This window comes from Pseudoruegeria sp. SK021 (assembly GCF_002119405.1).
Lineage (GTDB): Bacteria > Pseudomonadota > Alphaproteobacteria > Rhodobacterales > Rhodobacteraceae > Meridianimarinicoccus.
The window spans coordinates 57672-115342 of sequence record NZ_MTBG01000009.1 but is presented as its reverse complement, the minus strand read 5'-3'; the positions used below and the strand labels follow the sequence as shown (position 1 = coordinate 115342).

Below are 57671 nucleotides of genomic sequence, written 5' to 3'. Positions count from 1 at the left end.
AGAGAGAGCGAGATCATTTCATCCGCGCATCACCACACAGCCGGGCGGGAGGCATGAGAGATCGCAACATCGCTGATCTGCATAATCGACTGTATAGATTGAATATTTTGGTGCCCCAAGACGGACTCGAACCGCCGACCTACTATTTACGAAACAGTTGCTCTACCAGCTGAGCTATTGGGGCTACGCGGTTGCCCGTTTAACCGTGAAGGACCCGCCGCGCAAGGCAAAATCACCGAGAGTTTTTTTCCTTCGCAAGCGTTACGCCCTCTCTTTCTGTTTGATGGTGTTTACAGTCATCCCAAGAAAAGCGGGACCCGTCTAAGCCTGCCGCGACGGCACGTCCTCTGGTCAGCGCGGGCGAGATCGCCCAAGCTGTAGCAGAGACCCGTCTCCGGGTCCCGTTGACACCAAAAGTGTAGTTATGAAGCCAGAAATTTTAAACACGGCCCGGACTTACTCCGGACGAAAATTCATGGCCGATCTTGTTGCCGGTCTGACCGTCGCCATGGTCGCCCTGCCCCTCAGCCTTGCGATTGCCATCGCATCCGGCGCGCCACCGGCGACGGGCTTGGTGACGGCGATTGTCGGGGGATTTCTGATTTCGGTATTCGGGGGCAGCCGGTTTCAGATCGGCGGACCGACCGGCGCATTCATCGTGGTCGTGGCCGGGGTCATCGCCTCGTACGGCTATGATGGACTGGTTCTGGCCACGCTGATGGCCGGCGTCATTCTGATCCTAGCGGGCTGCCTGAAAGCCGGAAGTCTGGTCCAATACGTGCCCGAAGCTGTGATTGACGGTTTCACCATCGGCATCGCCATCATTATTGCCACCAGTCAACTGGGCGACTTCCTTGGCCTGACCACCCCCGACCTTCCAGCCGAATTTTTTGCCAAGATTGCCACGCTTTGGTCCGCGCACGAGACCCTTCAGCTACCGACCCTCGCGATTGGCCTGCTGTCGCTCGGCCTGATCATCGGCCTGCGCCGGGCCGCGCCCCGGTTCCCGGGGTTGATCGTGGCAGTTGCAGCCGGGTCCATCCTCGTTGCGCTGCTGTCCCTGCCCGTCGACACGATCACATCGCGGTTCGGCGCCCTGCCCGACCGCCTGCCTGTTCCGCAATTCCCGGCCGTGACATGGACGCGGATCATTGAGTTGCTGCCTTCGGCCTGTGTCATCGCGTTTCTGGCCGGGGTCGAATCCTTGCTTTCGGCGATGGTTGCGGACCGGATGACTGGCGCCCGGCACCGGCCCAATGCCGAAGTTTTGGCCCAAGGTATCGCCAATATCGGCTCGGCGCTGTTCGGTGGCCTTCCGGCAACGGGTGCCATCGCCCGGACCGCCACCAACATCCGCGCTGGCGGCAAGTCCCCTATTGCCGGAATCATCCACGCCGTCATCATTCTTGCGGTGATGATGTTGGCCGCGCCCTTGGCTGGGATGCTGGCAATGCCAGCGCTTGCAGCGCTGCTGATCATGACCGCGTGGACGATGAGTGAGCCGCATAAATGGCGCAGCCATCTGACCGCACCACTGGCGGATCGGTTGTTGCTGCTGCTGACCCTCGTCCTGACGGTGGTTGCGGACCTGACGGTGGCCATCGCCGTGGGGGTCGCGATTGGTTTGGTGCTGCGCCTGTTGCGCCGCAACGCGCCCGCATCAGATTGGACGCCACCGGATCGTTAAGGCTTGGTCCGGGGCCGGAAAGCCTTAGTCAGACAAGCTTTTCAGATAGGCATAGAGATCGGCGGCATCCGCATTGGACCGCACCTTGATGACCATTTTCGACCGGGCCTTCGGATCGTCAAGGTAACCGGCCAGAAACCCTGTCGGGTCCGTGGTGAATTGACTGAAATTGCTTTGGTCCCAGATCAGCCCCGCGCGTCCTGCTGCGTGAAGCCCGCTGGAATAGGCGTAGCCCGCGACGGACCCCGCCGCTGATCCAGCCACCCCGTAAAGGTTTGGTCCGGTCGCAGCATTGCGCCCCGCCAGCACCTCGCCTTGCGGACCGCGAACAACGTGGCAGGCCTGGCACACCCGGAACAGGGTCTGCCCATGGCTGGCATCCCCCACGACGGGGGCGGTGGCATCGGCGTGCGCGTGCGTCAGTGCCAGAAGGATCAAGACGAGCGTGATCGAGAGATGTTTCAATCCAGAGTGTCCTTTGCAGCCATGCAACACCGCGCCACCATGCACGTCCGGGGCGGGACTGCCAAGAAACGGGGTGCCCCGTGATCTGGGTCATGCGCGGATTTGTCACCGAGCCGGGACCGCCATTTGGCCCCCTCCGTCCGGGCCTGTGTCATGTTGTCGGGTGCCGCTTACAGCAACCACCATTTAAAGTCCGGTCTGTCGACAATTGATGTCGTCGGCTGGTTCCCAGTCTCCCACACAGCCGAGCGTTGCCATCCATTAGATGACAGATATGATCCCGGCCTGGGTAAACGGCGAATTGAAGCCCGTCGAGAAGCTACAGGTGCACCAGCAAGGCTTGCGCCACAAAGCCGTCTCAGTGTTTGTGATGAACGGCACGAAAGTGCTAATTCAGCAGCGGGCGCTGTCGAAATACCACACCCCCGGCCTTTGGGCGAACACCTGCTGCACCCATCCGGCATGGGGCGAAAGTTCGGCCGATTGCGCGGTCCGGCGTTTGCGCGAAGAACTCGGGATCACCGGAATTTACCCGGCACGTCGGGACGCCTTAGAATATCGGGCGGATGTCGGTCAGGGAATGGTCGAGCACGAAGTGGTCGATGTTTTTCTTGCCCAAGCGCCAGCGGACCTGACCGTGACACCCAACCCCGATGAAGTGATGCAAGTTTCCTGGGTCGATCTATACGATCTTGCCGCCGAAGTGGCGCGGCGCCCGGCCGGATTCACGCCTTGGCTGCGGATCTATATGGAAGATTACAAAGACAGGATTTTCGGCCCCGACTCCCGGGGCTAGGCATCACCGCCCCCACCGATCAGTCGGGCGCAGGCGATCGGCGGGCGTTGCGGGCACGTTCGGTTTCAGACTTCAACTGGCCACAGGCCGCCATGATGTCTTCGCCCCGCGGCTTGCGGATCGGCGAGGCATAGCCCGCCTTGTAAATGATATCCGCAAAGGCACGAATGCGGTTGTTCGACGACCGCTTATAGGGCGCACCGGGCCATTCGTTGAACGGGATCAAATTGATCTTGGCAGGAATGCCGCGGATCAACTCAATCAGACGATGCGCATCGGCGTCGCTGTCGTTCACACCATCCAACATGACATATTCAAAGGTGATCCGCTCAGAGTTGCTGGCCTTAGGATAGGCGCGCAGGGACTCCAGCAGGTCAGCCAGGGGCCATTTCTTGTTGATCGGAACAAGCTTGTCCCGGACCTCATCGGTGGTGGCATGGAATGAAATCGCCAACATGCAGCCAATTTCATCGGCGGTGCGCGCGATTTCGGGGACAACGCCGCTGGTCGACAGGGTGATCCGGCGGCGGCTGAGGCTGATCCCTTCCGGATCCATGGCAATCTTCATGGCATCGCGGACGGCTTCAAAATTATACAGCGGTTCGCCCATGCCCATCAGAACGACATTTGACAACAACCGTGTTTCATTCCGTGGATTCCGGCCGGGTTCAGGCCATTCGCCCAGATCGTCCCGCGCCAACATGATCTGACCAACGATTTCGCCCGCAGTCAGGTTGCGCACCAGTTTTTGCGTCCCGGTATGGCAGAAAGAGCAGGTCAGGGTACACCCAACTTGGCTACTCACACACAACGTGCCCCGGTCTTCTTCGGGAATATAGACCGTCTCGACCTCATGGCCACCAGCGATCCGAACCAGATATTTCCGGGTGCCGTCTTCGCTGACTTGCCGGCTGACAACTTCGGGGATTTCGATGGAGAATATCTCGGCCAGTTCTGCCCGATAATTCTTGGCCAGATTGGTCATCTGGTCAAACTCGCGCACGCCGCGCTCATACAGCCACTGCCAGATCTGTCCGGCCCGCATCTTTGCCTTGGCCTCGGGCGTACCTGCGCTGATCAGGGCGCTGCGCAGGCCATCCCGGGTCAGCCCGACCAGATTAATCCGGTCGGTTTCGGGCGTTTTACGAGGGATGGTCAGAACATCCTGGGTGATCGGGGCAGATACGGTCATGGCGTCACTCTTTTGACAAGAGCGAGCACATAGCGCATTTTGCGGCCCTTGAAAACAGGGTTGTCGTCCCGCCGGTCAGACGAACGGATCACAACTTAGGAATCGCAGCGTTTTTGCGCATCCTCGATCGCAGCGGTAAAACCCATCAGGGAAAATGTGTCGGTGGTCACCGTGCCACGGCTGGATCGACCAATGATCACTGCTTCTGCACCGCGCTTTAGGGCGGTGGCGATTCGACGGTCATCTTCGGCTGACGCGGCCCACGCGACCTCACCGTCAGTGAACAATTCGAAATCACTATCACCGATCGTCAGCTTGACGGTCGAACCGGGCGCGAACGGATAGCCGCCAAGAAACGACACTTCGCCCATCTGCTCGCTATCAGGCCAGAACGAGACGAACATATAGATGTCGCCGCGATTGACCGCCACGACCTTGCCGTCCTTGGTATTCACAGTCTGTTTCGGCGCCGAAACCACCCAACATTGCGTCGGGTCCTTTTCGACATAGATGCTCCAGTCCGTCTTCGCCGCGACGCGGCTGGTCTGACTGTGAGCGGCAGCCCCGCCCAGGGCGATGACAAGCGCAATCGACGCGCCAATTGTCCAGCGAGAGTTCATGGGTCTCCAAGCCTCCGGCAATCTGCTTGGTCGCACTGTTCAGCCTTGAAGACCTGTTTTAAGTGCGACGATACCTCAATTGCGGCTAGTATAGCCGAATCTCGCAGCAGCAATAAAGGGGAAATCCCGGCCCTTGCAGTCACGGAACCGGAAAACAGGTCACGAATTCGCGTGGCACCCGCCCGCACCCGGGCTGTCGGACGCGCTATCAGCCCGATGGCGCAGCGATCGTTGCCGCCTCACTCCCACCGCCCCGAGAACCCTTTGGGCACCAGCAGATTATCACGGCTCATGGCGCGCACGTCACGTTCACCGCAAAATCCCATCGTCAAATCCATTTCCTTAGCGATGATTTCCAGCGCTCGGGTCACGCCCGCCGCACCCATTGCGCCCAGCCCATAGGTATAGGCGCGCCCAACATAGGTGGCTTTGGCACCCAGCGACAGCGCCTTGAGAGCGTCCTGACCCGACCGGATGCCGCCATCCAGATGCACTTCGACCTGATCTCCGACCGCAGCGACGATGCTGGGCAGCATACGAATGGTGGACAGCGCCCCATCCAACTGCCGACCGCCATGGTTGGACACGATGATTGCATCCACCCCAAGATCCGCCGCACGCCGGGCGTCTTCAACGTCATTGATCCCCTTCAGGATGATCGGCCCGCCCCACAGGTCCCGGATCCACGCCACCCGCGCCCAATCAAGGCTTTGGTCAAACTGCCGACTGGTCCAATCCAGCAAATCGCCCATATGCTCGACCCCGCGCGCGTGGCCAATGATATTGCCGAAGAACCGGCGCTTGGTGCCCATCATCCCCAGCGCCCATCGTGGCTTGGTCGCAATGTTCATCAGGTTTCGCAAAGACAGGCGCGGCGGGGCCGTCATGCCGTTTTTCAGGTCTGGGTGCCGCTGCCCCTGCATCTGCAGATCCAGCGTCAGCACCAGCGCCGACACCCCTGCAACCCGGGCCCGGTGCAGGATGTTTTCCAGAAACTCCTGATCACGCAGGGTATAAAGTTGAAACCAGAATGGCGCGTTCAGCGCCGCGGACACGTCTTCAATTGAACACATCGACATGGTGGACTGGGTAAACGGTACGCCAAACGCCTTTGCCGCCAGCGCGGCGTGAATTTCGCCATCCGGGTGCTGCATGCCCAACAAGCCAACCGGAGACAACGCCACCGGCATCGCCACCGGTTGACCGATCATCGTGCTGGCAAGGCTACGCTCAGCCATATCCACCGCTACCCGCTGCCGGAAATAGAGCTGCTGGAAATCGCTGGAATTCTCACGGAAAGTTTGACCGGTCCAACTTCCTGCTTCCACGTAGTCGTGAAACATCCGTGGTACGCGGGCGCGGAACAGCGGCTTCAGGTCGGCGATTTCGGTGATCACAGGCATCGCGCGCCCCGCGTCAGATCAAAGCCGCCCGGTCGGTCCGCCCCTGCCATAAGTGCACCCATATCGTCCGTCCCTTTGTCAGTATCGCTGTATTCCCCAGCAGTCCCGCCGGTTTTGCGCCATTGAGGCAGGTTCGTTTCAAATGCCGCCACCCCTGACGCGGAACGCACAGGGCGGCAAGGCTACCGCCAAGCCGCCCAGAAAATGCGCCGGTTGGCCGCGCCCAAGTCGGAAACCCGGGCGCGTTGTCTCACCTTAGACAACCGGCGAAATCAACGGTTGGCCCCGCAGATAGGCGCGAAGGTTCTTGACGACCAGATCCCCCATGGAGGCCCGCGTCTTGTGCGTTGCGCTGCCTTGGTGCGGCAACAGCACCACGTTCTCAAGCTTGCGCAAGGCTTCGGGCACATGGGGTTCTTGCGCGAAGACGTCCAGCGCGGCCCCGGCAATGCCGCCCGACGCCAGCATCTCGATCAGGGCGGGCTCGTCCACCAGATCCCCGCGGGCCACATTGACCAACCGACCTTCGGGCCCAAGCGCCGTCAGAACCTTGCGGCTGACAATGCCGCGCGTGCTGTCGGTGCTGGGGGCAATGACCACCAACCAATCCACATCCTGCGCCATGGACACAGGATCAGCGTAATAGGGAAACGGCTGATGCGCCTGCTCGGACCGGCCGTGATAGACCACCTGCATCTGGAACGCCTGACAGAGCCGCGCAATGGTCTTGCCGATCCGGCCCAGCCCGATGATGCCGACGGTTTTCCCGGTCAATTCTTCGGTCAGGGGGAAATTGCCTTCGGCCTCCCAGCGGCCCTCGCGCGTATAGCGTTCAGCTTCGGGCAACCGGTGTGCCAGCGCCAGCATCAGCGCCAAGGTCACCTCCGCCACACAATCATTCAACACATCCGGTGTGTTCGTGACCCGAACGTTGTGTTCGCGGGCGGCTTCCACATCGACAGCATCATAGCCGACCCCGAAGGACGAGATGATCTCAAGCGCGGGCAACGCTTCGATGATCTGGCGCGAGCAGCCGGCGCCGCCCCCGGTCGCAATATATTTCACACCTTCAGGCAGGGCGGCGAGAAACGCAGCCTTGTCGGTGGCATCACACAGCCGGTGCAGGGTGAAATCCTGATCCAGTTGCTGCGTAACACGGTCCCCGAGGGCGGCGACAAGAAGAAGATCGGGTTTATTCATAGAAACAGGTCTTTCGAAGAGGGACTCAGTAAAGGCTCAGGCGTCCGGCATGGCGGGCTTGGGGGATCGTACCCGGCGCACGACCAGCATGACCAGCGGGATCATCCAGATGGCAATGGTAAACATCCCAAGTCCGGCAGAAATTGGCCGTTCAAAGAAGGCGACGAAACTGCCATCGGACTTGATCATTGAGGTCACGAAGTTCTGTTCCAGCATTGGCCCAAGGACCAAGCCAAGAATGGCCGGGGCAATCGGAATGTCATTTTCTTCCATCAGGAAGCCGACGATCCCAAAGATCAGCATCAGCCAGATCCCGAATACCGAATTGTTGATGGCAAACGAGCCGACCATGCAGAACATCAGGATGATCGGCATCAAAACACGGGTTGGAATCGACAGAACCTGCCGTGCCGATTTGATCGCCACCCAGCCCAATGGCAGCATCATCAGGTTGGCCAGCAAGAACACGATGAACACCGCATAAATCATTTGCGGCTGGGTGATGAAGATCATCGGACCCGGGTTCAGGCCCTTGATATACAGCACGCCGATCACGATGGCAGTGATCGAGTCGCCGGGAATGCCAAAGACCAGTGCCGGGATCCATGCGCCGCTCATCGCGCCATTGTTCGATGCGCCCGCCTCGACGATGCCCTCGACATGACCGGTGCCAAACTTCTCTGGCGTTTTCGAGAATTTCTTGGACACCGCATAGGAAATCCAAGCGGCGATATCGGCACCCGCACCGGGAAGCGCGCCAATCGCTGTCCCAAGGACACTGCCGCGCAGCGCTTGAACCGGGTATTTTTTCAAATTGGCGAATTGCTGACGAAAGATGCTGCTGTTGCCGGTTTTCGGCGGCGGCGCCGTATTCCGGCGATGAATGAACCCGCGGATCACCTCGGACACCGCAAACAGACCGATCATCGCGGGAATGAACTGGACCCCGCCCAGCAACTCGACATTGCCAAACGTATAGCGCGGAGCACCGGCCGGGTTATCAAGACCGATGGTTGCGGCGAACAACCCGATGAACAAGGCAATCAGCCCCCGTGCCGCTGAACCGGGCGAGATGAAGACCGCGCAGGATAGCCCCAGCACCACCAGCCAGAAATACTCGAAGGACGAGAACTTAAGCGCGATTTCCGCAAGGACCGGTGAGGCGGTCATCAGCACCAATGTGCCAAAAATCCCGCCAATGGATGAAAAGACCAGCGATGCGCCAAGCGCCAGTTCCGGTGTGCCTTTTTTGGTCAGCGCAAAGGCGTCCTGAACATAGGCGGCGCTGGCGGGCGTTCCGGGCATTCGCAACAGCGTGCCGGGAATATCACCGGAAAAGATTGCCATGGCGGTGGCTGTCACGATGGCGGCGATGGCAGGCACCGGGTCCATGAAGAAGGTGACCGGCACCAACAGGGCGGTCGCCATCGTCGCCGTCAGGCCCGGGATGGCCCCCACGAACATGCCAAACACGGCAGAACAGAAGATGACGCCAAGGACATAGGGTTGAAAGACAAGGCCAGCGGCCTCAATCAAGGTCGACGTCATGAATTCACCACAAGAAAGACAGGAAATCGCTGCGCGGCAGCGGAACGAGCAAGAGCTTGCCAAAGCTTTGCTGGATGACGATCGTGGCGACAACTGACACGATCACCGCGGGGACAAGTCGCGTTCCGAGGGTCAGCATGGCCACAACCAGAACCACAATCGTAGTCGGCACGAATCCGACGATCGGTGACACCAGAATATAGCCCAAGATCAGCAGCAGAACCGTGGCAACGCGCGCCAAAGCAGCACCGCTGCGGGTCCATTCGGCAAAGCGGAAGCCGATGCCGCGATTTCCCGACATGATCGCCTCAACGATCATATAAAGCCCGGTCAACCCGGTCACAAAGGCAACGGCACGAGGCATTGTGCCTGCGCCGTATTCCTGCCCGGGAATGGCTTGAAAGTTCATCGCGGAAAGATAAATCGCAATCCCGCCGAGCAACGTTAGAATGCCCAGAGTCAGATCGGTAACACGCATCACTTAGTCCAGTGCGTCGGTTGCCCGGTCGGCCTGACGGCCCGGATCGGGACAGGAAGAGGAAAAAAGCCGGGGGATCGGCCCGAAAGCCGCCCCCCGGATTTCACGGACGCCGATTACTGGGCCAAGCCCGCTTTCGTCATCACTTCTCCGAAGACGGCATCATCTGCCGCGACGATTTCGGTCGCCTCTGCGCTTCCAGCCCAGCGAAGACCAAATCCGCGATCCTGCATGAAGTTCTGGTATTCGTCAGATTCGTAAGCCGCTGCGATAGCAGCCTCCAACTTGGCCTTCACGTCGTCAGGCAAGCCTGCGGGCGCAGCCACGGACCGCCAAACCGCCACGGACCAATCCGAGCCAGTGGTCTCGGCCAAGGTGGGAACATCTGGGAATGCGTCCTGACGCTCGGGGGACATGGACGCCAGAGGGACCACCCGTCCAGCATCGATCATGGCCCGGCCTTCCGCCAAGGACGACGGCACGATATCAACGCCACCGGCGACCATATCCGTCAAACCCGGTGCCGCGCCCTGACTGGGCACGAAGGTCACCTGATCCGGTGCCAGACCTTCGGACAGCAGCCAGCCGGCAAGACCGACATGCCAGATGCCACCCTGCCCGGTGCCCGACGCTTTCAGCGTTCCCTTTGGCTCGGACTTGATTTTTTCAAGCAAGGCTTCGACCCCATCATAGCCTGCATCCGCCGACACCATCAAACCACCGGCGTCAGAGTTGACGATGGCAAGGATATCGAAATCCTTGTAGGTCAGATCGGTCAGGCCCTGCCAATGCATCATGTCGATCTCAATCGTCATGATCCCGATGGTGTATCCATCCGGTTCTGCCATGGCGAGCGCGCTATGCCCCACCACACCCGAACCGCCCGTGCGGTTGACCACGTTGACCGGCACACCCAACTCTTGCTGAATCTGCGCGCCCAACAGACGCCCGACAGCGTCCGTTCCGCCACCGGCACCCCATGGCACGATCAACTGGATTGGGCGATCGGGGAAATCCTGCGCCTGTGCGGCTCCGGACAAAGCCATCAGACCAGCAAGGGCCGCGGCGAATTTCATGGATTTCATTCTATTCCTCCTCATTCGTTGTCTTGATCCGGCCCTTCCTGCGAACACATCCGCAGCGAAAGCCGGGCAGATCTGTCTGCCGGTCACAGTCAGTGATCATCTCAGTGCCAAGATTTCCTGCGACACGAAACGATCACCGCACATTGAACGCGTCGTCTCGGCGCTCGTCACAGCCGGGTGCCTTCGCACCCACGCTCTTCCAAAGCAGCCTTTGCCGCACACCCGCTGTCTGATTTCTCCCGGTCAGCCTCCCACACATTGACGCTACCTAGCGGGGTGATAACCTTCCAATGAATAATTCGTTCGCTGCAATCGCGAAACACGATCACTTGTCACAATCGGAGCCCCAGTGGACCGCAGTATTACAAATGGACTGAAAATGCGGCATCTGTCGCTCATCGTGGCATTGGCTGACCATCACACGACCCATCGCGCAGCCAGCCAGATGAACATGACCCAATCGACGGCCTCAAAGATGTTGCGCGACGTCGAAGACCTGTTTCAGGCCACCTTGTTCGATCGCGGCGCACGCGGGCTGAAACCAACACCGCTTGGCGAATTTGTCATCGCCAATGCCCGGGCACAATTGTCTCGTCTGGAACGGTTTTCTGATGATTTCCGGGCCCGTCGCGCGGGCGGCTATGGCACCCTGAACCTCGGAGCGATTTCTGGTGCTGCGCCCAGCCTCGTCGCCCGCTCCCTTGCCGATATCAAGCGCACGCGCCCGCAGCTCACCGTTGTGCTGCATGGCGAAACCAGCGACGCCTTGCTGGACATGCTGGAAAACGGTCGCCTCGATCTTGTGGTAGGACGCTACAGCACGGATCGCCATCAGCATCTATTCGACTTTGAACCGCTGGCCTATGAACGACTGACCGCCGTGGCCCGGGCCGGGCATGCGTTGCAGGGCCGCGCACGGTATCGGTTGGCCGATCTGGTGGACCACCCGTGGGTGCTTCAATACAAGACCACACCGACCCGCAAGGCGCTGGATGCGGGCTTTGCCGATGCCGATTTGCCGCCACCGGTTAATACCATCGAATGTGGGTCTATCGTTGCCATCCTCAGCCTGGTGCAGGTGTCGGATGCGGTGGCCTTGCTGCCCGCGGCTTTGGTCGAGGCCCATCTGGCTGCAGGCCTGTTCACCGAATTGCCGCTTCGCCCGGAAATCCGGCTGGACCAGTTCGGGCTGGTCACCCGAAAGCGCGAGCCGCTCAGCGATGCAGCGCAGGAATTCTCGGGGCTGCTGCGGATCAATGCGGCACGCTGGGGCTGGTGACGCCCCGGCGGTCTTTCTATCAGGGCGCGAAGTCCGACCGGGCATAGCCCTGAACATATAACAGCGCCGTCAGATCGCCATGGTTGATCCGCACGTTACATTGCGCCGCCACCGCGGGCTTGGCATGCAGCGCGACACCGGTGCCAGCCAGACCCAGCATCCCCAAATCATTGGCCCCATCGCCCACCGCGATCACATCTTCTGTCCCGATGCCGAGACGCGCGGTGATCTCGGTCAATGCCGTGACCTTGGCCTCCCGCCCGAGGATCGGATCAGTCACGGTTCCGGTCAGAAACCCGCCCGAGGCCTCCAGAACATTCGCCCGATGCTCATCGAAGCCCAGCCATCCGGCCACCACCGTGGTAAAGGCCGTGAACCCACCCGACACCAGCGCCGCATGTCCGCCCGCGGCCTTCATCGTCGCCAACAGCAAAGCCCCGCCCGGCATCGGCTCGATCCGTTCGGCCAACACTTTGCCGATCACCGCCTCATCCAGCCCCGCCAGCAACCCAACCCGTTCGCGCAAAGCCTCTTCAAAATCCAACTCGCCGTTCATCGCCCGGGCCGTGATCGCGGCCACACGCGGGCCAACCCCCGCCTCGGCCGCCAGTTCATCGATGCATTCCTGACGGATCATGGTGCTATCCATATCGGCCAGCAGCATTTTCTTCTTCCGTCCTGCGGCCGGTTGAATCACCAAGTCGACGCCGCGCGCCTGAAGATCGGCCCAGACCGTTTCCGCATTCTCTGGCACCGAGACCAGCGCAATTTCCGCGGCCTCGCCGGGGCTGAGCCATTGGGCATCGCCGCCGCCCCACGCATCACGCAGAGCTTCGACTGTGGCCCGGTCAAGAGAGGGGTTTGCGGGGTCGGTCAATAGGGTGGCGACGAACATCTGGGGTGCTCCGGAACGGGGGGTGGTCCGCCCTTCTATCCCACGCTCGGGCCGGGGTTTCCAGCCTGCTTCAGGACCGGATCTGCCATATCCAACCCTGGAAAGCTTTGGTGTCAGTGCAGGGCGTATCTGGCACCCCTACTGCCGGGTTTTGGCCCTTTCGGCCATGCGGGCGCTAAGGGCGGGGATTGGGGTTAAACCCGCCACCAAGGCCGCACGCTCGACGTCCAATCGCCGCATCAGCCGGGGATGCGAGGCTTGGAATCGCTCGGAATAAGCGATGTTCAGGTCATCACCCAGTTTTCGATGCACCGACCGGGGTGGCGTCTCTGGCAACGGCGCACTGCCGATATGCGCCGATAGGGCCGCCAACAAATCGGCATCCGCTGTGGCCACCATTTGCTCATAACTCAGACGCATTGGCACCAGCCCGCTACGTTGTACCAACGCTTCGCTACGACGCTCCATCCACCGCAAACGCCCGACGTACCGCGCAATGGCCTGCGGATCATAGCGAAACGGCTCGTGCTTTTCCCGGGCGGGCCCGACCAGATGGGCTTGGCCGGTCTGAACCATCCGCGAGGCGGACACGGCTTGGGCCACGATATTTTCCCGGATCAACCAAATCAGTGCTGTCGGGCGCAGCATTGTGAATAATTGGTCCGGTCTGGCAAAGCCCTGCAGCAGATGCGCATAGGTAATTTCCGCCCCGTAGACCCCTTTGGTGGCGTGACGCCACGTCTGACGCGCCACATAAGTGGCCATATCCGTCGCCCCCACCTCGCGCGCCATCGTCGGCATGTGCCCGGGCGCGAAAGATTCGCCCGGATGGCTTAAAACGCGGGTGCGCGCCATCAGATCTGTCAGTCGGGAACTGCCACTTCGCGGCGTAAACAGGATCAGAAACCGACGATCGGGATAGGGGCGCAAACGGACGCGAAGGTCGCTCACGGCCACCGGCGCAATCCCCGCAAACGGGTTGTGCCGCAAGCGCCACGTCCGGTAATAGGCCTCTGCCTTCAGCGACTCGATCCACATTCCGGCAGAGTCACCACAGCGGACCGATCAGCGCAAGGTCCAAGGCCCGCCCCCATAGGAACTGACCGAATTCCCCGCGCCGACCAGTTGGGCGACATCATGAATGGGCGACATCATGAATGGACGCCCCAATCATGTAGCCGCTTTCAACATCCCCAAGACCAAGATAGCGGAACAGCATCGGGTAAAGGATCATCGCCATCGACAGGAACTCGTCGGCCCCGCATAAGTCCAATGCTCTCTCGCTGGGCTTCGGCAAAGCGCCGGATGTCCCTATAGGCAAACTGGATATCGGCCTTCAGCGTGTCAGGCACCCGCGCGGCCGCAGCCGCGTGTCGCTCGGGCGAGACACGGATCTCTTCGGCCCCTTTATCCAGTTTTCCGGCGCAATCCCGGGCCGCATCGTTCCCGCCTGCCACCATGGTCGCGTTCTGGTCATGCCCGTCGTCCTGATCCGTTTCGGCAGTGGGGACGGCTGTCTTAAAGAAGATCATCCCACGGCCTTTCCAGTTACATTCGGCCTTTCCACGGCACGACGCGGCGTTCGACGAACCGGATCAAAAGGTCAAAAGCAAAGGCGATAAAGGCGATCACGATGATCCCCATGATCACCACCGGAGTTTGCAGAAACTGGCTGGCGGACAGAACCATGTAGCCAAGGCCCTTAGTTGCGGCCACCATCTCGGCGGCGACAAGGGTGGTCCAGCCGAAGCCGATGCCGATGCGCATAGCCGTCAGGATTTCGGGCATGGCCGATGGCAGGATGACAAACCGCATGACCTGCCAACGGGTCGCCCCGAATGAATAAGCGGCGTGGATCTGTTCGATCGCCGCCGACTTCACTCCCGACCGGGCGCCCAGTACAATTGGCGCGAAAACTGACAAGAAGATCAGCAAGATTTTCGAGGTCTCACCGATCCCGAACCAGATGATCATCAGCGGCAGATAGGCCAGCGGCGGGATCGGACGGTAAAATTCAATCGGCGGATCAAACAGGCCGCGCATCACCGGGCTCATCCCCATGGCCAACCCCAAGGGCAGACCGATCACGCAGGCAAGAAGGAACGCCCCGAACACCCGGCTGGTCGAGATCGCCACATGCTCAAGGAACGGCGTTCCGGTGAACCCGGTCTGCCAGACCGAGATGAACTTGGTCACGATGTCCATTGGCGCGGGCACAAACAACGGCTTGACCCAGCCCATGGCCGTCACCAACCACCACACAAACAGCAGCACCGCAATGGACAGAACCGAAAGCCACAGGGTGTTGCCCTGCCCGGGAACGCCATAGATCTCGCCGGGCTTGGTCGGGCGGGCGCGGGCAATGCGGGCCAAGACCCCGGGGGCTTTTCGGCGGGATGCAGGAGATCTCTCAGTCATGCCGCAGCCTCCTCATCCGCGAAGATGATCTCAAGAACCTCTTCCCGGATCTCGATAAACTCGCGCGATGCCTTGACCCGACGGGCTGGGGCACCGTCCAGAAATTGCCGCGAAAACGGCAGATCGAACACATGGGTCACCCGGCCCGGACGGGGCGACATCACCACCAGCTTGGTGCCCATGAACAACGCCTCTTCGACGCTGTGCGTGATGAAGAAAACCGATTTATGAGTGTCGTTCCAGATATTCAGGATCAGTTCCTGCGCCTTTTCACGGGTCAGCGCGTCTAGCGCGCCCAAGGGCTCGTCCATCAACAGAAGCCGCGGATCACAGGTCAGGGCGCGGGCAATGCCGACCCGTTGCTGCATCCCGCCCGATAGCGTGTAAACCGGGGCCCCCTGAAACCCGTCCAGCCCCAACATCCCAAGATACTGATTGGCAATCTTATGGCGTTCGGATTTTCCGATCCCCTGAACTTGCAGGCCAAATGCCACGTTATCCAACACATTCAGCCACGGCAGAAGCGCGTGTTTCTGAAAGACAACCGCGCGGTCGGCACCGGGTCCGGTCACCGCCTGCCCGTCCAGCACCAAACGGCCCGAGGTCGGCGACAGAAAGCCAGCGATCAGATTGAGCAACGTCGATTTTCCGCAGCCTGACGCACCGAGGGCCACAACAAATTCTTCGTCGTCAATCGTCAGGTTGATCCGGCTCAATGCGTCGACCGGCGGCCTGCGATCCGCCGCCGGATAGACGACAGAAACGTCCTCAATACTCAGTCCCACGTCGCTGGCTCCTTCGCTCTGTGGCGGCCCTGCCCGGCCTCGTTTCCGGACAGGAACCGAGGCTTATTTGGCGGCTTCGGCGGCGATATTGGTGTTCACGAATACCGAATAGTCGTCCGCCACCGTATCGATACGGCCTGCGGATTTCAGGAACTCCGAGGTTGATTTCATGATGTTGGACGCATTGCCAAGCCATGTGTCGCTGACCTGATCCGCCAATGGCACGAAGGTATAGCCGGTCAGAATGTCGGGAATCTGATCGGCTCCGGCCCCGGTCAGGTTGGCGATTGCCTTGACGCTGTCATTCTCGGCGGTCCATGCGGCGGGATCGTCCAGATAGACCATGTTGGCCGCGTTCATGGTCTTGGCAAAGGCCACCATCTCGGCTTCATGGGCGGCGGCGAATTCGGAATTCACGACCCATGCATTGAAGGTGGGATAGCCCCATTCTGCGGTTTCATCTGCGCCGACGATCCGGGTGCCGGTTTCCAAAAGCTTGGTCTGGACGGGCGGCCAAATGAAGGCGGCGTCCAGCGCGCCCTGCTCCCATGCGGCGGCAATTTGATCGGGCCCCATCGACATGACGGTCACGTCCCCTTCGGACAGCCCCGCATGCGCGATGGCCCCCATCAGGGAATAATGTGCGGTCGAGCCAATCGGCACCGCAACACGCTTGCCTTTGAGATCCTCCAGCGACGTAATCCCCGACCCCTCATAGGCAATCAGGCTTTCGGCTTGGCCGACGGCGTAAGACAGCATAAACATTTGCAAATCTACCCCCTGACTTGCCGCAATCGCCAAGGGCGAGGACCCCAATTCAGCCACTTTCACATCGCCCGATGCCATTGCGGCGATCACCTCTGTGCCCGAATTGAACACCCGCCATTCGATATCCCAGCCGGTGGCCTTTTCAAAGGCATCTGTGCCGCGCACAGCATTCATCGGGGTAGGATCACTGAAGGTGGCAATCACCATGGTTTCAGCGGTCAGCGCCGAGGCCGACAGCGCCATCGCAGCGGCGCCGGTCAGCATGGACTTGATAAGGGGTGTCATTCGTTGGCTCCTTATTGAGAATTCGAGAGCGTGCTCTCGGTGATAGTGGCATCCGGGTCGAGACGAGGACCGATCGTTGTCATTGCGTGGTTGCGGTGGCCAAGGATGCTTTGACCAGGTGGTCCAGCGTGTCAAAGGCGGCTGCCTGCGGCGACACCCCGGTCAGAATAAGCGAGAATTCGGCGCAGGGTCCACCGGGCCATATTCCCATAAATGTTTGATCCGCGACGGCACTTGGGCGTTCTGGTCAACGATCAGCGGAATATGGTCGCTGTCATCCTGCGCCAGCACCCCCCCCCCAAGATTTTCTCCATGATCAGGATGGTCGCCTCCGGCCCCATCCCGCCCAGAATGCCGATCCGCTTCATGGCAAGTGGCCTGCTGTGTCCAGCGCCGCAACCGCATCAAGGATGTGATCCGCCAACAGTGCGCAATCGTCCAGATCAAAGGTCAACGGCAGGCGCATATCAAATAGCCCGGCCAAGATCTGATCCGTCCGGGGCAGATCTTGTGCCGCCACATACCGCCAACTGTGATGGTCCGAGGTAAAGCCGACCGGCTCGGCCGCACCGAACCATTTCACTTCGACGCCCTTGTCCGCCAACCCCGACACCAGCAACTGCGCCCGGTCACGGCTGATCCCGGGCAGACAGAACTGGATCGATGACCCGACATAGCTTTCCGCAGCAGGGCGCCGCGGCAGGTGGATCGCCGCCGAGGTGGCCAGCATCGCTGCGACCAGATCATGGCGGGCGTTCCAGTCGGCAATGCTTTGGGCGATTCCGCGCAGCTGCGGGCGCAACAACGCCGCCCGCAAATTGTCCATTCGCGCCGAGGTATTGGGCGTATCCAGCCGGATGTCGTCGTAAACGTCCGGTGCCGGCCCCGCCCCGTGCCGCGCATACAGCATATATGAGCCCGACAAGATCGTCGCCCGAGCCATGAAGTCAGGATCATCCGAGGTCAGCAAACCGCCTTCGCCCGAATTCATGTGCTTATAGGTCTGGGTGCTGAAGCAGGCCGCCAAACCGAATGCCCCGGACAGTCGGCCATTCCACCGCGCGCCCATCGTGTGGGCACAGTCCTCAAGGATAGTGATACCCAGCTCAGCGGCGATCTGCATCAGCCGGTCCATGTCGCAAAGGTGCCCACGCATGTGCGACAGCAACAGATACCGGGCACCGGACGCAGTGGCCTTTGCGGCCAGATCATCAAGGTCGATCACCAGATCCGCCGTGATCTCGACCAGCGCCGGCTTCGCCCCCACCGCCGCAATCGCGCCGGGAACCGGGGCCAAAGTGAAGCCATTGGTCAGCACCAGATCCCCCGGCACCACCCCGGACGCGCGCAGAGCGATCTGCATCGCCTGCCCCCCAGACGCGACCGCCAGACAATAGGCCTGTCCCTGCCACTGCGCGAACTCACGCTCTAACTCAAAGGTCTCGCCCGGATCCTCCGGCGCTGTATTATAGCGATGCAGCCGGCCCGAGCGCATCACCGCTACCGCCGCCGCGATCGCGTCATCAGGAATCGGCAATTGTTGAGTGAAGCTTTTAGAAAACCGCGCACGGGCCATTCGATCACACTACCTTGAGGGCCTTGCTGCCTTCCGCAAAGACAGCATCATAGCCGAACAACGCAGCCGATCCGCCAATGTGCAAGAAGACCACGCGCTCGCCCTTCTTGAATTTCCCCTTGCGGCAATAGTCAATGAGGCCAGCCGCCCCTTTTCCCGAATAAACCGGATCCAGCAAAATCCCCTCAGGTTGCGCGAACATGCGGATCGCCTCAAGCGTATCGTCGCGGGCGATGCCATAGCCTGCGCCGACATACCCGGTGTCGGCCACCACATCCGACCGCGCTATCACACCTAGGCATCCCAATTTCTCGCCGGTCTAGAGGGCAAGAGCGTCGACATTGACCTCTTGTTTGTCTTTCGGCGCACGAACGCCGATCCCGTTCAGCGGAATACCGGCATTGATCGCTTTCAGCCCGGTGATCAGCCCAGCTTGCGTCCCGGCTAAGCCGTTCGCGGGCACCAGATGAAAGTCGCCCACGTGATGCTGCCATGCAAAGGCGACATGTTTCATTCTACTTTCTAGACAGGCAAGTCGGTCAGCAAATGCAACGGACGTGTGTGGACGCCCCCATGAATGCAAGCACTTTTTGGCACGATCGGGCATGTGATCAGGTGCGGTCGTGTGTCCGGCCTCGAAGTTACGGCCTTTCATGCGCCGCGGGCCTGTATGGAGATATGCAGATCGGGTCCAGTTCGCTTACACGCGCTCAATGGCGCATCGTCCGGAATAATGGTTCTCCCGATCCGGTCTCTTGATCGTTTGCCCTTACGTTCCTCCGTCCTGCTCACATCCGCGGCGACACCCCGGCGATCTTGACCTATACGGTCGCCATCGCCGGATCTCTGTAATCCTCACCCTTGCGCATCAGGGCCCAGGCAGTTCGTGCCATGCGATTGGCCAGCGCCACCGCAACCAGCATCTTCGGCTTGCGTTCCAACATCCGCGCGAGCCACGAGCCTTCGGGTGCTCCCTTGCGCGCAGCCCATCGCACAACCGCCACAGCGCCAATGATCAACAATCTTCGGATGTCGCGCTGACCCATTTTCGATGTTCGGCCGAGCCGCTCCTTGCCACCGCTCGAATGCTGTCTGGGCGTAAGGCCGACCCAAGCCGCGAAATCCCGGCCTTTTGAGAAGGTCTCCATCGGCGGCGCAAAGGTGGTGATCGCCGCAGCGGTGATCGGACCCACACCTGGTATCGTCGTCAGCCGCCGCGCAGTGTCGTCGACGCTTGCGCGGCGGCGCAGTTCAACATCCAAACCTGTGATTTTCTCGCTCAAGTCTGCGATCTGGCCTAGAAGCAAGCGCGCCAAGTCGCGCACCGCCGCAGGCAGGGTGTCGTCGTCCCCTTCGACGATTGCGGCGAGGCGGCCAATATGGGCAGGGCCAGCGGGTGCGACGATGCCCTGCTCGGCCAGATGGGCCCGTAGTGCGTTGATCGTCTGGGTGCGTTGTCGCACCAGAAGATCGCGGGTGCGATACGCCATCGCTGCCGCCTGCTGGGCCTCGCTCTTCACCGCCACAAACCGCATGGTCGGGCGCGACGCTGCCTCTGCGATTGCTTCCGCATCGGCCATGTCGTTTTTCTGACGTTTCACGAAAAGCTTCACGTAGGCAGGCGGGATCAGCCGGACCTCGTGACCGAGATCGCCGATTGTCCGACCCCAGTGATGGGCGCTCGCGCACGCCTCCATCGCCACCACGCAGGACGGCTGTTCACTCAGGAACTTCAGCAACTGCCCGCGTGACAATTTGCGCCGGAATACAACCGACCCGTCGGCTCCAGCGCCGTGCGCTTGGAATACGTTTTTGGCCAAATCCAAGCCGATGATGCGAACCTCTTCCATGGACGCTCTCCTCATAGCGGTGTTTCAACACCCGCTACCTTGGCACATTCGATGCCGCCGGGGGGCGTCCATCCCATCGCTTCCGAATAACCTTCTGACGAATACCGACACCGGACCGTTCAAAGCCGAATGCGGCGCATAGGGCGAACCGGTCGTGCGAACTTCGCGCCAACTCTTTCCATACGACCGGGCGTCGCACCGCTGGCTCCCTCGTCAACCGGCATGCCCAATTCATTCCCCTTGCTCTTTCGACGCGACTCACCTAGAGGCAGCAGTGGGACACCCTTCCCCAACGAAGGGCATATATCTGAGAGGATACCAGCGATGGCTATCGAAGCTCCGGCAACACGCCCGGCGAATATTAACTTTTCGTCCGGCCCTTGCGCAAAACCCCCTCATTGGACTCTCGATGCGCTGAAAGATGCGCCGCTTGGTCGCTCGCACCGTGCCGCCGTTGGCAAAGCCAAACTCAAGGCCGCGATTGAGACCACCCGCGACATTCTCGGCGTTCCCGCCGATTACCGCATCGGCATCGTGCCCGCCTCTGATACCGGCGCGTTCGAGATGGCCATGTGGTCCCTGCTGGGTGAGCGCCCGGCGCAAATGGTGGCGTGGGAAAGCTTCGGCGCTGGCTGGGTCACCGACGTGGTCAAACAGCTGAAGATCGACGCCACGACACACGTTGCCGATTACGGCAAGATCGTCGACATGGCCGCGCTGAATTATGACAACGACGTTTGCTTCACGTGGAACGGTACCACCTCCGGCGTGCGGATGCCGAACGGCGACGCGATCCCGGCGGACCGCGCTGGCCTGACCCTGTGCGATGCGACCTCTGCCGCCTTTGCCATGGACCTGCCTTGGGACAAGCTCGACGTCACCACGTTCTCTTGGCAAAAAGTGCTGGGCGGCGAAGCGGCGCACGGCATCCTGATCTTGTCGCCCCGCGCCGTTGCACGCCTGGAAAGCTACACCCCAGCATGGCCGTTGCCGAAAATCTTCCGCCTGACCAAGGGCGGCAAGCTGATCGACGGCATTTTCGTCGGCGAGACCATCAACACCCCGTCCATGCTGTGCGTCGAAGATTACCTGGTGGCCTTGGATTGGGCCAAATCGGTTGGCGGTCTGAAAGGTCTGGTTGCCCGGGCCGAAGCCAATGCCGGTGCGGTTGCAGCCTTCGTCGCTGCACATGACTGGATCGAAAATCTGGCGGAAGACCCCGCGACGGCCTCGACCACCTCGGTTTGCTTGAAGTTCACCGACCCGCGCATCACCGATGGTGCCGCCTTTGCCAAGGCAGTCGCCAAGCGGCTGGAAGCCGAAGGGGCCGCTTTGGATGTTGGCGCCTATCGCGATGCGCCCGCGGGCTTGCGGATCTGGTGCGGCTCGACCGTGGAAACCGCCGATGTCGAGGCAATGCTGCCATGGCTCGACTGGGCCTTCCAGACCGAGATCGCGGCCCTTTCGGCCGCCTGATTTCGCACACTGATACGGCCGATGCGGGCCACACCCGCATCGGATCAGCCCTCTCGCACGGAACATCGGTCCGACGAAAGTCCGACAAATGTCCGATGCGGTTCCGATCCCAGATTCAGACCATCAGGAGTGCCCCAAATGGCCCCCAAAGTACTCGTTTCCGACAGCCTCAGCGAAACCGCCGTCCAGATCTTCCGCGACCGCGGCATTGAGGTCGATTTCGAACCCAAGCTCGGCAAAGACAAAGACAAGCTGCTGGAGGTGATCGGCAAATATGACGGCCTAGCCATCCGCTCGGCTACAAAAGTCACCGACAAGATCCTTGCTGCCGCCACCAATCTGAAAGTGGTTGGCCGGGCCGGGATCGGCGTCGACAACGTCGACATTCCAGCCGCGTCCAAGAAAGGTGTGATCGTCATGAACACACCCTTCGGCAACATGATCACCACCGCCGAACATGCCATCGCGATGATGTTCGCCGTCGCCCGCCAGATCCCCGAAGCCTCGGCCTCAACCCATGCTGGCAAATGGGAAAAGTCCAAGTTCATGGGGGTTGAACTGACCGCCAAGACCCTCGGCGTGATCGGTGCCGGCAACATCGGCGGCATCGTTTGCGACCGCGCCGTTGGCCTGCACATGAAGGTCATCGCCTATGATCCCTTCCTGTCCGACGAACGCGCCGCAAAGCTGGGCGTGACCAAGGTCGAACTGGACGAATTGCTGCAGCGGTCTGACTTCATTACCCTGCACGTGCCCAAAACCGAAAAGACCACGAACATCCTGTCGCGCGACGCGATTGCCAAGATGAAGCCCGGTGTCCGGATCATCAACTGCGCCCGCGGCGGATTGATCGACGAAGACGCCTTGGCCGACGCCCTGAAATCGGGCCATGTTGCGGGTGCCGCATTGGACGTCTTCGCGGTCGAGCCCGCCACGGACAACGTCCTGTTCAACCTGCCCAACGTCGTATGCACCCCGCATCTAGGGGCGTCCACAACCGAAGCACAAGAAAACGTGGCGCTGCAAGTTGCAGAACAGATGTCCGACTATCTGCTGTCGGGCGCTGTGCAAAACTCGCTCAACATGCCAGCCGTCACCGCCGAAGAAGCCGCCGTGATGGGGCCATGGATCAAGCTGGCCGAGAACCTGGGCGCGTTCGTCGGTCAGATGACGGACGAACCGGTCAAAGCTGTGAATATCCTATACGACGGCATTCCGGCTGACATGAACACCGAAGCGTTGAACTGCGCCACGCTTGCGGGCTTCATGAAGGCCACCGATTCCGAAGTGAATATGGTCTCGGCCCCGGTCATCGCACGTGAACGCGGCATCCAACTATCCAAGACCACTCAGGAGAAGTCCGGCGTTTTTGATGGCTATATCAAGCTGACCGTAGAAACCGAAACCCGGACCCGGACCATCGCGGGCACCGTGTTCTCGGACGGCAAACCGCGGTTCATCCAGATCAAAGGCATCAATCTGGACGCCGAGATCGGTGAGCACATGCTTTATACCACCAACAAGGACGTTCCGGGGATCATCGGGACGCTGGGCATGACCCTTGGCCAGAACGGCGTCAACATCGCCAACTTCACCCTTGGTCGCGACCAGTCGGGCCATAACGCCATCGCCCTTCTGTATCTGGACGAACAACCGTCCGAAGTGGTTCTGGCTGCGCTGAAAGAGACCGGAAAGTTCCAGCAGGTTCGCCCGCTGCACTTCGACGTCGCTTAATTATCAGCCATCTACTTCTGACCCGTGCGGCATCCGCGCCGGACGGGTCACCCGGCACTTGCCCAACCCCCCAAACCTTTTGCAAGATGGCCACATGAAGGCTTCCACCGCTCTTGCGTCACGGCCAGCATGGGCCCCCATTGGACCGCCCAATCCGGCCAAAGGGATCTTTGGCCTTTGGGGTGCGCCGCAATTGACCCTACATCGCTTGGCCCACCCGCGCTGGGACGGACCGGCCCTGCGGATTGCCGTGATCGCCGATCCGCATGTGTGCCTGCCATGGATGACCCCCGACCGAATGCGCGCGATTGTGGATCAGGTCATGACCCTCGACGCCGACATCATCCTTTTGGCCGGCGACTTTCTGGCCGACAGTAAGATGCCGTGCAAGCACCTTCCGGCATCCCTAATCGCACCGCTCTTTGCGCCTCTGGATGCGCCTCTTGGGGTTCACGGCATTCTTGGGAACCATGACTGGAAAGATTGTCCCCGCGCCCGCGCCACCAATCATGCGGAAAACAGCGTCATTGACGCGTTCATTGCCAGCGGTCGCCCCCTGAAAGGCAACGAGGCCACCGCACTACGGCACGGAGATCAGGATTTCTGGTTGGTGACCATGGATAGCCAGATGAGCAATGGTCGAAAGTACCCCGGCCATGAGAACCCTGAGGCGGCGTTTGCTAACGTGCCCGATGGGGCGCCCTGCATCCTTCTCGCCCACGAACCTGATTATTTCGCCAAGGGCGACACCCGCCCCATGCTCCAGATCAGTGGCCATACCCATGGCGGTCAGTTCACAATCTTTGGGCGCAGGCCAATGACCCCGTCAAATTACGGCGACCGATACGCCTTGGGCCATGTGACCGACGGCGCGCGCCACCTGTTCGTCTCCGCGGGGCTTGGCTATTCCGGCCTGCCGTTGCGGTTCTGGGTTCCGCCCGAGGTTATGCTGATTGAGCTTACCGCAGAAACCTAGCCGCAGTTCGGCCAGAAAAATCGCAAGGCAGTGGCGTCATTCAAGTTCTGTTCACCTTATCATCGCACTCTCGGCGGAGGTCGATTGACAGGGGATACCACACTGGATGGCGGAAGAGGCAACTCACGCGCTTGCAGAATTACTGGCCAAAGAGCGACGGGCGCGGCTGGCAGCCGAACGGCTTCTGGATCAAAAGCAGCGCGAACTCTTTACCGCCAATAAGAAACTGGCCGCACATGCCCGGGTCTTATCCGATGAGATCATCGTCAAGCGGGCAGAGGCGAAAAGCCTTGTACATGAAGCCGAGGGTCTGAAAGGCGAAAACACCCAGGTGCGCGAAGACCTGAAACGGGCCAATCATCAAGTGGTGCAGGCAGAACGGCGGCTATGGGAAGCGCTGGAAACCATTCAGGATGGCTTCGGGGTGTTCAACGCCAAGAACCAGCTCGTGATTGCCAATCAAGCCTATATTCAAATGTTTGACGGTATCGAAGCCCTGAAGCCGGGAACCAAGTACCAAGATATCCTGCGCCTGTTTGCCGATGAAGGCTTGATCGATATCGGCATGGATGACCCTGAAGATTGGGTTGCTCGGATGCTAAAGCGCTGGGAACAAGAGGCGATCGAACCCGAGATCATCAAGCTTTGGAACGGCAGTTTCATCAAGCTGATCGATCGTCGTGCCCGCGACGGTGATATGGTTTCCCTTGCGCTGAACATTACCGAAACCATCCGCTATGAAGAACAACTGAAAGAAGAACGCACCCGCGCCGACGCCGCCAATCGCGCCAAATCTGCGTTTCTGGCCAATATGAGTCACGAAATTCGCACCCCAATGAACGGCGTTGTCGGCATGGCAGACCTGCTTTGTGACACGGCGCTCTCCGAAGAACAGCGGCTCTATGTCGAGACCATCAAAAGCTCGGGCGAGAACCTTTTGGTGATCATCAACGATGTTCTGGATTACTCCAAGATCGAGGCGCAAAAACTGAACCTTCATCCAATCAGTTTCGATCTGGAACGGTCCATTCACGAGGTTTTGCTGCTGCTCAAACCGTCTGCACAGGAAAAGTCCGTCGACCTCATGGTCGATTTCGACATGTTCCTGCCCACCCAATTCATCGCAGACCCAAGTCGCATGCGCCAAATTCTGACCAATCTTGTTGGAAACGCAGTCAAGTTCACGCCAAAGGGCCATGTGTTGGTCCGCGTCACCGGCATCGCCGAACTCGCCCCCGAAGGGTTTCAGGATTTACGGATTACGGTCGAGGATAGCGGGATCGGGATCCCCGCCGACATGGTCGATCATATCTTCGGCGAGTTCAATCAGGTCGAAGGTGAACGCAACCGCAAGTTTGAAGGAACCGGCCTTGGCCTCGCCATCACGAAACAGCTTGTCGATCTGATGGGCGGCGAGATTTGGGTGGATTCCATCGAAGGCGAAGGGTCCAGTTTCGGGATCAAGCTGTCGCTTCCGGTCGATGAGGCGCAGGATTGCGACACGCTGCATCCCATCACCCCATTTCGAACCGCAATGATCGTGGATGATCAGCAGATCAACCGGCTGATCCTTGAAAAGCAATTATCGATGATGGGGCTAACGGTGTCGGCATGGCGGAACGCAACCGAAGCGCTTGCCACCGCACCAGGTCAATACGATTTGATCCTGACCGACTTCAAAATGCCGGAGATGGATGGCCTGAACTTGGCCAAAGCGCTGCGCGCCCGCGGCGAGACAGCGCCGGTTTTATTGCTCACATCGTCGCCGAGCGAACATTCGACCCATGCCAAGGAATGTGGCGTCACCAGCATCCTGCAAAAACCTTTGTTGCGTCGAGAATTGTATCGGAGGATTGCGGAATTGGGCGAGGCAATGGAAACGCCCCGCGCTGCGGAACCTTCGACACCGAAACCTCTTGGCACCCAGCGGCTGATGCGCGTCCTCGCCGCAGAAGACAACCGCACCAACCAGCTTGTGTTTCGCAAGATGGTGCAGCATCTGTCGATCGACCTAACCTTCGCCAAAAATGGGCGCGAGGCCGTCGATCTGTTCCAGCAGACGCAGCCCGACTTCATTTTCATGGATATCTCCATGCCGGAAATGGACGGCAAAGAAGCCAGTCGCGCCATTCGCGCTTTGGAAGAGACGGCGGGAACGACCCGCGTTCCCATCTGCGCCTTGACCGCCCATGCGATGGCCGGAGACGAGGATGAAATCCTCGCCGCAGGCATCGATCACTATTTAACGAAACCCCTACGCAAAGCGCTGATTTGCGGAATGATTTCTTCGAACGCGCCGAATACGACCATTCCGCCTGACACGGTGTCAGCCGCGGACACGGCCTAACCCTTAGGCCGCCGCGCTCGCGCTGTCCGCCATTTTGCGCAAGAAGACCGGTGCATCCGGTTCACTGCGATCCGGCGCATAGCAATACCCGCCGATCTCGAAGTCTTTCAGATCATCGACATCAGTCAACCGCTGTTCAACGATGAACCGCGCCATCGCCCCACGCGCCTTCTTGGCATAGAAACTGACGATTTTCGCAACGCCATCCCGGTCCTCCAAAAAGACCGGGGTCACCACCCGAAGCTGCAGCGCCGCACGATCAACCGCCGTGAAATATTCAGTCGAAGCACAATTCACCAAGACCTCAGACTGCGTCTTTTCGGCCTGTTCATTCAACGCCAGAGACAGGCGAGCGCCCCAATATCCATAAAGGTTCGCAGATGACGCGGTTTTCAACCGAGACCCCATTTCCAAACGGTACGGCTGAATCTGATCCATTGGCCGCAGCAACCCGTAGAGCCCTGACAGAATGCGCAAGTGATCCTGCGCCCAACGATGCGCATCAGGATCGAGGCTGGCCGCATCAAGTCCCTGATAGGTGTCGCCAGCAAACGCCATTGCCGCAGGTCGAAGCATCTGCGGCTCGGGGCTGGGATCGAAGGTTCGGAACCGGTCCTGATTGAGCGCGGCAAGCGGGGCCGAGATCCCCATGAGTTTTTGCAACTCGGCCTGCGATAGCCGCGCGGCGACCTTGGCCAATGCAGTTGCATCGTCCTGAAATGCCGGGGACGACACAATATCGACTTCCACCGCATCCCAATTCAGGCGCTTGGCGGGAGAAATCACAACCAGCATGTCAGAACTCCGTCCGAGGTTGGGGGTAAAACTACGCGGCCAATCTGGGCTGGGCGACGGGTGTTATGGCGCATCCAGCACCTCCAGAAAAGCGGCGCCAAAACGCTCTGACCGGCGCTCGCCCAGAATGGCCGACAGGGCCGCCAAGTCCTTTGGGCGGGCTTTGGCGATCCTTGCCAGTTCAGGCACGGTACAACTCAGCGGTCGGTCCATGCCGCTTTTTCCGCGTAAAAGTTCGGCTTGAACCGCCTGCAATCCGTCCAGAACCGCCCCGGATTCGCGACCGGCCAACGCCCGCCGCTTGGGATGAACCGGCGCGGGCAGCGCTCCGGTCAGGGCATCCAGAAAGACCGCGCCGTACCGCTCTAGCTTCTTCGCGCCAACGCCCGATATCCGCGACATGGCATCCAGATCTTGCGGGCGTTGTTCCACCATTTCGATCAGCGTCCGATCGTTGAAAATCACATAGGCCGGCACATTGGCAGCCTCAGCCAATGCCCGACGTTTGGCTTTGAGGGACGATAGAAGCGGCGCATCTTCGTCGGACACAAGAGTTTTGACGGCTGGCCTTGTGGCGAACTTATCCATCACGTCGCGGCGCAGACTGATCTGCGCCTCTCCCTTCAGGATCGGCCGCGCCGCATCGGTCATACGTAATGCGCCGTGCCGTTCACCATCCGGGCGGATCAGGTCGCGCCCCATCATTTGCCGGAACAACCCTTGCCATTGCACCTTTGTGTATTCGCGCCCGACCCCGAATGTCGGCAGCTTATCATGGCCGCGCGCGGTGATTTTTTCGGTGACAGTCCCGGTCAGGATATCGATCAGGTGCCCCGCCCCAAACCATTCGCCCGTCCGCAGAATGGCCGACAGCGCTTTGCGCACTGCATCCGTTCCGTCAATAATTTCGGGCGGGCGATCACAAAGATCGCAGTTGCCACAGGGTTCGGCATCCTCGCCAAAATAGCCAAGCAGCGCCTGACGCCGGCAACCCAAGGCTTCAGCCAGACCCAACAGCGCATTTAGCCGTCCGTGATCGGCATTGCGCCGTTCGACCGGGGCCAACCCTTCATCAATTTGTGAGCGGCGCAGCCGGATATCATCGGCGCCAAACAAGGTCAGGGTTTCCGCCGGTGCGCCGTCTCGTCCGGCACGTCCGATTTCCTGATAATATGCTTCGATCGATTTCGGCAGATCTGCATGGGCGACCCAGCGAATGTCCGGCTTGTCGATCCCCATGCCGAAGGCGACTGTGGCGCAAACGATCAATCCGTCTTCGCGCTGGAAACGGGTTTCGCCCAGCCGTCGGTCGTCCGCGCTCATACCGCCGTGATACGCGCATGTCAGATGCCCGGCCTCGGCCAAGGCCCGCGCCAGTGTTTCCGTTTTGGCCCGGGTGCCGCAATACACGATGCCCGACTGCCCTTTCCGGGCGGCCGCAAAGCCCAAGATCTGCCGTCTGGGATTGTCTTTCGCCGCAAAGGCGAGGTGGATATTGGGCCGGTCAAAGCCGCGCAGGAATACTTGCGGCGTGCTGCCGCCGAACAGCCGCTGAACGATTTCCTCGCGGGTTTCCGCATCTGCGGTCGCCGTGAAGGCCGCAACCGGAACCCCCAACGCGTCGCGCAATGCCCCGATACGCAGGTAGTCTGGGCGGAAATCATGGCCCCATTGACTGACACAATGCGCCTCGTCCACCGCGATCAGGCTGACGCCGATCCGTGTCAGCATTTGCATGGTGCCGGACGCGGCCAAACGCTCTGGCGCCATGTAGAGCAATTTCAAGGTTCCGGCATCAAGGGCCTGAAACACCTCTTCGGTCTCTTCATCGGTATTGCCCGAGGTCAGCGCGCCCGCAGACACGCCGGATTCGCGCAAGCCCCGAACCTGATCCCGCATCAACGCAATCAGCGGTGAGATCACCACCGTTACGCCATCGCGGCACAGGGCAGGCAATTGAAAGCACAAGGATTTCCCGCCACCCGTTGGCATGATGGCCAGCGTGTCCTGGCCCCGGGTCACGGCTTCGACAATCTCAGCCTGTCCGGGTCGAAACCCGGAGAAGCCGAAAACTTGTGACATTAATCCCTCGGGAGAGGGGCTCGACCCGTCTGGCATGGACCCTGCTGTTCTTGGTTTGCTCGCGTTGGCGGCAACTTCTCACGTTGAGCCAAGGCGAGCAAGCGCTGGGTGCCCGGAAATCAGGTCGGCGCGGACGCCTAATAGAAGGCGGCGGCGTTGTTCTGAAGAACGATCCGGATCGCGTAGATGCCGATCAGCACCACCAGCGGCGCCAAATCAAGGCCACCCATCGGCGGCAAGATCCGACGCAGCGGTCCATAAAGCGGCTCAAGCAGGCGGTTCAACCCGAACCAAATCTGGCGCACCAGATCCTGCTGAAGGTTCAAAACCTGAAAATTGATCAGCCAACTCATGATGATATGGGCGATGAGGATGAACCACACCACATCCAGTATGAGCAGCAGAATTTGAAGCAAGGATGTCATCAGGGGTCCTCTGAAGGGGGGAAATACACTGTTGAGGTAAGCGGGAATACCTTGAAGGGCAAGTCTTCGCGCGGGCTGGCCCGGGCCCGACTGGGCCGCGACCCCACGTCCGACTTGACCCCTGACCGGATCAGCAGAACCCTGCCCCGTCAAAATGAGAGTGCGCCTATGTATCCCGTCCTGCGTTTGTGCAAGGAACTGTTCCTCCATCGCAACGCCCCGCCACTGGGCACGTTCGACACCCACCACTCTGAACATCTCTGCTGGCCGTGGGATCTGGATGTGTTTCTGGAGCTTAACAATGGCCGAACGCTGACCCTGTATGACCTTGGCCGGATCGTGCTGTCGCGGCGCACAGGATTACGGCAAATCTTGGCCCGACAAGGATGGGGCGTCGTCGTGGCCGGGGCATCCGTGCGCTACCGCAAACGCATTCTGGCCTTCCAACGCTTTCAAATGCGCAGCAGGTGCGTCGGCTGGGATGACAAATTCTTCTACATGGAGCAAACGATGTGGCGTCAGGGTGCCTGCACCTCACACTTGCTGATCCGCGCCGCCGTCACCGATGCCCATGGGCTGGTCCGACAAGACAGGGTGGCGCAGGTGCTTGATCGCCCCGACAGCCCGCCCCTGCCTGATTGGGTCACCGCTTGGGGGCAAGCCGAGACGTTGCGACCTTGGCCGCCGATGCAAGACGCGCAAGACGCGCAAGACCGCGCTGACCGGGGATAAGGCCGGGCCACGACGGCCCGATCACCGCCCCACATTTGGCCCACCAGACACTTACAGACGCACAGCCAAATTGGTCGCGGACGTATTTTATCGCTTCCTATTGAACCGGCGCTATAACCTTTGGGACCGTGAGACCTTACAGGCAAAGTGACGTCGATTATCGCAGGCTTCCTTGTCGCTTTGGCCACCCGAACCGACTGGACGCCAACAAATGGGCATCACACTTCTGCGTGGCCTCTTCCTTATCGGCCTGATCCTGCTAATCTGGCTCGAAGCGGACAGAGACCGGGAACCCCCATGACTAAAATGCGCACAATTCGTTGGATGGCCTTCCTTGCCGGAGTCGGTGCCGCGAGCATTGCTTCAGCCGACCCCCTTGCCAATCAGTTATTTGGGGCCAAAACCTCTGGGTCGGCCCACGTGCCGCAAGCGGTTGGCACTTATGCCAAAGGCTGCGGCGCCGGATTGGTGCAATTGCCTGAAACTGGCCCGACATGGCAGGCCATGCGTCTGTCGCGCAACCGCAACTGGGGCGTTCCTGAAACCGTCGACTTCATTGAGCGGCTCAGCGCCTTTGCGGCGCGACAGCCCGGCTGGTCGGGTCTTTACGTCGGGGACATCAGCCAACCGCGCGGCGGGCCGATGCTCTCGGGCCATTCCAGCCACCAAGTCGGGTTGGACATTGACATCTGGATGCTGCCACCAAAATCCCTGCGTCTCAGCCAGAACGACCGCGAAAAGATCAGTTCAATCTCGGTCCGGGCATCGGATCAGCGCCGGGTCAATGGCAACTGGAGCGCGCAGCACGCCGCCATTCTGGAAGCCGCCGCCCGCGACGACGCGGTGGACCGAATTTTCGTCACCCCACCTGTCAAAGTTGAGCTGTGCAAATCCGCCAAACAAAGTGACCGATCCTGGATGCAAAAGATCCGGCCACTTTATGGCCATGACACCCATTTCCACGTCCGCCTGAAATGTCCAAAAGGCGACACAGTCTGCGAAACCCAGACCCCGACCGTGGCTCAACTTTCCAAAGGCGGCAATGGCTGCGACGAGACCCTTGAATGGTGGGTCACGGATTATCTGAACCCGCCTAAAGCGACGAAACCCTCCAAGCCGGCACCGAAAACGCGCGGCGTCCGGGAATACACCATGGCGGATCTGCCCAACCAATGCCAAAACGTCTTAGTCTCGCGCTAGTTTGCGCCGCGACGCTGGCCTGCTCCGGGCCCGCCCCGGCATTTCAGCAACTAGAGCGCCTTTCGACCTTCACGTGGAACAATGCCGACGACCCCAATTTTGGGGGATTTTCCGCGCTGGAAATCAGCGACGACGGCCTTAGCTTCGTCGCCGTGTCGGACCGGGCCGGGTTCGTTGAAGGCACGCTTGAACGCTCCGGCGGCAAGATCGTCGGGGTGACGGCTGGACATGTGCGGCCGCTACTCTCGCCCGAGGGGATACCCTTGCGCGATCAACAGTCGGATTCCGAGGGGCTGGCAATCGCGGCAGACGGCACTGCCTATCTGTCCTTTGAAGCCGAGAACCGCATCAGCAAGCTCTCTCTTGCGACCGGAATTACCGAAGCAATCGTCCGCCCGCCTGTGTTTTATGATCTGCAACTCAACTCGGGGCTCGAGGCGCTGGCCCTTGATCCACAAGGGCGCCCGATCACGATCCCCGAACGTTCCGGCAAGTTGGAACGCCCCTTTCCGGTCTACCGGCTTGACGGCACGACGTGGAGCACCCCCTATTCAGTGCGCCGCGACGGCCCCTATCTGATCGTCGGTGCAGATACCGGACCAGACAACCGCCTCTATGTGCTGGAACGGGATTTTTCAGGGATTTTCGGCTTTTCCAGCCGGGTTCGAAGCTTCGCTTTTGGCGACGATAGCCTGAACGACGAACGCCTTTTGATGCAAAGTCGGACGGGCCAGTTTGACAATCTAGAAGGGATTTCTGTCTGGCGCGACGAAGATGATGAGATCCGGGTCACGATGATTTCCGACGACAACCAAATTATACTCCAACGCACGGAATTCGTTGAGTTTCGTGTGCCGCGCGGCGACTCTCGATAAAGCCAATTTCCAGCATTCTAAACAAACTGGCTGCGATTTTAGGCATCTGTTAGGCTCTGTGCTATCTGTTTACCGCAATTCCCGCGTCGACGCTCTCAGCCAAGCGAGGCAGTCATGTTCCAGAACATCCGACGCGCGATCTTTTTGCTGGCGGTCTTCACAGTCCTTTGCCTTGCCGGGTGGTATGCGCTTTCCCTTGGCAGATCGTCTTCCGAACTGGAGTATGTCGGCAGCTATGCGTGGCGGGCACCAGATGACGCGCGCATGGGCGGGCTATCCGGCTTAGAACTGTCCGACGACGGCCGAACCTTCGTCGCCCTCTCGGACAGGCCGGCCCTGATCTATGGAACCTTTTTGCGGCAAGACGGGCGGATTATCGGGGTCGATGCCGACCCGGCGGCGCGGATCGTCAGCGATCTCGGCGCCTTCATCGACACTTTGTCGGGCGACACCGAAGGGTTGGCCTTGGCCTCGGACGGGCGGCTTTACGTCTCACTTGAGGGCTATCATGCGGTGAACTTCATCACCCCGGGCACCGTGATGGTCCAATGGATTCCCCCCTTTCCCGGGTTCCTCGCCCTACCCCGCAATCGCGGCCTCGAGGCGCTTGCCCTCGACCCCGAAGGGCGAATCATCGCAATTCCCGAACTTCCGTCACGGGTCGGCGCGGGCATCCCGATCTTCCGACATGAAGGGAAACCCATCGCCCATATGGACTCCCCGGACGGCACCGGACGACCGCCACCCGACCAGAACTGGACGATCCCCTACACCCTGCGCCGCGATGGGTTTTACCTGCCTGTCGGAGCCGATACTGGACCCGACGACCGACTGTATCTTTTGGAACGCGCCTCGGTCGGACTGGCGTTTTCAACCCGAATCCGCAGCTTTTCGTTCAGCCCTACAGGTCTGACCGATGAACGCTTGTTGTTACAAACCGCCTATTTCACCCATGACAATCTTGAAGGAATTTCAGTCTGGCAGGACGATCAAGGTGCGATCCGGATCACGCTGGTTTCAGACGACAATTTCAATTCCCTCCAACGGAACGAGTTCGTCGAATACCGTTTGCCCGGCACGGCCGCCCCGAAACTGCCTTGAAGACCGGCGCACGCAGGTGTAGGGGGCAGCGTCCCTCAGGGGCCAAGTCTCCGCAACCTTGTGAAAACGGAAAAATACCTATGTCACGTCTTCTTCCAGGCATGATGGCCATGGCGGCCATTGTCGTTGCTTCGAATATCCTCGTGCAGCACTTGTTCGGCCAATGGCTGACGTGGGGCGCATTCACCTATCCACTTGCCTTTCTGGTCACCGACGTCATGAACCGCGTTTACGGGGTTCGGGCCGCGCGCCGGGTCGTCATCGCCGGTTTCATTGTCGGTCTGATCTGTTCACTGATCGGCACCCAAATATCCGGCGAGTTCGGGCCGCTGGTGACATGGCGAATTGCGCTGGCATCGGGACTGGCCTTTCTGACCGCGCAGATGATGGATGTGGCGCTGTTTGATCGGCTAAGGTCGGGCCGATGGTGGCGGGCGCCGCTGGTTTCGACCCTTGTCGGCGCCACCTTAGACACCGCCATCTTCTTTTCCATCGCCTTCTCAGCAAGTTTCACCTTTCTGGATCCCGCAGCAGATGTGGCATGGGCAAACGCGGCATTACCGCTTCTTGGGCATGGTCCCGTGGTGCCGCTTTGGGTGTCTCTGGCCATGGCAGACTGGTCGGTCAAACTTGGGTTGGCGCTGATCGCGCTGGTTCCGTTCCGCATCATCGTCGCACGATTGTTGATGCGCCCGATCTGACATCAGCGGCCCCGCATCAGCGAAAGGCTCTGCAAACGCAATTCCAATGGGCATCAAAACCTACGCAGATCACAAAGTGATCTTCTGCGCCCCTATTGTGTCACATTTTCTTTGACAAATCGCAGGGCCGCGCCACACTCGGATTTAGGTTTAACAACTGAAAGGAGGTGGTCCAGTGTCTACAGAGGTATTGGAGTCAGGTGTCGGGACAATTCAGGGGCAGCGTCGCTAGGCAATCCTATCGGCCATGCGCCGCCTGAATTGGACGGAGGTCCATAACCGACCCCCCTCCTGCTATTCTCGGAAAGAGTCGTCCATCGGACGGCTCTTTTTGCTGTCAGGCATGTGGTTCAACCCAATTCCATAGTGGCAATGGCATAATAAGCCGGCGGCGCCGCAACCGGGGCAGGACCCAAATACATTCGCGCGGTTTCGAACACCGGCACCAACCCCAAATCCTCGGCCAAAGCGCACATATCTTTCCGGTCAGCCGGAATATCGAGGGATATATCAACGGCCCGGTCATGCGGAAGGCAGGCCATCAAAAGTCTAAGCGCCGAAGCCCGGTCCGGCGCATGAAGCGGACCGATTTTTACCCCCGTCCGACAGTCGCGAGCGGTAACAAATCCGAGGGGTCGCTGTGGCAGATCCAGAACAAAAGTTTCCCGATGGCGGGCCCCTTGAAGCCACGCTGCCAGATAAGCCGGTCGCATCACCCCGCAGGCCAGCGCATCCGCCGCCAGCAGTGGTTCCAAATCATTCGTTGTAAATGGGCGCACATCTTGCGACGCCTCCCCCTGCAGCAGTCCAGCATAGCGGATCGTCTGCCCGGTCCGGACAAACCCCGACCTGGCATAATTGGCCTGCTGCGCCGGAACACCGTCCAGACCGACAGACCGCGCCCCTGCCTGCGCCAATCCGGCCGACCAAATTGCCATGCCAAGGCCTTGGCCGCGATAGTTCGGGTGCACCAAATAGAGGCCCAAAAAGGCCTGCTCGGGGCTGTGATTGACAACTGAAATCGCCGAAACCAGCTTTCCGTCCTGTTCACCCACAAGAAAACCGCCCGGATCGGCCGCCAGAAAGGCGGGCGCATCCTCCATGCCGGGGTTCCAACCCTCATCCGCAGCCCAGTTTAAAACCTGCGTCAGGTCTGCCTCTGTCATGGTTCGGATCATTGGACCCTCATCAAAGTCTTGTGCACACTGGGCGTCACCGCGGGGGGCAGCCGCAAACCTGGCGCCGAAAAGAGATGGCACCAATGTGCTGACATCGCGTTTTGGACGGAACATTCGCACCATGCCTGTTCCCTGTTGATCAACCGATCCGTCACTGTCGTCTCCTTCGCCGGGGTCTAATCGTTCTGACGTGCGACAGATCCAAGGCCAAGTTTTCCTGACTGTGGACCGTTGGCGACCCGATTGCATCCGGCTTTATGCCGTAAAACCGCGCACGCCACCACAGAACCGCATAATATTTAATCAATATCCATGCCTTTCGTCCGCCCGCGTTCGGTTTTCCGTCGAACCCTATGAGGTCGTGCCGCAGGGTCGCCTCAACAAAGAGGAACAGATATGGCCGGACCCTCCACCCTTGAATTGATTTCCCTGACCAAGCGCTATGGCACCTCACTGGCAGTGACATCGATCAACCACAAGTTTCGCAGTGGCAGCTATGCTTGCCTGTTGGGACCGTCGGGTTGCGGGAAATCGACCACACTTCGGATGATTGCCGGGCACGAGGCGGTTACCAGCGGATCCATTCTTCTGGCCGGATCTGACATCTCGCACCTGCCCCCAGCCAAGCGCGGCACGGCGATGATGTTTCAGAATTACGCGCTGTTTCCGCATCTGTCCGTCCTCGACAATGTGGCGTTCAGCCTGAAGATGAAAGGCGTCGACAAGCCAACCCGCCATCGCCGTGCCGGTGAATTGCTGGAATTGGTAGATATGTCGAAATTCGGGGCGCGGCTGCCGGCGCAATTGTCCGGCGGTCAGCAGCAGCGCATCGCACTGGCCCGGGCGCTGATCACCCAGCCTCAGGTTCTTCTGCTCGACGAACCGCTGTCGGCCCTCGACCCGTTTCTGCGGATTCGGATGCGTACCGAGTTGAAAAAACTCCAGCGCGAACTGGGCATTACCTTCATCCACGTCACCCATGGACAAGACGAGGCGCTGGCGCTGGCCGATGAGATTGTCGTCATGAACAACGCAGTGATTGAACAGGCCGGACCTGCCCGCGAGGTCTTTAATGCGCCACGTACCAAATTCGTGGCGCAATTTATGGGCGGCCATAACGTAATTGATCTGGCCAATGGGCCGGTCGCCGTGCGCAGCGATGAGGTCAGCCTGACCGACGTCGGGACCGGGGTGCTGCCAGCTGTGGTGACCGCCATCGAATATCAAGGGGCGCATGTTGCACTGATGGCCCGTGCCCACGGTGCCCAAGATATTACTGCGATGATCCCAGAGGCCACATTCTTCAGCGCCCCCAAAGAGATCGGCCAGCCGGTCGGCCTGACATGGCCGGCCGACCGGCAACATGCGCTGGCCGGATAATCAGACGGCCCGCGAACACCCACACCTCCCCCTACGAAACCGGAGACAGACCATGACAGGGACCACCCAACGCCTGAACCGCCGCAGCGTCTTGAAAGGGGCAGCCGCAACGGCAACCCTTGCCGGGGCCAGTACGCTGGGCGCACCGATGATCTGGGCGCAAAACATCAAGAACGTCACCCTGCGCCAGTTCGGCACCGGCGTATCGAACCTCAATGATGTCGGCAATAAGGTAAAAGAAGACCTTGGCTTCACACTAGAGATGACCGCGTTGGACAGTGACAGCGTCACCCAGCGTGCCGCGACCCAGCCGAACAGCTTTGACATCGCCGATATCGAATACTGGATCTGCAAGAAGGTCTGGCCGACCGGCAATCTGCAGGCGATGGATGTGTCGCGCATCGACCTGTTCGACAAGATCGTGCCGATTTTCACCACCGGCAAACTGACCCCGGAAAGCACCGTCGCCCAAGGCACCGCGCCCTCGACCGTGGGCTTTGTAGAGGGCCCCGACGGCACCAGTTTCGCCACTGAGCCGACCAACTGGATGACCCTGATCCCGACCATCTATAATGCCGATACGCTGGGCATCCGCCCCGATCTGATTGGCCGTCCGATCAACAACTGGTCGGAATTGCTGAACCCGGAATTCAAAGGCAAAGCCTCGCTTTTGGACATCTCGTCAATCGGGATCATGGATATGGCCATGGTGTGCGAGTCGATGGGTGAAATCACCTATGGCGACAAGGGCAACATGACCCGCAGTGAGATCGACCAGACGCTGGCGATCTTCACCGAAGCCAAGAAAGCCGGTCAGTTCCGCGCCTTCTGGAAATCCTTCGACGAAAGCGTCAACCTGATGGCATCGGGCGAAGTGGTGATCCAGTCGATGTGGTCGCCCGCCATCACTGCGGTGCGGTCCAAAGGCATTCCTTGCGTCTACCAGCCGCTGGAAGAAGGCTATCGCAGTTGGGGCGGCGGCATTGGCCTGTCCAAAAGCCTCAGCGGTCTCGAACTGGACGCCGCATACGAATACATTAACTGGTATCTCTCCGGCTGGGTCGGTGGCTATTTGATGCGGCAGGGCTATTACTCTGCCGTTCCGGAAACCTCGAAAGGGTTCATGACCCCGAACGAATGGGGCTTCTGGTTCGAAGGCAAGCCCGCAACAGCCGACATCCTCAACCCGCAAGGCGTGGTCATGGAAACGGCCGGGGCGGTTCGCGATGGCGGCTCGTTCTACGACCGGATGGGCGCCGTCGCCTGCTGGAACGCTGTCATGGACGAAAACCAGTACATGGTCCGCAAATGGAACGAGTTCATCGCCGCATGACCATCGCAGGCACAAAATCGGGGGCCGGCAGCGTCGGTCCCCTGCGCAAATCCAGCGGGATCAAGGGGCGACCGGGACTGGTCGGCTGGCTGATGGCCAGCCCACTGGTTCTGGTGTTGGTGTTGTTTCTGGTCATGCCGATTATCATGATCGGCACCGTCAGCTTTTGGCGCGCCACCGAATTTTCGATCATCCCGGCGTTTGACTTTGAAAACTATTCCTTCCTGTTTGGATCGCCCGTCACCTACAGCGTCTTTCTGAATACGCTGAAATACGCCCTGATCACATGGGCGGTCACCCTGACGCTGGGCTATACCGTCGCCTACTTCCTTGCCTTTCATGTGCGCAGCCTGACATGGCAGATCGTTTTGTTCCTGCTATGCACGATCCCATTCTGGACCTCGAACATCATCCGGATGATCAGCTGGATCCCATTTTTGGGCCGCAATGGCATCGCCAACTCTGCCTTGCTGTCCTGGGGGGTAATCGACGAACCGCTGGACTGGCTGCTGTTCTCGGACTTTTCGGTGATCCTTGCTTTTGTGCATCTCTACACCCTGTTCATGGTTGTGCCGATCTTCAACACCATGATGCGGATCGACAAATCCCTGATTGAGGCCGCCCGCGACGGCGGTGCCAACGGGCTTCAAATCCTGTGGAACGTCATCATCCCCCTGACCAAGCCCGGCATCATGATCGGCACCATCTTCGTCGTGACCCTTGTGATGGGCGATTTCGTCACCGTGCGGATCATGTCCGGCAGCCAATCAGCCAATGTCGGACGGCTGATCTCTAACGACATCGCGCTGCTGCAATATCCCTCTGCGGCGGCAACGGCTGTAGTGTTGCTGTGCAGTGTGCTGATTGTGATCGGCATCTTCCTGCGCTTCGTCGATATTCGGAAAGAGCTTTGACATGCACGAAAAACGCCCCAAAAGCTTTTACGTCCTCGCCGGGATCTTCGGCCTGTTCTTGCTATTCCTCTACGGTCCGACCATCACCATCGGCATCTTGTCCTTTCAAGGGCCGTCCGGCGGGTTGACCTTCCCGATGCGCGGCACCTCAATCCATTGGTTTGCCGATCTGTTCGAACAACAGGCGGTCGGCGATATCTGGGGTTCTTTCTGGCGCAGCATCACCCTTGGTCTCATGGTGATGGTCACCACCGTCGTCGTCTCGGTCATGGGCGGACTGGCGTTCCGCAAGCACTTTCCGGGGTCAGGGCTGGTGTTCTACCTGATCATCACCTCTCTGGTGATCCCGTCGATCCTGATCTCACTCGGGGTTGGGCTGATCTTCAATCAATTGGGGCTGCCGGTGCATTGGGCCACGTCCGGGTTTGGATCGCAACTGACATGGACCCTGCCCTTCGGCCTTCTGATCATGTTCGCCGTCTTCAACCGCTTTGACAAAAGCTATGAAGAAGCCGCCCGCGATCAGGGCGCCAGCGCGTGGCAAACCCTGCGCTACGTGGTTTTGCCAATCATCGCCCCGTCCCTGATCGGGGTCGCCCTGTTCGGGTTCACCCTCAGCTATGATGAGTTTGCCCGGACCTTGTTGACCTCGGGCAGTTACAACACCCTCCCGCTGGAGATTTACGGCATGACCACCAATGTCACCACCCCGGTGATCTATGCGTTGGGGACACTGACAACCCTGTTTTCACTGTTGATCATCGCCGTTTTTCTGGTCACCGTGCTTGTGCTGGGTCGGCGCAAGGCCAAGACCGGCTCGGATGCCGGTCAGGGTCTGGTGTGATCCGGCCATGAGCACCATCCTGATCAATCCCAACAGCACCAAAGCCATGACGGCGCGGATCGTGCAAACAGCCCGCGACGCCGCCCCGTACCAAACCTTCGACGGCTGGACCTCGCATCTTGGGCCTGCCTCCATTCAGGGGCCAGAAGACGGGGCCGCTGCGGTGCCGCCATTGCTTCGACTGGTGGATGATGCCAGCGCAGCCGGGGCCGATGGCATCATCATCGCTTGTTTTGACGATACCGGTCTGGCCGAGGCCCGCGCCCGTGCCGCCTGCCCGGTTATTGGCATCGGACAAGCGGCCTATCACCTCGCCGCGCTTACCGGGCAGCGGTTTTCGGTCGTGACCACGCTGGGCGTATCGGTACCGATCTTAGAGGATAACATCCGCGCCGAGGGTTTATGGCATGCCTGCGGCCGGGTCCGCGCCAGCGAAGTGCCGGTTCTTGCGCTTGAATCTGGCGCGTCCGACGTGATCGCGGCAGTGATTTCCCACTGCCGCGCCGCCCTGTCCGAAGACGGGGTCGATTGCATCATCTTAGGCTGTGCTGGCATGTCCGAGGTGGTGGACGCCGTCCGCGCCGCCATCGACGCCCCGATCATCGATCCGGTCGCCGCCGCCGCACAGGTCAGCGCGGCGGCCCGGCAGTTTCGGGTTTAGGGCCGCACCCGCAACCAGTCCACGATCCCGCGCTGCACGACCGATTGGCTTTTCTCGCCAACAAACACCCCAATATGGCCACAGGGCAGTGCCAGTTCGGTGTAATCCGTGCTGCCGACCAGCCCGGCCAGCGCCGTAGAGCAAGGCGGCGGCACGATATGATCATGCTGCGCATAAATGTTCAGGATCGGCAGGGTCAAACTGCCCAGATCTATCCGGGCGCCAGAGATCTCGAATGTGCCGCGCACCAGCCGGTTCTCTTTATAGAGATCAATCAACCATTGTCGCGCCGCCGCGCCGGGATGATGCGGCCGGTCCGCCAGCCATTTCTCCATGCGCAGAAAATTCAACATCCGGGGTTCATCTGCCGCCAAATCCAAGAGATCTCGGTTGTATTTCGTCAACGTCTTCAGCGGAGTCATCGCCAGAAAGACCGCCGCCATAATCTCGCCCGGCAAGTTCCCATAAGTGCCGATCAGCCCCTCGATATCTTCGTCTGCCAGATTGCGGGTCCACAGGTTCACAAACCCATGGCTGGGATCGGCATCCTTTAGATCGCCATGAAAGTCGATCGGCGTCACCGTCAGGATCAAGTTCCGCACTTTCTGGGGGTGCCGGGCCGCATAAAGCGTCGAGAAGACCCCGCCTTCGCAAATTCCCAACAGGGTCACAGCCGAGGCTCCGGTCGCCTGACAGATCTGATCGACACAATCGTCGAGATACCAATCCACATAATCATCAATCGTCAGATATTGATCGGCCCGGGTCGGGTGCCCCCAATCCACCACGAACAAATCCACATTGTCCGCCAGCAGATTGCGCACCAGACTGCGGTCTTCCTGTAAGTCGATCATCCAAGGTCGCCCAATCAGTCCGTAGACGATCAGCACCGGCCCGATCGGTGCAGGCCCCGTGTCAGCGCGGTCATAGCGAAACAGCGTCATGCGGTCCTGTTGCAGAACTGGGTGCTTGGGCGCGGTTGCGATCTGAATATCATCTGCCTCAACATGGGACAGCGTCTCAAGACAGCGCAGGAAATTGGTGCCGACCTCTAGAAGGTCATGCAGACCCTTATTTTCACCCGGACCCGCCGCCATCTGGCCGATCAGCACCCGCTGCCGGGGTGCACTGCCATCGACGCATCGGCCAATTGCTTGCGCAACTCGCGCACTTGGCGGCGCAGCACGTGCAAGGTCAGATGCATATCATCGATCTCGGACCGTGTGGGGATCGCATGCGCCTCGCACCAGCTTTCGATCACGTCGCGTTCCCGCTGACGATAGGCGACGCCCGCCCGCAGCAACATGCGCTGCGCGTCCAAAAAAGGTTCAGAACGTTGGGTCGCGATCAACTCATCATTGGCAATGGCAAGCCAACGGTCCGACAACGCCCGCGGTCCGGACGCAGCCAACGCCGGATCGGCATTCACCACCTCCGCGAAAGTTTCAAAGGCCCGCATCCACGCTTGACCCATGACCAAGCGATAGCGCGCACCCGCCTCGCACAACGTCGCCCAGTCTTGGGCGACCGATTGCAATTTGGGATCAGCCGCGCCAAGCCCTGACAGGTTGTGTCCCTCCAAAAGCTTGCGCAGGGTCACGTTAATATCGTCAGAACCAGCGCCCAGAAACTGCGCCGGGTCCAGCATCCGCCGCAAGGTTTCAAGAGCAGTATCATCGCCCGATCCGGCTGGGCTAAGCTTGGAAACCCAATCTGCGCGCAGATGGTTCGCCTCATCCCAGAATGCATTCGCAGCGGCACCATCGCCGCCTGCGGCATCCACGGCCGACCCGACAGCCTTCCAGAACGGCTCTTGCGCCTGAAGAGCCGTGATCTGCGCGCTCAGCAAAGCGTCCAGAAAGGGGCTGAAAGGGGATGCGGACTGTGACATTCCCCTTCCATACAGCGCTTTTACGACGATGTCGCGCGGATCGCAGCAGGAACCGCTCGGACAGATGTATTTCCCATGCGCCGATCCGCACCATGCGGCTTTTCGGGCACTTTCGCGGCCCCGCATTGCCGCGCCAGAAAAACCCTCTCAACACGGCGGCCCAAACGTGTATGACACTCTCGACCCAGCAGGAGTGCCCCATGTCCCGCAAACAGACCCTTGCCCTTGTGGCGCATGATGCCAAGAAATCAATGTTGATCGACTGGGCTCGGCCCCGGGTTGATGTTCTGGCCAAGTTCGATCTTTACGCCACCGGCACCACCGGCGGACGATTACATGACGATCTGGGGCTGACGGTCATCCGAATGAAAAGCGGCCCGCTTGGCGGTGACGCCCAGCTTGGTGCGATGATCGCCGAAGGCCGGCTTGACGGGCTGATCTTCTTCACCGACCCGCTATCCGCCCTGCCCCATGATGTTGACGTCAAATCCTTGCTGCGACTGGCGGTGTATTACGATATCCCCCTCGCCATGAGCCCGGCCAGCGCTGCCGCCATTCTCGGGTTGCTGGCGACTTAGCCGCACGTCCAGCGCGACCCTCTGCCAATTTCCGGTGAATGGCGCTATGAGGGGCCTGAAACGGGGTCGCAAAGGACCAAGCAAAGGGCCGCGCCATGCTGGAAATCACCGATCAAATCGCCCTACAGGATTGGGAGATGACCGAAAGTTTTACCCGGTCCTCGGGGCCGGGTGGTCAGAACGTCAACAAAGTCTCAACCGCCGTCGAACTGCGCTTTGAAGCAGCCAGAAGCCCGAACCTGACCGATCCTGTTAAGGCGCGGCTCAAACGGCTGGCCGGACGGCGCTGGACCGAAGAGGGGGCGCTGCTGCTGAGGGTTGAAGACACCCGAAGTCAGGCCCGCAACCGCGACATCGCCCGCGAGCGCCTTGCCGAACTAATTCGCGCTGCCCTGATCACCCCAAAACGCCGCCGCCCGACGAAACCCACCAAGGCCAGCGTCCGCCGGCGGCTGGCGGGAAAGTCTCAGCGCAGCACGGTGAAATCGCTCCGCGGCAAGGTTGACGATGCAGAATAGGTCGTCTGACGGCCCAGTCGAAGGATCATCAGATAAATCTGATATGGGCTCAATATTTCAGTTTTGAATAATCTTCGCTGCGCCCTGCCCGATTATTGCTATCAAGCAAACGATATCCAACGCTCTTTCCAGAAATTGGACCGTTCCATCGTAAGGGCATCGATCACGCGACTTACGAAATCAACACTTCAACATGACTCCATGCCAAAAATTTATAAACTTTATATGGAACCAAAACCAATTATGGCGCGTTTTGCATTTACCCTGCGTCAATTAATAAAAAGCGCCCCTTGATTACATGAGTTCCGATAAACAATTTTCCGCCATTTAACGATCATCCCTTAAAGAGGGGCTTTTATTTTCAAATTGATCTTTATATAAAAGGATGCATCGGGTGGCTCAATGTTAATTGCCTCCCTACGGAACGCCATCAAACAAAGAAAAGATGACAAGAATGCCAGATAAAGACCTGTCCAAATTGTCGCTGGAAGAACTTAAAATTCTACAGAGCAATGTCAAAAAGGCGATCGACAGCTTCGAAGACCGCCGCCGCAAAGAAGCGATTGCCGTAGTCGAAGCCAAGGCACGGGAAATGGGTTTCTCCGTTTCCGACCTCTATGGCACATCGAAGAAGGACAAGCTTCCGCTTCCGCCGAAATACCGCCATCCGGAAGATCCGTCGCGAACCTGGAGCGGACGCGGGCGCAAGCCGCATTGGATCAACGAAGCCACAGCCAATGGTCAGTCGCTGGACGAATTTCTGATCGCCTGATCCGCGCTACAAATTTCTGGTCGTCGGACGCCTCCCTGTCCGACGACCAAATTCTCGATGCGCATATCCCTGCCAGTGATAGGTGTTAAACCACGACATCCATCGACAGTTGTGGCCCGACATCGAAGACACGCTTATAACGCGCAACCTCGTCATCCGGCCCCATGGCCTTGTTCGGATTGTCGCTCAGCTTGACCGTCGGACGACCGTCAGCCGACACCGCCTTACACACCAGTGAGAACGGATCGAGGGCATTTCCGGGAACCAAGCCCCTGAAGTCATTGGTCAAAAGCGTTCCCCAGCCAAACGACACCTTGACGCGCCCGCGGAACCGATTTTGCAGCTCCAGCATCTTGTCCACATCCAGACCGTCGGAAAAAATCACCAACTTCTGACGGGGATCTTCGCCGCGGCTTTTCCACCATCGGATTGCCGTCTCAGCCCCGGTCGCCGGATCGCCACTGTCGATCCGAATGCCCGTCCATCCCGCCAGCCAGTCCGGCGCCCCGGCCAAAAAGCCCTCGGTGCCATAGGTGTCCGGCAGGATCATCCGAAGATTGCCGTCATGTTCTTCATGCCAATCCGCCAACACCCGATACGGCGCCTGCAGTAACTCTGCGTCACCATCGGCCAATGCCGAATAGACCATCGGCAGTTCATGGGCATTGGTGCCGATCGCTTCGACTTCACGGCGCATCGCGATCAGACAGTTGGACGTGCCGACAAAACTTTGTCCCAGCCCTTCCATCATCGCCTGCACGCACCAGTCCTGCCACAGGAACGAATGGCGGCGACGCGTGCCAAAATCAGCGATCCGCAGGGCGGGATCCTCGCGAAGTCGCTCAACCTTCTCCCACAGCTTGGTCATCGCCCGCGCATAGAGTACTTCCAGTTCGAACCGGCCCATGTCCTTCAGAACCGCGCGGCCACGCAATTCCATCAGCACTGCCAGCGCCGGGATCTCCCACATCATCACTTCCGGCCAACTGCCCTCGAACGTCAGCTCATACTGCCCGTCGCGCTTTTCCAGATGATAGGGCGGCAGGCGCAATTGTTCGAACCATTCCATGAAGTCGGGTCGAAACATCTGCCGCTTGCCGTAGAAGGTGTTGCCGCGCAAAAATGTGCTTTCGCCGCGGGATAGGCGCAATGTCCGAATATGGTCCAATTGCTCTCGCAATTCGCCTTCATCCACCAAATCGGCAAGGCGGATCGATTTCGTGCGATTAATCAGGCTGAAACGGACGATTGTGTCCGGCTTATTGCGAAAGACCGATTGGCACATCAAAAGTTTGTAAAAATCTGTATCCAAAAGCGACCGGACGATTTGATCGACCTTCCACTTATGATTGTAAACTCGCGTGGCGATGTCGACCATCTCACATCCCTCTCCGCCCGATCCTTGCCGGGCTATTGGCTTAGCCGGTGATCGTAACGCCCGCGGCTGTCATATCGCCCATGGCCGCTTCCAGCGATCCCGCCACATTGATCGCGCGGCAAGCCGCGGTCAGCACCTCAACCGTATAACCATGCCGGGCCGCGTCCACCGCCGAATAACTGACACAAAAGTCCAGAGCCAGCCCAACCACCGTGACCGACGTGATCCCTTTGTTACGCAGATATCCGTCCAACCCGGTCGGGGTGGTGCGGTCGTTCTCATAAAATGCCGAATAGCTGTCGACAGCCCGGTTCGTCCCTTTGCGCAGAATCATCTGGGCCCGGTCGCGATGCAGGTCCGGGTGAAACGCCGCACCCGTGCTGCCCTGCACACAATGATCCGGCCACAGTACCTGCGGGCCATAGGCCAGCTCGATCATCTCCATTGGCGCGCGCCCGGGATGCTGACTTGCAAAAGAGCTATGGGCCTCCGGGTGCCAGTCCTGCGACAGCACAACCGTCTGAAATTCCGTAATCAACCCATTGATCACAGGCACAACCTGCGCACCGCCGGGCACAGCCAAACGGCCCCCCTCGCAGAAGTCATTCTGGACGTCGATCACGAGAAGAGCGTCAGTGAGGGGGCGCATCGCGGGTCCTTCCATTTCCGAACATCGGTAAGCAGCCGGAAAACGAAGGTCAACCACCCCCGAAGCTTGCTCTTGCCAGCGCCCCCTCCGGGGATCTACATCGCCGGTCATGCAGATCGTCGCCGCCCTCTATCATTTCACCCGCATTCCAGACCCCGCAGCCCTGCGCGGGCCGCTGGCCGAAGTCTGTTGCACCCAAGGCGTCACCGGCACGTTGCTCTTGGCCCCCGAAGGCATCAACGGCACCATCGCCGGAAGCCGCGCCGGGATCGACACCGTACTGACCCATATCCGCGCCCTGCCCGGGTTTGCTGATCTTGAATGGAAGGAAAGCACCGCCAGCGCCCCTCCGTTCAACCGCATGAAGGTTCGCCTGAAGCGCGAGATCGTGACAATGGGCCAACCGCAGGTCGATCCGCAGGCCGGCACCGGTCATTACGTCAGCCCCGCCGACTGGAACGCGCTGATTTCTGCGCCGGATGTGGCCGTGATCGACACCCGCAATGATTACGAAGTGGCCATCGGTACGTTCTCCGGCGCCATAGACCCCGACACCCGCAGCTTCGGCGAATTCCCGGCATGGTGGCAGGCCAACAAGCACCGCTTCCACAACAAACGGATCGCAATGTTCTGCACCGGCGGCATCCGCTGCGAGAAATCGACCAATTATCTGTTGGGCGAAGGGGTCGAGGACGTCTTTCACCTCAAGGGCGGCATTCTGAAATACCTCGAAGAGGTCCCCGCCGAAACCAGCCTCTGGCAAGGGGATTGCTTCGTCTTTGATGGCCGGGTCTCGGTGGGGCACGGCCTGACCGAAGGACCGCATCTTCTGTGCCACGCCTGCCGCCGACCCCTGCTGCCCGAAGACACCAAGCGGCCCGAGTATGAAGCGGGCGTCGCCTGCCACCACTGCACGGATGAAACCTCCGATGCCGACAAGGCCCGCTTTCGCGAACGACAAAAGCAGATCGCACTGGCCCAAGCGCGCGGCGACCGACACCTCGGCGGCTGAAGGCCCACCCCACCCCGACCATCTCGCGCTACCGCATGGCGGGCACAGCCCGGCATGCCCGGCCCAACCCGGGGCGAGCGTCAGATCGGCCCGGGGCGGGAGCATTTGCCTTTCCGCTCGCGCCACCTGCGCCGCCTTGATATACCGCCCCTATTGCGACCCCGTCCAAGACATCAGCCCGGAAGGACCCCACCATGACCGCGCCGAAACCTGTCGTCCTGTGCATTCTTGACGGCTGGGGTGCCCGTGCCGACACCCCCGGCAACGCCCCGGCCCTTGCGGACACCCCGACCTTTGATCGGATTATGTCCACCTGCCCTCATGCGCTGCTGACCACCCATGGACCGGATGTCGGCCTGCCGTCAGGCCAGATGGGCAATTCCGAAGTCGGCCACACCAATATCGGTGCAGGCCGGGTTGTGGCGATGGATCTCGGAGCCATTGATCTGGCGATTGAGAATGGCAGCTTCTTCACCAACGCCGCCATTCTTGCCTTCACCGAAACGCTGAAAGCTTCCGGCGGCACCGCGCATCTTCTCGGGGTAATCTCGGATGGCGGGGTGCATGGCCATATTACCCATGTGCTGGCCGCCTGCCGCGCCATTGCCGACGCCGGTGTGCCGGTCGCCCTGCATGCCATCACCGACGGCCGCGATGTGGCGCCGAAATCGGCCTTGGGCTATCTCGAAACCCTGACCAAGGCCCTGCCAGATGGGGTCCGCCTCGCCACCCTGACCGGGCGCTATTTTGCCATGGATCGCGACAACCGCTGGGACCGGGTCCAAACCGCCTATGACGCGATTGTGTCCGGTAAGGGCACTGCGACCGCCCCCGATGCGGCAACCGCTGTCGCGCAAGCCTATGCAGCCGACAAAACCGATGAATTTGTCCCAGCCACCGTGCTGGGCGAGTATACCGGGGCCGCGGATGGCGATGGGGTGTTCTGCCTGAATTTCCGCGCCGACCGCGCCCGCGAGATACTGGCCGCCATTGCCCAGCCCGACTTTGCCGATTTCGATGTCTCCGGGCGACCAGACTGGGCCGCCCTGCTGGGGATGGTCGGTTATTCAGACGCCCATAACGCATGGTACGCCACCGCCTATCCCAAAGAAAAGATCGTCAACACGCTGGGCTCGTGGGTCGCGCAAAAAGGCCTGCGCCAGTTCCGCTTGGCCGAAACCGAAAAATACCCCCATGTCACCTTCTTCCTGAACGGCGGGCAGGAAATCCCCGAAGTGGGCGAAGACCGCTACATGGCCCCCTCGCCGAAAGTGGCCACCTATGATCTGGCACCCGAAATGTCCGCGGCGGAAGTCACCCGCGAGTTCGTAAAGGCGATCCATGGCGGCTATGATCTTATCGTGACCAATTACGCCAATCCCGACATGGTCGGACATACCGGCGATCTGGACGCCGCGATCAAGGCTTGCGAAGCCGTGGACCGGGGTCTGTCCGCCGTGACCGAAGCGCTCGACGCGGTGGGCGGCGCCATGATCATCACGGCCGATCACGGCAATTGCGAAGTGATGATCGACCCGGAAACCGGCGGGCCGCACACGGCGCATACCACCAATCTGGTCTCGGCGGCGCTTTATGGCGGTCCCAAAGGCGCGCGCATGTCCGACGGACGTCTGGCCGATCTCGCACCCAGCCTGCTGGAACTGATGGGTTTGCCCTTGCCGCCGGAAATGACCGGTCACAGCTTGATCCAAAGCTAAGCCTGCGCGCCACCGGAACGGGCGGGGTTGCACACATTTTCGGTATCAGATCGCCTTCGGGCTGGCACCCGCCGCCCGGACGCGCTTTATAAGTGTGCAACGGAGTGAAATGAAAGTCGCGTCTTCGGCGAACCGGGGCGCGGTCGGAAAGGACAGACCTGAGATGAGATCCTACGTGATGGCCGCCCTTGGTGGCACCCTGGCCGCAACCGTGTTGACCACCCAACTGGCCGGGCCGCTTTTGGCTCAGGATCAAAAGGACGGCCAGACAGTTTACCAACAACTCGATCTGTTTGGGGACATCTTCGAACGTATCCGGTCCCAATATGTCGAAGAGGTCGACGACACCGACCTGATCGAGGCTGCCATCAACGGCATGCTGACCTCGCTCGATCCGCATTCCAGCTATTTGTCGCCAGACGATGCCGACGACATGCGCGTGCAGACCCGGGGCGAATTTGGCGGTCTCGGCATCGAAGTCACCCAAGAAGACGGCTTCGTCAAAGTGGTGTCACCGATCGATGACACCCCCGCTGCCGCCGCCGGCATTCAGGCTGGCGATTTCATCACTATGGTGGATGGCGAAAGCGTTCTCGGCCTGAACCTCGATGACGCTGTCGAACTGATGCGCGGCCCCGTCGGCTCTGAGATCATCATCACCATCGTGCGCGAGGGCGTCGACGATCCGTTCGATGTCACCATCGTCCGCGACACCATCAAACTGACAGCTGTACGCAGCCGCACCGAAGGCGACAGTGTCGTCCTGCGGATCAGCACCTTCAACGACCAGACTTATGACAACCTCGAAGAAGGCCTAAGAGAAGCGGTCGAAGAACTGGGCGGCATGGACAACGTCAACGGCTTCGTTCTGGACCTGCGCAACAACCCCGGCGGCTTGCTCAATCAGGCCATCCGGGTGTCCGACGCCTTTCTCGACAAGGGCGAGATCGTCTCGACCCGGGGCCGGGACGTGGAAGATGGCGAACGCTTTAATGCCTCTGTCGGCGATCTGACCGAAGGCAAGCCTATCGTCGTGCTGATTAATGGCGGCTCGGCCTCGGCGTCAGAAATCGTTGCCGGTGCACTTCAGGATCACCGCCGCGCCGTCGTCGTCGGCACCAAAAGCTTCGGCAAGGGCTCGGTCCAGACCGTTGTACCGCTGCGTGGTGATGGGGCGATGCGCCTGACCACTGCGCGCTATTACACCCCGTCGGGCCGGTCGATTCAGGCCCTTGGCGTCGCGCCGAATATCATTGTGGAACAGCCTCGCCCAGTGGACGTGGACGAAGACGCCGATGATGCCGCACGGCCCTTCCGCTCAGAGGCCGACCTGCGCGGCAGCCTCAACAATGACAGCTTCACCGAAGACGAGCTGCGCCAGCTGGAAGAGGATCGCGCCATTGCCGAAGCCTCGGCCAAACTTCGGATTGAGGATTACCAGATGGCCTATGCTATCGACATCCTGAAAGGCCTGTCGGCCCTGTCCCCTGCCGATCAGTAAACGGCGCGGCCTGCCCCGTAGGCCCAGACCGACCCAAACACAGGCCGCGCCCCATCCCGGGCGCGGCCTTTTTCATCGCCGGGACCAGCCGCGTTCACAATGCGCTTGAGCCTTCCTGCCACCCGCGCGATACCCCATTCATGGTTAAAACTCTTGCGGTCACATGCAGCCTTGGCGCACTTGGCGCTGCTCTTGCCGTCTGGCTGGGAATGCCTGCGCCATTCCTGACCGGGCCTGCCACCGTCGTTTCTGTTGCCGCCGTTGCTGGGGTGCGCTGCCTGATCCCGGTGCCCCTGCGCAACACGGTGTTCACCATCATCGGCCTGAGCCTTGGCTCAAGCGTCACACCCGATGTGCTGCGCTCGGCGATCAAATGGCCCGTCAGCCTGATCGGCGTGGTGCTGGCCGTCTGCGTCATCATGCTGGGCGGGGCATGGGCCTTGCGCCGCCTGTTCGCGCTGGACCGGGTGACGGCCCTTCTGGCCTCGGCGCCCGGTCACCTCAGCTTTGTCATGGGGCTCAGCCTCGACACCGGCGCGAATGTCACCATGGTCTCGGTGATCCAGTCCTTGCGCGTTCTGGCCTTGACCCTCGTGGTGCCGGTGGCCGTCGCCCTGCTGACCGATGCCGACCTGTCGATGTCCGCGCCGCCCGGAATGACCCTGTCGCTGCCCCACCTGCTTGCGCTGACCGGGCTGGCGGTCGCCACCGGCTTCCTGTTTACCCGCCTGCGCGTTCCAGCCGGCTTTCTGCTGGCCGGCATGGCCATTTCATTGCTCGGCCATGGCACCGGTCTGACCCCGGGGATTGTTCCGCCGGTGCTGTCCACCGCCGCCTTCATCGCCATGGGCACCCTGATCGGCACCCGCTTTACCGGCGTCACCCCGCGCCTGATCCTTCAGGGGGCCCTCAGCGCCCTGTTTCTAACCTTTGGCGGACTGGCGGTGGTTGTGGCCCTGTCCTATGCCATTGTCAGCGTGGTAGATCTGCCGTTTCTGGATGTGCTGACGGCCCTCGCCCCCGGCGCCCTAGAGACCATGATCGCCATGGCCGCCGTGGTCGGGGCAGACACCACCTTCGTCAGCTTCCACCATGTCTTTCGCCTGTTGTTCCTCAGCTTCGCGATCCCGTTTGCCGTGGTCAGCGCACGGGCAAAGTCCCGGCGTCAATCCGACTTGTGACCCCGTCCCCCGATCCCCATAGTTGCGCCATGACCCTGACCATGCCCCATCTGATCGACCTACCGTCCGAGCGGCGCACCGCCAGCCTTGCCCGCACCCTCGCCCCGCATCTACGGGCCGGGGATACGCTGGCGCTGCACGGTGCCATTGGCGCGGGGAAAAGCACCTTTGCCCGGGCATTGATCCGCTGCCGCCTGAACGCAGTTGGGCTGGACGAGGACATCCCGTCGCCGACCTTCACCCTAGTCCAAACCTATCAGGCCGACGATCTGGAGATCTGGCACAGCGATCTCTACCGCCTGACCCATCCCGACGAAGCGTTCGAGCTGGGCCTCGACGACGCCTTTGCCACGGCGCTGTGTCTGATCGAATGGCCCGACCGGCTGGGGCCCGATCTGCCTGCCGAGGCCCTGCATCTGTCCTTTGAGAATGGCGCGTCAGATGACGCCCGCCACCTGACCTTGACCGCGACCGATCCTCGCTGGGCCGCCCGCCTTGCCCCGATCCTTTCCGACTGGACCGCGCATGCCTAACCTCACAGCGTTTCTGACCGCAGCCGGCTGGCAAGACGCCGCCCGCACCCCTCTGGCCGGGGACGCATCCACGCGCAGCTATGCCCGGCTGCGCCATCCCGACGGTCGCCAAGCCATTCTGATGCAGGCCCCGCCCTTGCCCGATGACAGCACCCGCCGGTTTGTCGCCGTGGACGAGATCTTGTCAAACTGGGGCCTGTCTGCCCCGCGCATCCTGTCCGGCGCCCCTGATGACGGGCTGCTGCTGCTTGAGGATCTGGGCGATGCGGTCTTTGCTCCGGTCATCAAGGGTGCGCCAAGCCTTGAACCCTTGCTGTATGGCGCGGCCACGGACTTGTTGGCCGTCCTGCATCGCCACACCGCCCCGGCATCGCTGGCCCATCCGAATGCCGAAGTCCTCGCCGCCATGACCGAACCCGCAGTGACATGGTATGCCGGTCCGACAAAAGTCCGACAAAAATCCGACGAAAGTCCGAACGCCTTTTCCGCCCTGTCCGCCGCCCTTCTGCCGCTGCTGCAAGCCCATGCCATTCCGGCGCGGCCAGTCTTGGTTCACCGCGATTTTCACGCCGAAAACCTGATCTGGTTGCCGAACCGGACTGGCCCGGCGCGCACCGGACTTCTGGACTTCCAAGACGCGTTCGCGGGCCATCCCGCCTATGATCTGGCCTCGCTTCTTGACGATGCCCGCCGCGATCTCGGCGAGGGGATCCGCGCCACTGTGATTGAGCACTACCTGACCCTGACTGGCCTGCCAGAGGCGCCATTCAGGGCCGCCCTCGCGACCCTTGGCGCACAGCGTAACTTGCGGATTCTCGGGATATTTTCGCGCCTATCCCTGCATTTTGGCAAGCCCCGCTACATCGCCCTGATCCCGCGGGTCTGGGGCCATTTGCAGGCCAACCTCGCCCATCCCGATCTGACGGATCTGGCCGATTGCGTCGCCCGCTACCTGCCCGAACCGACCCCTGACCTCTTGCAAGGACTAACCGACCGATGCGGCACGATCCCGACGCCATAATGCTGTTCGCTGCCGGGTTCGGCACAAGGATGGGTGCGCTGACCGCCGACCGCCCCAAGCCGCTGATCCCGGTCGCCGGACGCCCGCTGATCGATCATGCGCTTGGCCTCGCCGAGTTTGTGCCCAAACGGGTGGTAAATGCCCATTATCATTACCAGAAACTAAAAAACCACTTGGCCGGTCAGGCCGTGGAATTGTCCGTTGAAACCCCGGACATTCTGGAAACCGGTGGCGGTCTTCGGGCGGCCCTGCCGTTGCTGGGACCGGCGCCGGTGTTTACCCTGAACACCGATGCGATCTGGACCGGCCCCAACCCGCTCGAAACCCTGCGCCGGGCCTGGGACCCGACCCAAATGGACGCGCTGTTGTTGCTGGTGCCCGCATCGCGCGCCACCGGCCATTCCGGTCCCGGCGATTTTGCGCTGGCCCCGGATCATCAGATCACGCGAGGCCCCGGATATGTCTATTCGGGCGCGCAGATTCTGCGGACGGACAGCCTGACCAGCATCGACAAACCTGCGTTTTCCCTCAATGTGTTGTGGGATATCATGGCGCAATCCGGACGGCTGTTTGGTGCGGTTCATCGGGGCGGATGGTGCGATGTCGGTCGCCCCGAGGGCATCGATATGGCCGAAGCGATGCTGGCCAATCCGCCGGAGTTGCTGCCATGAGTTTCGTCCCGCACAGCCCCGCCCTTTACGGCGTCGCCCCCGGCGTCGACTTTCCCCGCGCACTGGTTGCTGGACTTCTGGAACGGTTTTCAGGCCAGCCGCCCGAAGCCCTCGCTCGGGTCACGGTCTATCTCAGCACCCGCCGGATGGAACGCCGCATTCGCGCCTTGTTCGACGATGGCCCGGCCCGGCTTTTGCCCCGCCTGCGGCTGATTTCCGACCTTGGTTGCGACACGGCCAGCAGCCTGCCACCGTCAGTCCCAAGCTTGCGGCGGCGGCTGGAACTTAGCCAATTGGTCAGCCGGTTGATTGAGGCCGACCCCAGCCTTGCCCCCAAAACCGCGGCTTTCGATCTGGCCACCAGTCTTGCCGCGCTGATGGACGAAATGCAGGGCGAAGGCGTGCCACTGGCAGATCTGGCCGCCCTCGACGTGACCGACCAATCGGGACACTGGGAACGAAGCCTGCGGTTTCTGACGCTTGTCGGCCATTTCCTGTCCAGCGATCCCACCGTTCCGATGGACCCCGAAGCACGGCAACGGCGGGTGATCGAAGACTTGATCCAGCGCTGGAAGACCGCGCCCCCGCGCGATCCGATCCTTGTGGCGGGCTCAACCGGCTCGCGCGGGACCACCCGAATGCTGATGGAGGCCGTGGCGCGGTTGCCCAATGGCGCGGTGGTTCTGCCCGGCGTCGATCCCGGAATGACGCCTGAGATCTGGCGCGGACTGCTGGCACCACATCCCCAGCAGGATCACCCCCAGTACCGCTTTGCGTTGATCGCCGACAGCTTGGGTCTGGATCCGGCGCAGTTGCCCACGTGGGCGGATACTCCGGCCCCAAGCCCGTCCCGAAACGCGCTGGTGTCATTGGCATTGCGGCCCGCGCCAGTAACGGATGGCTGGCGCCGCGACGGCCCGGCCTTGGGGGATCTGATCTCAGCCACCGCAGGCCTGTCCTTGATCGAAGCCCCCGATCCACGGGGCGAGTCGCTTGCCATCGCGCTGCGGCTGCGGCAAGCGATCGAAGATGGCCAGACCGCCGCCCTGATTTCCCCGGACCGGATGCTGACACGGCGGGTGACGGCCGCGTTGGACCGGTGGGGTATCGAGCCTGACGACAGCGCCGGTGAGCCGCTGCGCCAAGCACCAGCCGGACGCATGATCCGGCAGATTGCGGCGCTGTTCGGCCAGCACCTGACCGCCGAGGCGCTGTTGGTCTTGCTGAAACATCCGCTCGTTCACCGGGCACAGGATCGCAACACTCACCTGCTTTGGACCCGGGAGCTGGAACTGCATCTGCGCCGTCATGGCCCAGCCTTCCCGACACACGAGTCGCTGACAAAATGGGGCGAGGCCTATTACGAGAAACGTCAGGCACCCCGAGAGACCGAGACGCCCACCCCTGATCGGCCGCTCAAACCGCGGACAACGGATGACCCGCGGCCATGGATCGAATGGATCTCGCGTTGCATGATCGGGCATGCCGATATCGGCAGCGGCCCGATTGGCCCCTTCGTGGCCCGGCTTTGGCAGGGGATCGAGGCGTTGGCCCTTGGTCACACGGCACCGCCTGAAAAGCTGACCTTCTGGACCGATCGCGATGGCAACGAAGCCCGCAAGGCCCTGAGCCAATTGGCAGAAGAAGCCCATCACGGCGGCGATGTCGACCCGGCAGGCTTTATGGCGCTTCTGAACGCCGTGCTGTCCGGCGAAGTCCGCGATCCACGCAGTCCGCGTGCCGATGTCATGATCTGGGGGACGCTGGAAGCCCGGGTTCAGGGCGCGGATCTGGTCATTCTGGGCGGGCTGAACGACGGCACATGGCCGGAACTTCCCAGTCCCGATCCATGGTTGAACCGGTCTATGCGCACCCGGACCGGCCTGCTGCTGCCGGAACGTAGGGTCGGCCTGTCGGCGCATGATTTTCAACAGGCGATCGGCGCGCCGACGGTGGTTCTCAGCCGCGCTGCCCGCAATGGCGAGGCGCCAGCGGTACCATCGCGGTGGCTGAACCGGCTAACAAATTTGCTCAGCGGATTGGACGATCAGAACGGGGGGGCCGCCTTGGCTCAAATGCGCCAACGCGGCCAACGCTGGGTGGACATGGCGGCGGCGATGGACCGGCCGGCCCAGCCAATGGCACCGGCGTCCCGCCCGTCGCCATTGCCCCCGGTTGCGGCCCGTCCACGACGCTTGTCGGTGACGGATGTGCAAACGCTGATCCGCGATCCGTTCGAAATCTATGCACGGCGGATCTTGCGGTTGTCTGCCCTTGATCCCCTGCGCAAGCGACCAGAACCCCGCGACCGCGGCACCGTGCTGCACGGGGTTCTGGAAGCCTTCGTCCCACGCATGGCCGAACTGCCAGAGCTAGACCGCCGCCAAGCCCTTCTGGATATCGCCGACCGCATCCTGACAGACGAGGTGCCATGGCCGACGGCCCGCCGCCTGTGGCTGGCGCGTCTGGCCCGGATCGCCGATCCCTTTCTGATCGAAGAGGCCGCACGCCAAACCCAAGCCCAACCCAAGTGGTACGAGGTGAAGGGTTATATGGATCTGCCCACGGTCGACACGCGCCTGACCGCCAAAGCCGACCGTATTGATCAGGCGGATCACGGTGGCCTTGCCATCTATGACTACAAGACCGGCACGCCCCCCAGTGAAAAGCAGCAAAATACCTTTGCCAAACAGTTGTTGCTGGAAGCCGCCATTGCCGAAAACGGCGGCTTTGACGGCATCCCGGCGGCACCGGTCTATCGTGCCACCTATCTTGGATTGGGCGGACAATTGAAATCTGTGGATGCGCCGCTGGCCAAATCGCCCGTCACCGAAACACTTGCCGAGTTGACCGAATTGATTGCTGCCTATCTGGACCCCGATAAGGGCTACACCGCCCAACTTGCCCCCGAAACAGAACGCTTCGAAAGCGACTATGCGCAGCTCTCCCGCGCGGGTGAGTGGGATTTGGGTGATGCCCCGGTTCCAGTGAGGGTCGGCCAATGACCGCGCCCTTCGATGACGCCACCCAACGCCAAATCACCGCAGCAGATCCCACTGCCTCGACTTGGCTTGCGGCAAATGCTGGGTCCGGAAAAACCCGAGTTCTGACGGATCGGGTGGCACGCCTTTTGATGGCGCAAGTGCCGCCGCAAAACATTCTGT

53 protein-coding genes, 1 tRNA gene and 1 pseudogene (1 of these 55 only partly in view) are annotated in these 57671 nt (G+C 60.6%); 29 read left to right on the top strand and 26 right to left on the bottom strand.

The features are described from left to right. Positions 1–108: 108 nt before the first annotated feature. Positions 109–184, bottom strand: a tRNA-Thr gene (locus tag BV911_RS08185). Between the two features lie 291 nt (positions 185–475). Here BV911_RS08185 and BV911_RS08180 point away from each other — a divergent pair. Then, complete coding sequence (locus BV911_RS08180) at positions 476–1687, top strand: SulP family inorganic anion transporter (protein ID WP_371587975.1); 1212 nt, start codon at positions 476–478, stop codon at positions 1685–1687. 24 nt (positions 1688–1711) lie between these two features. Here the strand turns inward: BV911_RS08180 and BV911_RS08175 are convergent, their stop codons facing one another. Continuing rightward, a complete protein-coding gene (locus BV911_RS08175; RefSeq protein WP_240512191.1) occupies positions 1712–2152 on the bottom strand; it encodes a cytochrome c family protein in 441 nt (146 codons plus the stop codon). A gap of 265 nt (positions 2153–2417) precedes the next feature. Here BV911_RS08175 and idi point away from each other — a divergent pair, with 265 nt between their 5' ends. Then, positions 2418–2948, top strand: coding sequence for an isopentenyl-diphosphate Delta-isomerase (gene idi, locus BV911_RS08170; protein ID WP_086053112.1), 531 nt, complete (start codon positions 2418–2420; stop codon positions 2946–2948). A gap of 19 nt (positions 2949–2967) precedes the next feature. Here the strand turns inward: idi and rlmN are convergent, their stop codons facing one another. From rlmN to BV911_RS08135, 7 genes are all read right to left on the bottom strand, one after another. Beyond that, entirely contained in the window at positions 2968–4140 is a 1173-nt protein-coding gene (gene rlmN, locus BV911_RS08165; RefSeq protein WP_086053111.1) for a 23S rRNA (adenine(2503)-C(2))-methyltransferase RlmN, read from the bottom strand. A 95-nt stretch (positions 4141–4235) separates the two neighbouring features. Then, positions 4236–4760 carry an invasion associated locus B family protein gene (locus BV911_RS08160; protein WP_086053110.1) on the bottom strand — a complete coding sequence of 175 codons (525 nt, stop codon included), beginning with the start codon at positions 4758–4760 and terminating at the stop codon, positions 4236–4238. Positions 4761–4999: 239 nt separating this feature from the next. Further along, positions 5000–6163 (bottom strand): alpha-hydroxy acid oxidase, encoded by a 1164-nt coding sequence (locus tag BV911_RS08155; RefSeq protein ID WP_086053109.1) that lies wholly within the window; start codon positions 6161–6163, stop codon positions 5000–5002. A gap of 255 nt (positions 6164–6418) precedes the next feature. Next, positions 6419–7363 carry a 2-hydroxyacid dehydrogenase gene (locus BV911_RS08150; RefSeq protein WP_086053108.1) on the bottom strand — a complete coding sequence of 315 codons (945 nt, stop codon included), beginning with the start codon at positions 7361–7363 and terminating at the stop codon, positions 6419–6421. A gap of 36 nt (positions 7364–7399) precedes the next feature. Further along, the gene (locus BV911_RS08145; protein ID WP_086053107.1) at positions 7400–8911 is read right to left on the bottom strand and encodes a tripartite tricarboxylate transporter permease; all 1512 of its coding nucleotides are present in this window, start codon (positions 8909–8911) and stop codon (positions 7400–7402) included. 4 nt (positions 8912–8915) lie between these two features. Then, positions 8916–9389, bottom strand: a complete 474-nt coding sequence (locus BV911_RS08140; protein WP_086053106.1) for a tripartite tricarboxylate transporter TctB family protein — start codon at positions 9387–9389, stop codon at positions 8916–8918. 116 nt (positions 9390–9505) lie between these two features. Further along, the gene (locus BV911_RS08135; RefSeq protein WP_086053105.1) at positions 9506–10474 is read right to left on the bottom strand and encodes a tripartite tricarboxylate transporter substrate binding protein; all 969 of its coding nucleotides are present in this window, start codon (positions 10472–10474) and stop codon (positions 9506–9508) included. 379 nt (positions 10475–10853) lie between these two features. On the opposite strand from BV911_RS08135, the gene BV911_RS08130 reads away from it, so the two are divergent. Then, positions 10854–11753, top strand: a complete 900-nt coding sequence (locus tag BV911_RS08130) for a LysR family transcriptional regulator (RefSeq protein ID WP_086053104.1) — start codon at positions 10854–10856, stop codon at positions 11751–11753. Between the two features lie 19 nt (positions 11754–11772). On the opposite strand, the gene serB is transcribed toward BV911_RS08130, so the two are convergent. The 9 genes and pseudogenes from serB to BV911_RS08080 all read right to left on the bottom strand — a co-directional run bounded on the left by serB (position 11773) and on the right by BV911_RS08080 (position 20330). Continuing rightward, the gene (serB, locus tag BV911_RS08125; protein WP_086053103.1) at positions 11773–12648 is read right to left on the bottom strand and encodes a phosphoserine phosphatase SerB; all 876 of its coding nucleotides are present in this window, start codon (positions 12646–12648) and stop codon (positions 11773–11775) included. Between the two features lie 138 nt (positions 12649–12786). After that, complete coding sequence (locus BV911_RS08120) at positions 12787–13686, bottom strand: Stf0 family sulfotransferase (protein ID WP_086053102.1); 900 nt, start codon at positions 13684–13686, stop codon at positions 12787–12789. Positions 13687–13832: 146 nt separating this feature from the next. Beyond that, positions 13833–14180, bottom strand: coding sequence for a histidinol dehydrogenase (locus BV911_RS08115; RefSeq protein ID WP_086053101.1), 348 nt, complete (start codon positions 14178–14180; stop codon positions 13833–13835). 16 nt (positions 14181–14196) lie between these two features. Continuing rightward, complete coding sequence (locus tag BV911_RS08110; protein WP_086053100.1) at positions 14197–15066, bottom strand: ABC transporter permease subunit; 870 nt, start codon at positions 15064–15066, stop codon at positions 14197–14199. Beyond that, positions 15063–15851, bottom strand: coding sequence for a taurine ABC transporter ATP-binding protein (locus tag BV911_RS08105; RefSeq protein ID WP_086053099.1), 789 nt, complete (start codon positions 15849–15851; stop codon positions 15063–15065). The genes BV911_RS08110 and BV911_RS08105 overlap by 4 nt, the downstream gene beginning before the upstream one ends. Before the next feature lie 63 nt (positions 15852–15914). Continuing rightward, positions 15915–16904 (bottom strand): ABC transporter substrate-binding protein, encoded by a 990-nt coding sequence (locus BV911_RS08100; protein WP_086053098.1) that lies wholly within the window; start codon positions 16902–16904, stop codon positions 15915–15917. A gap of 364 nt (positions 16905–17268) precedes the next feature. Continuing rightward, on the bottom strand, positions 17269–18480 hold the full coding sequence (locus BV911_RS08090; RefSeq protein WP_086053097.1) for a DegT/DnrJ/EryC1/StrS aminotransferase family protein: 1212 nt from the start codon (positions 18478–18480) through the stop codon (positions 17269–17271). A 4-nt stretch (positions 18481–18484) separates the two neighbouring features. Then, positions 18485–18949, bottom strand: a pseudogene (locus BV911_RS08085) (pyridoxal-phosphate dependent enzyme); the annotation flags it as partial. A 352-nt stretch (positions 18950–19301) separates the two neighbouring features. Continuing rightward, entirely contained in the window at positions 19302–20330 is a 1029-nt protein-coding gene (locus tag BV911_RS08080) for an IS110 family transposase (protein WP_086053096.1), read from the bottom strand. A gap of 324 nt (positions 20331–20654) precedes the next feature. Here BV911_RS08080 and BV911_RS08075 point away from each other — a divergent pair, with 324 nt between their 5' ends. The 4 genes from BV911_RS08075 to BV911_RS08060 all read left to right on the top strand — a co-directional run bounded on the left by BV911_RS08075 (position 20655) and on the right by BV911_RS08060 (position 26863). After that, positions 20655–21806, top strand: a complete 1152-nt coding sequence (locus tag BV911_RS08075) for a phosphoserine transaminase (protein ID WP_086053095.1) — start codon at positions 20655–20657, stop codon at positions 21804–21806. Positions 21807–21944: 138 nt separating this feature from the next. Further along, entirely contained in the window at positions 21945–23540 is a 1596-nt protein-coding gene (gene serA / locus BV911_RS08070; protein ID WP_168184017.1) for a phosphoglycerate dehydrogenase, read from the top strand. A gap of 94 nt (positions 23541–23634) precedes the next feature. Then, positions 23635–24516 (top strand): metallophosphoesterase, encoded by an 882-nt coding sequence (locus BV911_RS08065; RefSeq protein ID WP_086053093.1) that lies wholly within the window; start codon positions 23635–23637, stop codon positions 24514–24516. A gap of 106 nt (positions 24517–24622) precedes the next feature. Beyond that, positions 24623–26863: a response regulator gene (locus BV911_RS08060; protein ID WP_086053092.1), complete on the top strand. Its 2241-nt coding sequence runs from the start codon at positions 24623–24625 to the stop codon at positions 26861–26863. Between the two features lie 3 nt (positions 26864–26866). Here the strand turns inward: BV911_RS08060 and yaaA are convergent, their stop codons facing one another. The 3 genes from yaaA to BV911_RS08045 form a co-directional block, all read right to left on the bottom strand. Further along, positions 26867–27658, bottom strand: a complete 792-nt coding sequence (yaaA, locus tag BV911_RS08055) for a peroxide stress protein YaaA (protein ID WP_086053091.1) — start codon at positions 27656–27658, stop codon at positions 26867–26869. Between the two features lie 63 nt (positions 27659–27721). Then, positions 27722–29740, bottom strand: coding sequence for a DNA helicase RecQ (gene recQ / locus BV911_RS08050; RefSeq protein WP_371587970.1), 2019 nt, complete (start codon positions 29738–29740; stop codon positions 27722–27724). Between the two features lie 137 nt (positions 29741–29877). Beyond that, positions 29878–30165: a YggT family protein gene (locus BV911_RS08045; protein WP_086053089.1), complete on the bottom strand. Its 288-nt coding sequence runs from the start codon at positions 30163–30165 to the stop codon at positions 29878–29880. A gap of 168 nt (positions 30166–30333) precedes the next feature. Between BV911_RS08045 and BV911_RS08040 the strand changes: the two genes are divergently transcribed. From BV911_RS08040 to BV911_RS08020, 5 genes are all read left to right on the top strand, one after another. After that, positions 30334–30897: an acyl-CoA thioesterase gene (locus tag BV911_RS08040; protein ID WP_086053088.1), complete on the top strand. Its 564-nt coding sequence runs from the start codon at positions 30334–30336 to the stop codon at positions 30895–30897. Between the two features lie 306 nt (positions 30898–31203). After that, positions 31204–32097 (top strand): penicillin-insensitive murein endopeptidase, encoded by an 894-nt coding sequence (gene mepA / locus BV911_RS08035; RefSeq protein ID WP_086053120.1) that lies wholly within the window; start codon positions 31204–31206, stop codon positions 32095–32097. Beyond that, on the top strand, positions 32070–32972 hold the full coding sequence (locus BV911_RS08030) for an esterase-like activity of phytase family protein (RefSeq protein ID WP_086053087.1): 903 nt from the start codon (positions 32070–32072) through the stop codon (positions 32970–32972). The genes mepA and BV911_RS08030 overlap by 28 nt, the downstream gene beginning before the upstream one ends. 114 nt (positions 32973–33086) lie before the next feature. Continuing rightward, positions 33087–34073 (top strand): esterase-like activity of phytase family protein, encoded by a 987-nt coding sequence (locus BV911_RS08025; RefSeq protein ID WP_086053086.1) that lies wholly within the window; start codon positions 33087–33089, stop codon positions 34071–34073. An 80-nt stretch (positions 34074–34153) separates the two neighbouring features. After that, the gene (locus BV911_RS08020) at positions 34154–34774 is read left to right on the top strand and encodes a queuosine precursor transporter (RefSeq protein ID WP_086053085.1); all 621 of its coding nucleotides are present in this window, start codon (positions 34154–34156) and stop codon (positions 34772–34774) included. Positions 34775–35124: 350 nt separating this feature from the next. Here the strand turns inward: BV911_RS08020 and BV911_RS08015 are convergent, their stop codons facing one another. Continuing rightward, on the bottom strand, positions 35125–35952 hold the full coding sequence (locus BV911_RS08015) for a GNAT family N-acetyltransferase (RefSeq protein ID WP_086053119.1): 828 nt from the start codon (positions 35950–35952) through the stop codon (positions 35125–35127). A gap of 396 nt (positions 35953–36348) precedes the next feature. On the opposite strand from BV911_RS08015, the gene BV911_RS08010 reads away from it, so the two are divergent. The 5 genes from BV911_RS08010 (at position 36349) to BV911_RS07990 (ending at position 41084) form a co-directional block, all read left to right on the top strand. Beyond that, positions 36349–37332, top strand: a complete 984-nt coding sequence (locus BV911_RS08010; protein WP_086053084.1) for an ABC transporter ATP-binding protein — start codon at positions 36349–36351, stop codon at positions 37330–37332. A gap of 52 nt (positions 37333–37384) precedes the next feature. Continuing rightward, a complete protein-coding gene (locus BV911_RS08005; protein WP_086053083.1) occupies positions 37385–38665 on the top strand; it encodes a PotD/PotF family extracellular solute-binding protein in 1281 nt (426 codons plus the stop codon). Positions 38666–38757: 92 nt separating this feature from the next. After that, positions 38758–39579: an ABC transporter permease gene (locus tag BV911_RS08000; RefSeq protein ID WP_240512193.1), complete on the top strand. Its 822-nt coding sequence runs from the start codon at positions 38758–38760 to the stop codon at positions 39577–39579. Between the two features lies 1 nt (position 39580). After that, positions 39581–40423: an ABC transporter permease gene (locus tag BV911_RS07995; protein ID WP_086053081.1), complete on the top strand. Its 843-nt coding sequence runs from the start codon at positions 39581–39583 to the stop codon at positions 40421–40423. A gap of 7 nt (positions 40424–40430) precedes the next feature. Then, complete coding sequence (locus BV911_RS07990) at positions 40431–41084, top strand: aspartate/glutamate racemase family protein (RefSeq protein WP_086053118.1); 654 nt, start codon at positions 40431–40433, stop codon at positions 41082–41084. Here BV911_RS07990 and BV911_RS07985 read toward each other — a convergent pair. Next, positions 41081–42196 carry an alpha/beta fold hydrolase gene (locus BV911_RS07985; protein ID WP_205963819.1) on the bottom strand — a complete coding sequence of 372 codons (1116 nt, stop codon included), beginning with the start codon at positions 42194–42196 and terminating at the stop codon, positions 41081–41083. The genes BV911_RS07990 and BV911_RS07985 overlap by 4 nt on opposite strands. Beyond that, positions 42190–42975 carry a poly(R)-hydroxyalkanoic acid synthase subunit PhaE gene (locus BV911_RS07980; protein WP_168184016.1) on the bottom strand — a complete coding sequence of 262 codons (786 nt, stop codon included), beginning with the start codon at positions 42973–42975 and terminating at the stop codon, positions 42190–42192. The genes BV911_RS07985 and BV911_RS07980 overlap by 7 nt, the downstream gene beginning before the upstream one ends. Positions 42976–43175: 200 nt before the next feature. Between BV911_RS07980 and BV911_RS07975 the strand changes: the two genes are divergently transcribed. The 3 genes from BV911_RS07975 to BV911_RS07965 all read left to right on the top strand — a co-directional run bounded on the left by BV911_RS07975 (position 43176) and on the right by BV911_RS07965 (position 44843). Beyond that, entirely contained in the window at positions 43176–43553 is a 378-nt protein-coding gene (locus tag BV911_RS07975; RefSeq protein ID WP_086053079.1) for a methylglyoxal synthase, read from the top strand. 95 nt (positions 43554–43648) lie between these two features. Beyond that, positions 43649–44071, top strand: coding sequence for an alternative ribosome rescue aminoacyl-tRNA hydrolase ArfB (gene arfB, locus BV911_RS07970; RefSeq protein ID WP_086053078.1), 423 nt, complete (start codon positions 43649–43651; stop codon positions 44069–44071). Positions 44072–44525: 454 nt separating this feature from the next. Further along, positions 44526–44843, top strand: coding sequence for an H-NS family nucleoid-associated regulatory protein (locus BV911_RS07965; RefSeq protein ID WP_086053077.1), 318 nt, complete (start codon positions 44526–44528; stop codon positions 44841–44843). Positions 44844–44928: 85 nt separating this feature from the next. Here BV911_RS07965 and pncB read toward each other — a convergent pair whose 3' ends face one another. Both pncB and pncA read right to left on the bottom strand, forming a co-directional pair. Further along, positions 44929–46221, bottom strand: coding sequence for a nicotinate phosphoribosyltransferase (gene pncB / locus BV911_RS07960; protein ID WP_086053076.1), 1293 nt, complete (start codon positions 46219–46221; stop codon positions 44929–44931). Positions 46222–46261: 40 nt separating this feature from the next. Next, positions 46262–46870 (bottom strand): bifunctional nicotinamidase/pyrazinamidase, encoded by a 609-nt coding sequence (gene pncA, locus BV911_RS07955; RefSeq protein WP_086053075.1) that lies wholly within the window; start codon positions 46868–46870, stop codon positions 46262–46264. A gap of 109 nt (positions 46871–46979) precedes the next feature. On the opposite strand from pncA, the gene BV911_RS07950 reads away from it, so the two are divergent. The 9 genes from BV911_RS07950 to addA all read left to right on the top strand — a co-directional run. Beyond that, positions 46980–47882 (top strand): rhodanese-related sulfurtransferase, encoded by a 903-nt coding sequence (locus BV911_RS07950; protein WP_086053074.1) that lies wholly within the window; start codon positions 46980–46982, stop codon positions 47880–47882. A 194-nt stretch (positions 47883–48076) separates the two neighbouring features. After that, positions 48077–49600: a 2,3-bisphosphoglycerate-independent phosphoglycerate mutase gene (gene gpmI, locus BV911_RS07945; RefSeq protein WP_086053073.1), complete on the top strand. Its 1524-nt coding sequence runs from the start codon at positions 48077–48079 to the stop codon at positions 49598–49600. 163 nt (positions 49601–49763) lie between these two features. Further along, on the top strand, positions 49764–51101 hold the full coding sequence (locus BV911_RS07940; protein WP_086053072.1) for a S41 family peptidase: 1338 nt from the start codon (positions 49764–49766) through the stop codon (positions 51099–51101). Positions 51102–51241: 140 nt separating this feature from the next. Further along, positions 51242–52282, top strand: coding sequence for an AbrB family transcriptional regulator (locus tag BV911_RS07935; RefSeq protein ID WP_086053071.1), 1041 nt, complete (start codon positions 51242–51244; stop codon positions 52280–52282). 29 nt (positions 52283–52311) lie between these two features. Next, positions 52312–52815, top strand: coding sequence for a tRNA (adenosine(37)-N6)-threonylcarbamoyltransferase complex ATPase subunit type 1 TsaE (gene tsaE / locus BV911_RS07930; protein ID WP_240512190.1), 504 nt, complete (start codon positions 52312–52314; stop codon positions 52813–52815). Further along, on the top strand, positions 52808–53836 hold the full coding sequence (locus BV911_RS07925; protein WP_086053069.1) for an aminoglycoside phosphotransferase family protein: 1029 nt from the start codon (positions 52808–52810) through the stop codon (positions 53834–53836). The genes tsaE and BV911_RS07925 overlap by 8 nt, the downstream gene beginning before the upstream one ends. Continuing rightward, positions 53812–54507 carry a nucleotidyltransferase family protein gene (locus BV911_RS07920; protein ID WP_086053068.1) on the top strand — a complete coding sequence of 232 codons (696 nt, stop codon included), beginning with the start codon at positions 53812–53814 and terminating at the stop codon, positions 54505–54507. Before BV911_RS07925 ends, BV911_RS07920 begins: the two co-directional genes overlap by 25 nt. Then, entirely contained in the window at positions 54504–57512 is a 3009-nt protein-coding gene (addB, locus tag BV911_RS07915; RefSeq protein WP_086053067.1) for a double-strand break repair protein AddB, read from the top strand. Before BV911_RS07920 ends, addB begins: the two co-directional genes overlap by 4 nt. Continuing rightward, a protein-coding gene (gene addA, locus BV911_RS07910; protein ID WP_086053066.1) for a double-strand break repair helicase AddA crosses the window boundary here: on the top strand, positions 57509–57671 show its 5' end (the start). 3212 nt of this gene lie beyond the right edge of the window; 163 of the gene's 3375 nt are visible here — the first part of the coding sequence; its start codon is at positions 57509–57511; the stop codon falls past the right edge of the window. Before addB ends, addA begins: the two co-directional genes overlap by 4 nt.

Bases quoted from the DNA above. Each gene is read 5' to 3' on its own strand.
- BV911_RS08005 (WP_086053083.1), top strand. From the start codon at position 37,385: ATGACAGGGACCACCCAACGCCTGAACCGCCGCAGCGTCTTGAAAGGG.
- BV911_RS08130 (WP_086053104.1), top strand. From the start codon at position 10,854: ATGCGGCATCTGTCGCTCATCGTGGCATTGGCTGACCATCACACGACC.
- BV911_RS08075 (WP_086053095.1), top strand. From the start codon at position 20,655: ATGGCTATCGAAGCTCCGGCAACACGCCCGGCGAATATTAACTTTTCG.
- yaaA (WP_086053091.1), bottom strand. From the start codon at position 27,658: ATGCTGGTTGTGATTTCTCCCGCCAAGCGCCTGAATTGGGATGCGGTG.
- BV911_RS08065 (WP_086053093.1), top strand. From the start codon at position 23,635: ATGAAGGCTTCCACCGCTCTTGCGTCACGGCCAGCATGGGCCCCCATT.
- BV911_RS07950 (WP_086053074.1), top strand. From the start codon at position 46,980: ATGCAGATCGTCGCCGCCCTCTATCATTTCACCCGCATTCCAGACCCC.
- BV911_RS07920 (WP_086053068.1), top strand. From the start codon at position 53,812: ATGCGGCACGATCCCGACGCCATAATGCTGTTCGCTGCCGGGTTCGGC.
- BV911_RS08155 (WP_086053109.1), bottom strand. From the start codon at position 6,163: ATGCCTGTGATCACCGAAATCGCCGACCTGAAGCCGCTGTTCCGCGCC.
- BV911_RS08080 (WP_086053096.1), bottom strand. From the start codon at position 20,330: ATGGAAGAGGTTCGCATCATCGGCTTGGATTTGGCCAAAAACGTATTC.
- BV911_RS08010 (WP_086053084.1), top strand. From the start codon at position 36,349: ATGGCCGGACCCTCCACCCTTGAATTGATTTCCCTGACCAAGCGCTAT.
- addB (WP_086053067.1), top strand. From the start codon at position 54,504: ATGAGTTTCGTCCCGCACAGCCCCGCCCTTTACGGCGTCGCCCCCGGC.
- BV911_RS07975 (WP_086053079.1), top strand. From the start codon at position 43,176: ATGTCCCGCAAACAGACCCTTGCCCTTGTGGCGCATGATGCCAAGAAA.
- BV911_RS08060 (WP_086053092.1), top strand. From the start codon at position 24,623: ATGGCGGAAGAGGCAACTCACGCGCTTGCAGAATTACTGGCCAAAGAG.
- tsaE (WP_240512190.1), top strand. From the start codon at position 52,312: ATGACCCTGACCATGCCCCATCTGATCGACCTACCGTCCGAGCGGCGC.
- BV911_RS08160 (WP_086053110.1), bottom strand. From the start codon at position 4,760: ATGAACTCTCGCTGGACAATTGGCGCGTCGATTGCGCTTGTCATCGCC.
- BV911_RS07995 (WP_086053081.1), top strand. From the start codon at position 39,581: ATGCACGAAAAACGCCCCAAAAGCTTTTACGTCCTCGCCGGGATCTTC.
- BV911_RS07965 (WP_086053077.1), top strand. From the start codon at position 44,526: ATGCCAGATAAAGACCTGTCCAAATTGTCGCTGGAAGAACTTAAAATT.
- BV911_RS08120 (WP_086053102.1), bottom strand. From the start codon at position 13,686: ATGTGGATCGAGTCGCTGAAGGCAGAGGCCTATTACCGGACGTGGCGC.
- BV911_RS08180 (WP_371587975.1), top strand. From the start codon at position 476: ATGGCCGATCTTGTTGCCGGTCTGACCGTCGCCATGGTCGCCCTGCCC.
- arfB (WP_086053078.1), top strand. From the start codon at position 43,649: ATGCTGGAAATCACCGATCAAATCGCCCTACAGGATTGGGAGATGACC.
- gpmI (WP_086053073.1), top strand. From the start codon at position 48,077: ATGACCGCGCCGAAACCTGTCGTCCTGTGCATTCTTGACGGCTGGGGT.
- pncA (WP_086053075.1), bottom strand. From the start codon at position 46,870: ATGCGCCCCCTCACTGACGCTCTTCTCGTGATCGACGTCCAGAATGAC.
- BV911_RS08025 (WP_086053086.1), top strand. From the start codon at position 33,087: ATGTTCCAGAACATCCGACGCGCGATCTTTTTGCTGGCGGTCTTCACA.
- BV911_RS07925 (WP_086053069.1), top strand. From the start codon at position 52,808: ATGCCTAACCTCACAGCGTTTCTGACCGCAGCCGGCTGGCAAGACGCC.
- BV911_RS08150 (WP_086053108.1), bottom strand. From the start codon at position 7,363: ATGAATAAACCCGATCTTCTTCTTGTCGCCGCCCTCGGGGACCGTGTT.
- idi (WP_086053112.1), top strand. From the start codon at position 2,418: ATGACAGATATGATCCCGGCCTGGGTAAACGGCGAATTGAAGCCCGTC.
- BV911_RS08040 (WP_086053088.1), top strand. From the start codon at position 30,334: ATGTATCCCGTCCTGCGTTTGTGCAAGGAACTGTTCCTCCATCGCAAC.
- BV911_RS08020 (WP_086053085.1), top strand. From the start codon at position 34,154: ATGTCACGTCTTCTTCCAGGCATGATGGCCATGGCGGCCATTGTCGTT.
- pncB (WP_086053076.1), bottom strand. From the start codon at position 46,221: ATGGTCGACATCGCCACGCGAGTTTACAATCATAAGTGGAAGGTCGAT.
- recQ (WP_371587970.1), bottom strand. From the start codon at position 29,740: ATGTCACAAGTTTTCGGCTTCTCCGGGTTTCGACCCGGACAGGCTGAG.
- BV911_RS08140 (WP_086053106.1), bottom strand. From the start codon at position 9,389: ATGCGTGTTACCGATCTGACTCTGGGCATTCTAACGTTGCTCGGCGGG.
- BV911_RS07940 (WP_086053072.1), top strand. From the start codon at position 49,764: ATGAGATCCTACGTGATGGCCGCCCTTGGTGGCACCCTGGCCGCAACC.
- rlmN (WP_086053111.1), bottom strand. From the start codon at position 4,140: ATGACCGTATCTGCCCCGATCACCCAGGATGTTCTGACCATCCCTCGT.
- serB (WP_086053103.1), bottom strand. From the start codon at position 12,648: ATGTTCGTCGCCACCCTATTGACCGACCCCGCAAACCCCTCTCTTGAC.
- BV911_RS08115 (WP_086053101.1), bottom strand. From the start codon at position 14,180: ATGATCTTCTTTAAGACAGCCGTCCCCACTGCCGAAACGGATCAGGAC.
- BV911_RS08015 (WP_086053119.1), bottom strand. From the start codon at position 35,952: ATGATCCGAACCATGACAGAGGCAGACCTGACGCAGGTTTTAAACTGG.
- BV911_RS08030 (WP_086053087.1), top strand. From the start codon at position 32,070: ATGCCAAAACGTCTTAGTCTCGCGCTAGTTTGCGCCGCGACGCTGGCC.
- BV911_RS08110 (WP_086053100.1), bottom strand. From the start codon at position 15,066: ATGACTGAGAGATCTCCTGCATCCCGCCGAAAAGCCCCCGGGGTCTTG.
- BV911_RS08045 (WP_086053089.1), bottom strand. From the start codon at position 30,165: ATGACATCCTTGCTTCAAATTCTGCTGCTCATACTGGATGTGGTGTGG.
- BV911_RS08135 (WP_086053105.1), bottom strand. From the start codon at position 10,474: ATGAAATCCATGAAATTCGCCGCGGCCCTTGCTGGTCTGATGGCTTTG.
- BV911_RS08000 (WP_240512193.1), top strand. From the start codon at position 38,758: ATGGCCAGCCCACTGGTTCTGGTGTTGGTGTTGTTTCTGGTCATGCCG.
- BV911_RS07935 (WP_086053071.1), top strand. From the start codon at position 51,242: ATGGTTAAAACTCTTGCGGTCACATGCAGCCTTGGCGCACTTGGCGCT.
- BV911_RS07990 (WP_086053118.1), top strand. From the start codon at position 40,431: ATGAGCACCATCCTGATCAATCCCAACAGCACCAAAGCCATGACGGCG.
- BV911_RS08090 (WP_086053097.1), bottom strand. From the start codon at position 18,480: ATGGCCCGTGCGCGGTTTTCTAAAAGCTTCACTCAACAATTGCCGATT.
- serA (WP_168184017.1), top strand. From the start codon at position 21,945: ATGGCCCCCAAAGTACTCGTTTCCGACAGCCTCAGCGAAACCGCCGTC.
- BV911_RS07980 (WP_168184016.1), bottom strand. From the start codon at position 42,975: ATGTCACAGTCCGCATCCCCTTTCAGCCCCTTTCTGGACGCTTTGCTG.
- BV911_RS08145 (WP_086053107.1), bottom strand. From the start codon at position 8,911: ATGACGTCGACCTTGATTGAGGCCGCTGGCCTTGTCTTTCAACCCTAT.
- BV911_RS08100 (WP_086053098.1), bottom strand. From the start codon at position 16,904: ATGACACCCCTTATCAAGTCCATGCTGACCGGCGCCGCTGCGATGGCG.
- mepA (WP_086053120.1), top strand. From the start codon at position 31,204: ATGCGCACAATTCGTTGGATGGCCTTCCTTGCCGGAGTCGGTGCCGCG.